Origin of the sequence: Metabacillus mesotrionivorans (assembly GCF_052171315.1) — a bacterium.
Taxonomy (GTDB): Bacteria; Bacillota; Bacilli; order Bacillales; family Bacillaceae; genus Bacillus_P.
In genome coordinates, this window is the sequence record NZ_JBQMFF010000002.1 from 888,011 (window position 1) to 943,552 (window position 55,542).

Annotated in this window: 55 protein-coding genes, 1 pseudogene and 1 riboswitch (1 of these 57 running past the window's edge); of the genes and pseudogenes, 9 read left to right on the top strand and 47 right to left on the bottom strand. The window is 44.7% G+C overall.

Annotation, left to right across the window (positions count from 1 at the left end):
- Positions 1-7, bottom strand: the 5' end (the start) of a protein-coding gene (locus ACTSEZ_RS09695; RefSeq protein ID WP_369733996.1) for an ABC transporter ATP-binding protein. 695 nt of this gene lie to the left of the window's left edge; the window shows 7 of its 702 coding nt (coding positions 1-7); the start codon lies at positions 5-7; the stop codon falls past the left edge of the window.
- Between the two features lie 253 nt (positions 8-260).
- Between ACTSEZ_RS09695 and zwf the strand changes: the two genes are divergently transcribed.
- Positions 261-1,751, top strand: coding sequence for a glucose-6-phosphate dehydrogenase (gene zwf, locus ACTSEZ_RS09700; protein ID WP_369733997.1), 1,491 nt, complete (start codon positions 261-263; stop codon positions 1,749-1,751).
- A 60-nt stretch (positions 1,752-1,811) separates the two neighbouring features.
- Here zwf and ACTSEZ_RS09705 read toward each other — a convergent pair whose 3' ends face one another.
- Positions 1,812-2,375 (bottom strand): hypothetical protein, encoded by a 564-nt coding sequence (locus tag ACTSEZ_RS09705; protein WP_369733998.1) that lies wholly within the window; start codon positions 2,373-2,375, stop codon positions 1,812-1,814.
- The gene (locus ACTSEZ_RS09710; RefSeq protein ID WP_369734000.1) at positions 2,372-2,584 is read right to left on the bottom strand and encodes a hypothetical protein; all 213 of its coding nucleotides are present in this window, start codon (positions 2,582-2,584) and stop codon (positions 2,372-2,374) included. Before ACTSEZ_RS09710 ends, ACTSEZ_RS09705 begins: the two co-directional genes overlap by 4 nt.
- A gap of 229 nt (positions 2,585-2,813) precedes the next feature.
- Here ACTSEZ_RS09710 and ACTSEZ_RS09715 point away from each other — a divergent pair, with 229 nt between their 5' ends.
- Positions 2,814-3,221, top strand: coding sequence for a YhfM domain-containing protein (locus ACTSEZ_RS09715; protein ID WP_369734094.1), 408 nt, complete (start codon positions 2,814-2,816; stop codon positions 3,219-3,221).
- Between the two features lie 230 nt (positions 3,222-3,451).
- Here the strand turns inward: ACTSEZ_RS09715 and ACTSEZ_RS09720 are convergent, their stop codons facing one another.
- The 3 genes and pseudogenes from ACTSEZ_RS09720 to ACTSEZ_RS09730 form a co-directional block, all read right to left on the bottom strand.
- The gene (locus ACTSEZ_RS09720) at positions 3,452-3,934 is read right to left on the bottom strand and encodes a hypothetical protein (RefSeq protein WP_369734001.1); all 483 of its coding nucleotides are present in this window, start codon (positions 3,932-3,934) and stop codon (positions 3,452-3,454) included.
- Positions 3,935-3,946: 12 nt separating this feature from the next.
- Positions 3,947-4,372, bottom strand: coding sequence for a hypothetical protein (locus ACTSEZ_RS09725; RefSeq protein WP_369734002.1), 426 nt, complete (start codon positions 4,370-4,372; stop codon positions 3,947-3,949).
- Between the two features lie 901 nt (positions 4,373-5,273).
- Positions 5,274-5,717, bottom strand: a pseudogene (locus ACTSEZ_RS09730) (SMI1/KNR4 family protein); the annotation flags it as partial.
- Positions 5,718-5,938: 221 nt separating this feature from the next.
- On the opposite strand from ACTSEZ_RS09730, the gene ACTSEZ_RS09735 reads away from it, so the two are divergent.
- A complete protein-coding gene (locus ACTSEZ_RS09735) occupies positions 5,939-6,970 on the top strand; it encodes an SDR family oxidoreductase (RefSeq protein ID WP_369734004.1) in 1,032 nt (343 codons plus the stop codon).
- 50 nt (positions 6,971-7,020) lie between these two features.
- On the opposite strand, the gene ACTSEZ_RS09740 is transcribed toward ACTSEZ_RS09735, so the two are convergent.
- The 6 genes from ACTSEZ_RS09740 to ACTSEZ_RS09765 form a co-directional block, all read right to left on the bottom strand.
- Positions 7,021-7,416, bottom strand: a complete 396-nt coding sequence (locus tag ACTSEZ_RS09740; RefSeq protein ID WP_369734005.1) for a VOC family protein — start codon at positions 7,414-7,416, stop codon at positions 7,021-7,023.
- 309 nt (positions 7,417-7,725) lie between these two features.
- A complete protein-coding gene (locus ACTSEZ_RS09745) occupies positions 7,726-9,096 on the bottom strand; it encodes an MFS transporter (protein WP_369734006.1) in 1,371 nt (456 codons plus the stop codon).
- A 143-nt stretch (positions 9,097-9,239) separates the two neighbouring features.
- The gene (locus ACTSEZ_RS09750) at positions 9,240-9,668 is read right to left on the bottom strand and encodes a VOC family protein (RefSeq protein WP_369734007.1); all 429 of its coding nucleotides are present in this window, start codon (positions 9,666-9,668) and stop codon (positions 9,240-9,242) included.
- A 163-nt stretch (positions 9,669-9,831) separates the two neighbouring features.
- Positions 9,832-10,014: a YqaE/Pmp3 family membrane protein gene (locus ACTSEZ_RS09755; protein WP_029279862.1), complete on the bottom strand. Its 183-nt coding sequence runs from the start codon at positions 10,012-10,014 to the stop codon at positions 9,832-9,834.
- Positions 10,015-10,113: 99 nt separating this feature from the next.
- Positions 10,114-11,526: an NADP-dependent phosphogluconate dehydrogenase gene (gene gnd / locus ACTSEZ_RS09760; RefSeq protein WP_369734008.1), complete on the bottom strand. Its 1,413-nt coding sequence runs from the start codon at positions 11,524-11,526 to the stop codon at positions 10,114-10,116.
- 104 nt (positions 11,527-11,630) lie between these two features.
- Entirely contained in the window at positions 11,631-12,872 is a 1,242-nt protein-coding gene (locus ACTSEZ_RS09765; RefSeq protein ID WP_369734009.1) for a DNA polymerase IV, read from the bottom strand.
- 167 nt (positions 12,873-13,039) lie between these two features.
- A riboswitch (cyclic di-AMP (ydaO/yuaA leader) is annotated at positions 13,040-13,180 on the top strand.
- An 88-nt stretch (positions 13,181-13,268) separates the two neighbouring features.
- Here ACTSEZ_RS09765 and gltT point away from each other — a divergent pair.
- Positions 13,269-14,531, top strand: coding sequence for a glutamate/proton symporter GltT (gene gltT / locus ACTSEZ_RS09770; protein WP_369734010.1), 1,263 nt, complete (start codon positions 13,269-13,271; stop codon positions 14,529-14,531).
- A 37-nt stretch (positions 14,532-14,568) separates the two neighbouring features.
- Here the strand turns inward: gltT and ACTSEZ_RS09775 are convergent, their stop codons facing one another.
- The 6 genes from ACTSEZ_RS09775 to mce form a co-directional block, all read right to left on the bottom strand.
- Positions 14,569-14,799: a hypothetical protein gene (locus ACTSEZ_RS09775; protein WP_029279856.1), complete on the bottom strand. Its 231-nt coding sequence runs from the start codon at positions 14,797-14,799 to the stop codon at positions 14,569-14,571.
- Positions 14,800-15,294: 495 nt separating this feature from the next.
- Complete coding sequence (locus tag ACTSEZ_RS09780) at positions 15,295-15,471, bottom strand: hypothetical protein (RefSeq protein WP_369734012.1); 177 nt, start codon at positions 15,469-15,471, stop codon at positions 15,295-15,297.
- A gap of 108 nt (positions 15,472-15,579) precedes the next feature.
- On the bottom strand, positions 15,580-16,107 hold the full coding sequence (gene msrA, locus ACTSEZ_RS09785; protein ID WP_203287963.1) for a peptide-methionine (S)-S-oxide reductase MsrA: 528 nt from the start codon (positions 16,105-16,107) through the stop codon (positions 15,580-15,582).
- A gap of 64 nt (positions 16,108-16,171) precedes the next feature.
- Positions 16,172-17,296 (bottom strand): M20/M25/M40 family metallo-hydrolase, encoded by a 1,125-nt coding sequence (locus ACTSEZ_RS09790; RefSeq protein WP_369734013.1) that lies wholly within the window; start codon positions 17,294-17,296, stop codon positions 16,172-16,174.
- A gap of 18 nt (positions 17,297-17,314) precedes the next feature.
- Positions 17,315-18,862, bottom strand: coding sequence for an acyl-CoA carboxylase subunit beta (locus ACTSEZ_RS09795; RefSeq protein WP_369734095.1), 1,548 nt, complete (start codon positions 18,860-18,862; stop codon positions 17,315-17,317).
- Between the two features lie 2 nt (positions 18,863-18,864).
- Complete coding sequence (gene mce / locus ACTSEZ_RS09800) at positions 18,865-19,281, bottom strand: methylmalonyl-CoA epimerase (protein WP_369734014.1); 417 nt, start codon at positions 19,279-19,281, stop codon at positions 18,865-18,867.
- A 182-nt stretch (positions 19,282-19,463) separates the two neighbouring features.
- Between mce and prli42 the strand changes: the two genes are divergently transcribed.
- The gene (gene prli42 / locus ACTSEZ_RS09805; RefSeq protein ID WP_369734016.1) at positions 19,464-19,556 is read left to right on the top strand and encodes a stressosome-associated protein Prli42; all 93 of its coding nucleotides are present in this window, start codon (positions 19,464-19,466) and stop codon (positions 19,554-19,556) included.
- A 435-nt stretch (positions 19,557-19,991) separates the two neighbouring features.
- Here the strand turns inward: prli42 and ACTSEZ_RS09810 are convergent, their stop codons facing one another.
- From ACTSEZ_RS09810 to ACTSEZ_RS09850, 9 genes are all read right to left on the bottom strand, one after another.
- The gene (locus ACTSEZ_RS09810; RefSeq protein WP_369734018.1) at positions 19,992-20,507 is read right to left on the bottom strand and encodes a L,D-transpeptidase; all 516 of its coding nucleotides are present in this window, start codon (positions 20,505-20,507) and stop codon (positions 19,992-19,994) included.
- A 20-nt stretch (positions 20,508-20,527) separates the two neighbouring features.
- On the bottom strand, positions 20,528-21,511 hold the full coding sequence (locus ACTSEZ_RS09815) for an aromatic acid exporter family protein (RefSeq protein WP_369734020.1): 984 nt from the start codon (positions 21,509-21,511) through the stop codon (positions 20,528-20,530).
- 120 nt (positions 21,512-21,631) lie between these two features.
- Positions 21,632-22,354: an amino acid ABC transporter ATP-binding protein gene (locus tag ACTSEZ_RS09820; RefSeq protein ID WP_369734022.1), complete on the bottom strand. Its 723-nt coding sequence runs from the start codon at positions 22,352-22,354 to the stop codon at positions 21,632-21,634.
- Positions 22,347-23,006, bottom strand: a complete 660-nt coding sequence (locus ACTSEZ_RS09825; protein WP_029279838.1) for an amino acid ABC transporter permease — start codon at positions 23,004-23,006, stop codon at positions 22,347-22,349. Before ACTSEZ_RS09825 ends, ACTSEZ_RS09820 begins: the two co-directional genes overlap by 8 nt.
- Before the next feature lie 79 nt (positions 23,007-23,085).
- Positions 23,086-23,862, bottom strand: coding sequence for a transporter substrate-binding domain-containing protein (locus ACTSEZ_RS09830; protein ID WP_369734024.1), 777 nt, complete (start codon positions 23,860-23,862; stop codon positions 23,086-23,088).
- 245 nt (positions 23,863-24,107) lie between these two features.
- Positions 24,108-24,545, bottom strand: coding sequence for a BrxA/BrxB family bacilliredoxin (locus tag ACTSEZ_RS09835; RefSeq protein WP_029279834.1), 438 nt, complete (start codon positions 24,543-24,545; stop codon positions 24,108-24,110).
- Between the two features lie 76 nt (positions 24,546-24,621).
- Entirely contained in the window at positions 24,622-25,641 is a 1,020-nt protein-coding gene (gene meaB / locus ACTSEZ_RS09840; RefSeq protein ID WP_369734026.1) for a methylmalonyl Co-A mutase-associated GTPase MeaB, read from the bottom strand.
- Positions 25,638-27,791, bottom strand: a complete 2,154-nt coding sequence (scpA, locus tag ACTSEZ_RS09845) for a methylmalonyl-CoA mutase (protein WP_369734027.1) — start codon at positions 27,789-27,791, stop codon at positions 25,638-25,640. The genes meaB and scpA overlap by 4 nt, the downstream gene beginning before the upstream one ends.
- On the bottom strand, positions 27,792-29,651 hold the full coding sequence (locus ACTSEZ_RS09850) for a methylmalonyl-CoA mutase family protein (protein WP_369734028.1): 1,860 nt from the start codon (positions 29,649-29,651) through the stop codon (positions 27,792-27,794). It lies immediately after the preceding gene.
- A 200-nt stretch (positions 29,652-29,851) separates the two neighbouring features.
- Here ACTSEZ_RS09850 and ACTSEZ_RS09855 point away from each other — a divergent pair, with 200 nt between their 5' ends.
- Both ACTSEZ_RS09855 and ACTSEZ_RS09860 read left to right on the top strand, forming a co-directional pair.
- Positions 29,852-30,028 carry a hypothetical protein gene (locus tag ACTSEZ_RS09855; RefSeq protein ID WP_282032884.1) on the top strand — a complete coding sequence of 59 codons (177 nt, stop codon included), beginning with the start codon at positions 29,852-29,854 and terminating at the stop codon, positions 30,026-30,028.
- Positions 30,029-30,056: 28 nt separating this feature from the next.
- Entirely contained in the window at positions 30,057-30,959 is a 903-nt protein-coding gene (locus ACTSEZ_RS09860) for a YegS/Rv2252/BmrU family lipid kinase (RefSeq protein WP_369734030.1), read from the top strand.
- A 420-nt stretch (positions 30,960-31,379) separates the two neighbouring features.
- Here ACTSEZ_RS09860 and ACTSEZ_RS09865 read toward each other — a convergent pair whose 3' ends face one another.
- From ACTSEZ_RS09865 to ACTSEZ_RS09900, 8 genes are all read right to left on the bottom strand, one after another.
- Positions 31,380-32,687 (bottom strand): dihydrolipoamide acetyltransferase family protein, encoded by a 1,308-nt coding sequence (locus ACTSEZ_RS09865; RefSeq protein WP_369734032.1) that lies wholly within the window; start codon positions 32,685-32,687, stop codon positions 31,380-31,382.
- Between the two features lie 29 nt (positions 32,688-32,716).
- Positions 32,717-33,700, bottom strand: coding sequence for an alpha-ketoacid dehydrogenase subunit beta (locus ACTSEZ_RS09870; RefSeq protein ID WP_282032887.1), 984 nt, complete (start codon positions 33,698-33,700; stop codon positions 32,717-32,719).
- A 12-nt stretch (positions 33,701-33,712) separates the two neighbouring features.
- Positions 33,713-34,705 (bottom strand): thiamine pyrophosphate-dependent dehydrogenase E1 component subunit alpha, encoded by a 993-nt coding sequence (locus ACTSEZ_RS09875; RefSeq protein WP_035207060.1) that lies wholly within the window; start codon positions 34,703-34,705, stop codon positions 33,713-33,715.
- Positions 34,706-34,749: 44 nt separating this feature from the next.
- Positions 34,750-36,171 carry a dihydrolipoyl dehydrogenase gene (gene lpdA / locus ACTSEZ_RS09880; protein ID WP_369734034.1) on the bottom strand — a complete coding sequence of 474 codons (1,422 nt, stop codon included), beginning with the start codon at positions 36,169-36,171 and terminating at the stop codon, positions 34,750-34,752.
- A 43-nt stretch (positions 36,172-36,214) separates the two neighbouring features.
- Positions 36,215-37,327, bottom strand: coding sequence for a butyrate kinase (gene buk, locus ACTSEZ_RS09885; RefSeq protein WP_369734035.1), 1,113 nt, complete (start codon positions 37,325-37,327; stop codon positions 36,215-36,217).
- A gap of 64 nt (positions 37,328-37,391) precedes the next feature.
- Positions 37,392-38,486 carry a branched-chain amino acid dehydrogenase gene (bcd, locus tag ACTSEZ_RS09890; protein ID WP_029279816.1) on the bottom strand — a complete coding sequence of 365 codons (1,095 nt, stop codon included), beginning with the start codon at positions 38,484-38,486 and terminating at the stop codon, positions 37,392-37,394.
- Between the two features lie 42 nt (positions 38,487-38,528).
- Positions 38,529-39,419 carry a phosphate butyryltransferase gene (gene yqiS / locus ACTSEZ_RS09895; RefSeq protein WP_369734037.1) on the bottom strand — a complete coding sequence of 297 codons (891 nt, stop codon included), beginning with the start codon at positions 39,417-39,419 and terminating at the stop codon, positions 38,529-38,531.
- 146 nt (positions 39,420-39,565) lie between these two features.
- A complete protein-coding gene (locus ACTSEZ_RS09900; protein WP_369734039.1) occupies positions 39,566-41,626 on the bottom strand; it encodes a sigma 54-interacting transcriptional regulator in 2,061 nt (686 codons plus the stop codon).
- Between the two features lie 194 nt (positions 41,627-41,820).
- On the opposite strand from ACTSEZ_RS09900, the gene ACTSEZ_RS09905 reads away from it, so the two are divergent.
- Positions 41,821-42,051, top strand: a complete 231-nt coding sequence (locus tag ACTSEZ_RS09905; RefSeq protein WP_342823457.1) for a DUF2627 domain-containing protein — start codon at positions 41,821-41,823, stop codon at positions 42,049-42,051.
- A 323-nt stretch (positions 42,052-42,374) separates the two neighbouring features.
- Here ACTSEZ_RS09905 and ACTSEZ_RS09910 read toward each other — a convergent pair whose 3' ends face one another.
- Positions 42,375-43,109 (bottom strand): glycerophosphodiester phosphodiesterase, encoded by a 735-nt coding sequence (locus ACTSEZ_RS09910; RefSeq protein WP_369734041.1) that lies wholly within the window; start codon positions 43,107-43,109, stop codon positions 42,375-42,377.
- A gap of 42 nt (positions 43,110-43,151) precedes the next feature.
- Here ACTSEZ_RS09910 and ACTSEZ_RS09915 point away from each other — a divergent pair, with 42 nt between their 5' ends.
- Positions 43,152-43,289 (top strand): YycC family protein, encoded by a 138-nt coding sequence (locus ACTSEZ_RS09915; protein WP_342823461.1) that lies wholly within the window; start codon positions 43,152-43,154, stop codon positions 43,287-43,289.
- Positions 43,290-43,357: 68 nt separating this feature from the next.
- On the opposite strand, the gene spo0A is transcribed toward ACTSEZ_RS09915, so the two are convergent.
- The 11 genes from spo0A to nusB all read right to left on the bottom strand — a co-directional run bounded on the left by spo0A (position 43,358) and on the right by nusB (position 55,210).
- Positions 43,358-44,146 carry a sporulation transcription factor Spo0A gene (spo0A, locus tag ACTSEZ_RS09920; RefSeq protein ID WP_029279806.1) on the bottom strand — a complete coding sequence of 263 codons (789 nt, stop codon included), beginning with the start codon at positions 44,144-44,146 and terminating at the stop codon, positions 43,358-43,360.
- A gap of 303 nt (positions 44,147-44,449) precedes the next feature.
- Positions 44,450-45,739: a SpoIVB peptidase gene (spoIVB, locus tag ACTSEZ_RS09925; RefSeq protein WP_369734043.1), complete on the bottom strand. Its 1,290-nt coding sequence runs from the start codon at positions 45,737-45,739 to the stop codon at positions 44,450-44,452.
- 183 nt (positions 45,740-45,922) lie between these two features.
- Positions 45,923-47,647 (bottom strand): DNA repair protein RecN, encoded by a 1,725-nt coding sequence (recN, locus tag ACTSEZ_RS09930; RefSeq protein ID WP_282032897.1) that lies wholly within the window; start codon positions 47,645-47,647, stop codon positions 45,923-45,925.
- 29 nt (positions 47,648-47,676) lie between these two features.
- A complete protein-coding gene (ahrC, locus tag ACTSEZ_RS09935; RefSeq protein ID WP_029279800.1) occupies positions 47,677-48,126 on the bottom strand; it encodes a transcriptional regulator AhrC/ArgR in 450 nt (149 codons plus the stop codon).
- 181 nt (positions 48,127-48,307) lie between these two features.
- Complete coding sequence (locus ACTSEZ_RS09940) at positions 48,308-49,147, bottom strand: TlyA family RNA methyltransferase (protein ID WP_282032898.1); 840 nt, start codon at positions 49,145-49,147, stop codon at positions 48,308-48,310.
- A gap of 3 nt (positions 49,148-49,150) precedes the next feature.
- Positions 49,151-51,043 (bottom strand): 1-deoxy-D-xylulose-5-phosphate synthase, encoded by a 1,893-nt coding sequence (gene dxs, locus ACTSEZ_RS09945; RefSeq protein ID WP_282032899.1) that lies wholly within the window; start codon positions 51,041-51,043, stop codon positions 49,151-49,153.
- Between the two features lie 397 nt (positions 51,044-51,440).
- On the bottom strand, positions 51,441-52,322 hold the full coding sequence (locus ACTSEZ_RS09950) for a polyprenyl synthetase family protein (RefSeq protein WP_369734045.1): 882 nt from the start codon (positions 52,320-52,322) through the stop codon (positions 51,441-51,443).
- Positions 52,319-52,552 carry an exodeoxyribonuclease VII small subunit gene (locus ACTSEZ_RS09955; RefSeq protein ID WP_282032901.1) on the bottom strand — a complete coding sequence of 78 codons (234 nt, stop codon included), beginning with the start codon at positions 52,550-52,552 and terminating at the stop codon, positions 52,319-52,321. Before ACTSEZ_RS09955 ends, ACTSEZ_RS09950 begins: the two co-directional genes overlap by 4 nt.
- Positions 52,545-53,897 carry an exodeoxyribonuclease VII large subunit gene (gene xseA / locus ACTSEZ_RS09960; RefSeq protein ID WP_369734046.1) on the bottom strand — a complete coding sequence of 451 codons (1,353 nt, stop codon included), beginning with the start codon at positions 53,895-53,897 and terminating at the stop codon, positions 52,545-52,547. The genes ACTSEZ_RS09955 and xseA overlap by 8 nt, the downstream gene beginning before the upstream one ends.
- Positions 53,898-53,916: 19 nt before the next feature.
- Entirely contained in the window at positions 53,917-54,783 is an 867-nt protein-coding gene (gene folD / locus ACTSEZ_RS09965) for a bifunctional methylenetetrahydrofolate dehydrogenase/methenyltetrahydrofolate cyclohydrolase FolD (RefSeq protein WP_369734048.1), read from the bottom strand.
- Positions 54,784-54,817: 34 nt separating this feature from the next.
- Entirely contained in the window at positions 54,818-55,210 is a 393-nt protein-coding gene (nusB, locus tag ACTSEZ_RS09970) for a transcription antitermination factor NusB (protein WP_369734050.1), read from the bottom strand.
- Positions 55,211-55,542 lie beyond the last annotated feature (332 nt).

The following is a 55,542-nucleotide window of genomic DNA, read 5'->3' on the forward strand; positions in this document are numbered from 1 at the left end:
AACTCATACAGACACCCCCGATTATTTCTAGTATCTTCCTCCGTATCGTACTAAAAATCTTCCTTCTTGCCGATCTCTTATTTTACCTGTAATCATTTTCATTTCCGTTTTATGGGTACAATAGAAATGGTTCATACTACTTATGTAGGAAATTGATCTTAAATGTTTGATTTACTTCCTGGTTAGCATTAAAATTAAGTACTTGAACAGGTTACATATCATTTTTAATAAATCCGCTGATACAAAGTGAGGTTCAATACATGAATACGGAACATAAACCAAAAGCAGTAATCGTAATTTTCGGAGCAACAGGAGATCTTGCCAAGCGCAAGCTTTTCCCCTCCATCTACCGTCTGCACCGCAGCAAAAAAATCGACAGTGACTTCGCTGTTGTAGGTGTGGGCAGAAGACCGTGGACGAATGAAGAATTCCGCTCAAACGTCAGCGACTCGATTCAGTCATCGATTAAGCAGTCATCTGAACTCGATGAATTTGCATCGCATTTTTACTATCATCCATTTGATGTGACAAATCCATCTTCCTACCTTGAACTGAAAGGAATGCTTTCAGACCTTGACGGCAAGTACGGCATCCCTGGAAACAGAATGTTCTACATGGCGATGGCGCCGGAATTTTTCGGAACGATTGCCCGGAATTTAAAAAGCGAAGGCCTGACAGCGACAGACGGCTGGAGCCGACTTGTCATTGAAAAGCCGTTCGGACACGATCTGCCTTCTGCACAGGAGCTGAACGATGAAATCCGCGAAGCTTTCTCGGAAGATCAAATTTACCGCATTGACCACTATCTCGGAAAACAGATGGTGCAGAACATAGAAGTGATCCGCTTCTCAAACGCATTGTTTGAGTCGGTATGGAACAACCGCTATATCTCCAACATTCAAGTTACTTCAAGTGAAGTTCTTGGGGTTGAAGACCGCGGACGCTACTACGAAAATTCAGGTGCACTTCGTGATATGGTTCAAAATCACTTAATGCAAATGGTCGCCCTGCTTGCGATGGAGCCGCCGATCAAACTTGAAACAGACGAAATCCGTTCTGAAAAAGTGAAAGTGATGCGCGCACTCCGCCCTCTTACAGAGAAGGACGTGCCTGATTACTTCGTACGCGGACAGTACGGCAAAGGAGAATCAGAGGACGTATCTGTTCCGGGCTACCGCGAAGAAAGCAATGTAGATCCTGAATCCAATACAGAAACATATGTTGCCGGCAAGCTGATGATCGACAACTTCAGATGGGCTGGCGTGCCTTTCTATATCCGCACAGGAAAGCGCATGACGGCAAAATCAACGAAGATTGTTGTTCAGTTCAAAGACCTGCCGATGAATCTCTACTCAAATGACGTAGACAGCAAGCATCCGAACCTGCTTGTTATTCACATTCAGCCGGATGAAGGCATCACGCTTCATCTGAATGCCAAAGAAGCAGGCGGCGGCTCTTACGTCAAGCCGATTAAGCTTGACTACTGCAGCAACTGCGTAGACCAGTTCAACACGCCTGAAGCCTATGAAAAGCTCATCTACGACGGCTTGCGCGGAGATGCCACCAACTTCACTCACTGGGATGAAGTTTCCCTCTCATGGAGCTATGTGGACACTATCTCAAAAGCATGGGAAACGCACAAAGCAGAATTCCCTAACTACGCAGCCGGCACAATGGGTCCAAAAGCCGCTGACGAACTGCTTGAAAAAGACGGCTTCCACTGGTGGCCGATTACGGATATGGTTGATTAATTCTATGTTATACGCACCGCTTTTAGCGGTGTTTTTTTATTGCATAAAAACTTAAAAACGTCACAAGTTCATATTCCGGTTTAAAAGCAGATTGTATTCAGTCCAGTATTCATCGTACAATTCTTTATCAAAGTCATCAGTAATCCGTTTTTCTTTTGAATGAACAAACAATTCTTTCGCCTGAAGGGCAAAAGAGAGGATCTGGTTTTTATAATCGATGCTGCTTATTTTCACTTCTAACCCTGGATAATAGATACTCCCCGTATCCGGATTGGTTGTAGTTATTTTCACAAAATCCGATAGTGTCACGTGGCCGTCCAAATGTTTGACGCTCCAATGGATAGAAATGGGGCAGCCCATCATCATGATGGCCCCGCATCCATGGAGGATCAGGCCTTCATCAAGTTCAGGATCGCAGCAATAATCATTTTCAAGGGTACGCAGAAGTGCCAGAGCAGACTCGCTGATTCCCCATTCTTCGTTAACAGATGATTGTGTAATAATCGTATCATGAACACTTAAGAAAATTTCACCGTGAGAACACAAGTCTAGTTCGTCATATTCATCATTGCACAGCCATCCTTGGTTCTCGATTTTGATTGTAAAGGGATTTGGCCGTATCATTGTTCATTCTCCTGTTCCGTAGGCTTCTTTCTTTGTTTGCTTCCTGGAGAGATTAACCAATTTATAAATATAATGATCAATCCTAAAGCAAAAGCTTCAATTAAATTATCTTTCCAAAGCAAAACTCTTGTTTCCTGGTAATCAAAAAATATGTTTGTTGAACCAATCAACAAAACTAGAACAAGGAAATAAATGAGCTCTCTTTTCAATTCATCAGCTCCGAACAATTTATTTTGAGGGTACTCTTATTATTTAAGCAGCTGCTCTTTACCATTTTATTCTGATTCGCTGCCTCCAAATCCTCCTGCATTCGTGTCAGAACACTGTTTTCTTAAAAATTGTATATGAAGAAAGCATAATAAGTCATGGAAGAATTTGAAACTTTTTTTTGATATATACGTCTGATTATGTTAAAAGGAGAGGTTGAACTTGAAAAAAATGAAGCTATTACTATTTTTAATGGCAGTAATTCCACTGTTTGCAGCAGGTTGTTCAAACGGTACAGCAGCTGAAAGCATTGAAGTTCTACAGCGTATTGGTGATGAAAATAAATACGATGATTTCAATGTCATTACAGATAATGAAAAAGTAAAAAAAGCGGAAGAAATAGTAGATGATGCTGATTGGGAAAATGTAAAAGTAGATATGGCACGTCCTGCTGACTTCCAATTTTCTTTCCCGAATCCAGAAGCCAAAGTGGCTTTATTTGAATTGTGGATAAGTCCAAATAAAGACAAAGTAGAACTCGCAATTGATGCTGAAAGTAAATATATTCAATTAGACAAAAACAAGTCGGCAGAACTGTTTGAAATACTGACTGGCGAACAGTTATCTGAGCAGAAATAATGAATGGCCTCAATTTAGAGGCCATTTTTATGTATTCCTATAAACAGCTCAACGGACACACAATGAGGAATCAGTTACCTGAACTGCTTATCATGTAGTCTTTTGGAACAATTCCCCCGTCATCATCATATTTTTGCACCGAGGCTTTGAACGAACAGATCATCATTGGTTCATTATCAATACACTGAGAATTTCAATGTCTTATAAGTGAAATTCCCATAGTTTTTCTCCTAAAATTCGGTGGAAGAGCTGTTACTGTTGGTATTCTTAACTTTGTATATGACAGCAGCAGCTATTGTTCCTATTATAAAGAGAACAGCTAGTTTAATTACTCCCTGCTGACCATTGAAAAACCCATCAAAAAAACTTCTCACTTTATATTCTCCATTTTGGTAAGCCTTGATATATCGCCCAGTAGGCTCTTTTACTGCGATAGCTTCTTTAGTGCTGATACCTTTTATAGAAAAATACTTCGTTCCTTCTTTGAAGGTATTTGAAAAGTTACCAGGATATGAATCCATATCTGAATACTTCGTTACGTGTCCGATTTCCATTTTGATATCGCTGACATACTCGTCACTAATAACGTAAATATGATCCTTCCAGACTACAAATGAATAAGCCCAGGATGTTGCAAGTGATTTACTGGAGAACAGAAACAAACATATAAAAACCATTAAACTTACGAGAGAAAGTAAACGCTTACTTTTCATATAGATTCCCCCTTATTCATATTTCATTATGTTTAACCACTGGCCATCCGGACCTATTGTGATATGAGGGATTTTATTTAACTCAAATAGGTTATAAAAATCATCGCGCTTATTAAGTTTTGATAGGTGCAATGTCACATCTGTTTCAGAAAAAACAATATAGTCCATTGTTGTTGACCGCAGATAAAATTCATAGATAAATTGTTTATTAAGGTCCTTTACGTACCCCACCTCACCAGTATCCCACTTATAAAAACCGGATAACGAAATGGTTTTAACTGAGATGAAATTTGAAGAGAGTGTAGTAAACAGTTCTTCTTCATAGTCTGGAATGATTGTATAGATGTAACATCCGTTCTTATAAAAAGAAGATACCTGATTTATCAATTCCTGTTCTCCAATTTCTTTGTCGAGGAAAACCTCTGTTCTCTTAAACAATCGATCAACCCCATTCGTTCTAATTATGTAAAATCAAAACACAATACATCTTTTAATAAGAAGGCCCTGTTAAATTTTCATGTTGAAATTAGATTAAATTAAAAGGAAACCAAACTTACAGTGGTTTCCTAATCACTTTCTGAAATAGCACTCAATTATTTAAGGACATTCACGTTCATACTAAAATGAGCCAAGACAAATCAAAACCAATCTTTTACATAAGCAACTAATCCCAATAATGCACCTATTCCCGACCCAATAAAAACAGGCACTGCGAAATTTGATTTATTTCTTTTTTTGCTTAGTTTTACATTATTGTGACTCATAAAAAAGCCCCTTCTGTATAATATTATTTATTAACTATACGAAAAAAACAGGAAAAATTTTCAGTACTATCGTAGCTAATTATCTCCTTTTTTGTTTGTTCCCTTTATTCAACAAAGATGCTGCGATAGCTGAAAAGATATCACCGAGAAGAGTTAAAAGAGTACTCATGTATGTCACTCCTACCTATTAATCAATTTATGCTTTATATGACATCCACTTCACATTACTGCACAGGGTTCCGGAAGTAAAATTCCTCAAAATCCTTTATTTCATCGTCATTTCTTATCAAAAGCACAATCTTCTTTACTGTCTTAGGAGAGAGAACTCCCTTTTCAAGGAATTCGTTGCCATAAGTGACAGCTAACTCTTTAATCCCAAGTATAGGACTTTGCAGGAGTAATATCACACTTTCCTCAATGAAGCGTTCATTTCCTGCATGATTAAAGTAGAGATAATCCAGGGCAGGAATGATTTCTTGCTCAATGTTTGTTAGAAAAGTGACTTGGAGTTCCTCATAAGTCCAAACCCGTTGGTCTTGTTCAAAAAAAAATTCATCATGCCAGATTTCTTCTCCGGTATACAATCCATTTAAAAAAGCTTCAAAGTCCGGAGCAAGTTCAATTATTAGTTCTGAATCTGCCTCAATATAAATGATTGGCGGATTTTCTTCCGTCTTTCGATAATCAAAAGCAATCCAGGAATGCCCGTCTCCAGAAAAAATAACAATGTTAGGCTGCAGTCCCCACTCGCTTATCAAATATTCACTGTTTAAAATACTGTTATGTTTTTCACCTATCCCCCAAATATGGCCCACTTGAACATGGTCATCTGCCCAGGATGTCGGGACATTCGTCGGGAACAATTTGTCATTAAGGGAGCCGCCATTTTGTTCTTTAAGAAGAGCTAGATAGGATTTCGGCAGCTTAACTTTGAGTATTTTTTCAGCATGTTGAACTACTTCATCTGTTAAGCAGCTTAATTGATAATAATCATCATCTTTTTGCCAAATTGTTTTCAAGATCCATGTACTCCTTATAAGCGGAATTCAGCTGCCGTTTTTACACTTACTTCAACAACTGAGTCTTTTATCCTCTTTTAGAAACTGATTTACTCCAAATACTTTAATCAATCGTTTAAAGAACGCTATTGCAAAATCATATTCATTGACAGAACCTACAATTAGTATTACTGTATGTTTAAACACTTAAACATTTAGCGGCTGGAAGGATGATCTTACGAATGAAGAAAACCGTACTTGTCACAGGAGGAACCGGCTATGTTGCAGCCTGGGTCGTAAAGGAGCTGCTTGATGGCGGCCATGATGTAAGAATGACTGTCCGCGATGCAGCGAAGACAGAAAAATACCAGCATCTCCTGGATGCGGAGAAACAATCTACCGGTAAACTGACAGTCTATGAGGCCGATTTACTTAAAAAAGGAAGCTTCGATGAAGCCGTGAAAGGCACTGAGTATGTGTTTCATACCGCGTCTCCTTTTTTCATCAGCGGATTTAAAGATGCTCAGAAGGAATTGATTGAACCGGCTCTGGAAGGCACGAAAAACGTTCTGGAGTCTGTCAGACGCTCACCTGATGTGAAACGGGTTGTCCTTACGAGCAGTGCAGTGGCCATTTTTGGGGATAATGCGGATATGGAGGGCAAGTCCTCGTTTAATGAAAAGGATTGGAACACAACAAGCAGTGTTTCCCATCAGCCATACAGCTACTCAAAAACACTGGCTGAAAAGGCTGCCTGGGAAATGGCGGACAAGCAGCACTTTGATTTAGTCACCATTAACCCAACCTTTATTCTTGGTCCGTCTCTTTCAAAACGCTCAGATTCAACGAGCATCAGTACGATTCTCGATCTTCTGAAAGGCGGATTTAAAAGCGGTGTGCCAAACTTAATCAACGGAACCGTTGATGTGCGTGATGTTGCAAAAGCCCATGTGCTTGCAGCCTTCACAGAATCTGCAAAGGGCAGATACTTGATTTCAAATGAGGAAGCTTCCCTGCTTGATATGGCCCGAATATTTGAAGAGAACCGCCCAAATCACTATCCTCTTCCAAAACGCGAAGTGCCAAAGCCTCTTATCTGGCTGATTGCACCGAAAGTAGGCCTGACACGGAAGTATGTCAGCAAAAACGTTGGAGTAAATGCCCGCTTTGATAACAGAAAAAGCATAGATGAACTTGGCATATCTTATAGAAGTCTAAAGACGACACTGATTGATCAGAATGAGCAGCTTGAGGCTGACGGCCTGCTTGCATAATAAGACCAAAAAAGATGATTTCATGATGAAATCATCTTTTTTATTCATTGTTACCCTTTAAGGACGGAAGAGGAAATAGTCTTAATCTCCAACAATTCTATGGAATTACCATCTGGATCTAAAATTCCTACTGAGGATCGACTCTCCTCTCTATTAATACCCTGAATTTGTTTACCACCACACTGAGAAACTTTAGAAAGTACTTCTTCCAAGTTTGATACTTGTACAGTAAATTGGATATTATTTTTTTCGGATTTTATACCCAGCATTTCATTCGGGCAAAATAATAAACCAATGCCCCCAATCTTTCCTTTATAAAATCTAAACTCCCCCACCTTAAAAGAACTCAAATTGGCGTTTAAAAGTTGATTATAAAAATCAACCATTTCATATTCTTGATTATAAGCAATTGTAATTTGCGATATCGAAAAAGGTTTTTCATTCATAACTAGCACCTCCATCTCTTATTCAACCCTACTGCACGTTTGTTGAATAAGTTGGGTATATTTTTTAACCTTATTACACATTCGCTTTAACGATCTTTCAATCCTTTTTTAACCGAAATTTGGAAGTGTTTCAACGATTGAATTAGCAAACCAAATTTTAGCGTGACAAAAGTACTTGTCATCTTACTAAAACTTATGTGAATTGGTGCTGGTTGAGGTAATTAAAGCGGTGAATTTTCACCAGAGTTCATATATACCAAAGAAAAAACCGCAACGAATTAGTTGCGGTTTTTCATGCTGATTTCTATTCTATTTGGCTTGAAGCAGCTTTGCATTTCTTTGAATATACGATAAGAAAATAATGCTGGAAGCTCCAATCAGCAATGTCATCCCCCAGAAGATGTTTGTGTAAACAGCTGCGCCCGAAACACCATGCTGCCATTCAATCAAGAGACCTGACAGTGCGACACCAAATGCTCCGCCGAAAAATTGGATCAGCTGCATCAGTCCCATGCCCGAGCCGATTTCATCCTCCGGCAGGATGCGGGATGCTTCGTTTGCGATGCTTGAGGTCAGGCTTGAAAAACCTGTGCTCATAAACATGTAGGCAACCAAAATCGCATATGGATTTTCTCCTGAGAACAAAGCCAGAATCAACAGTGAAATCATGAGCATCACATGGCCAAAGGAGATAAGCGGTATATTTCCGAATCTGTCAATCAGCCGCCCAATGAACTGTGCGGCAACCGCTGAAAGGATGGCACCCGGAAAAATAATCAGACCGATGGCTGCCGGATCTTTTTCAAACAGCTCTGTCAGGATGATTGGCATCATAAAGAGCACGGAAAAATGCAGAATAAATCCTGAGAACGCTGATAAAGCAAGCTTCACATACTGTTTGTTTTTAAACAGCGAAGGCTGCATGAACGGCAGGCTGACTTTATGAATATGCCTCCACAAGAGGTACAAGATGGCCAGCGAGCCAATCAGAAGAGGCACTGACATGGTGGATAAAAAGAGCAGCAGACCCGTAACTCCGAGCCCCGTCAGCAATCCACCGACAGAATCGAAGTGTACCTTATGCACTTCTTCTTTTGGAAGCAATTTTTTAAACAAGGGAAGAAGCAGGACTACAAATGCCGTGATTACGAATAAGTAGTTCCATCCAAGATAGGTTGTAATGGCTCCGCCAATAACGGGTCCAAGTCCAAAACCGAGCGATGCCGCAGACGAAATCAGTGACATCGCCTTTCCTCTTCTTGAAATCGGAATATATTTACCCGCCAAAACCATTGCAAGCCCAGGCACAGCACCTGCTCCCGCTGCCTGAAGAACTCTTGCGAATAAAAGCAGATAAAAGCTTTCAGAAAAAAATCCGATAATGGAGGCTGCACCAAGCATGGCAAGCCCGACTGCAAGCAGCCTTGAGATCGGAATAAAATCTGATAAACGGCTGTACGTGAGAGTTGAGATGGCAAAAGCAATCGAATATCCTGACACAATCCAGGATGCAGTGCCGGATGAAAGGCTTAAGTCGCGAAGCACGCTCGGCAATGCGACATTAAACATCGTCGTGTTCATCACAACGAGCCATACGGTTAAACTCCACAGCCATACAATTCTGTTTTCATATTTTAAGCCAGGAACTGCTGGCGGTCTTTCTTCTATTTTCGTTGACATTCTATCCCGCCCTCAGCTTTTTATTTCGTATACCTAAAGAAATATATACTCTTACAGCCTCTACAGTCAACCGATTTGCTTTGATCGGTCCTGTAAAAAGATGAAAACCCTTCTTAACCAAGAAGGGCTTTCTTTTAGGCTTATTATTTGTTTTCTTTAACAGCAGATACTTGCCATTCAACACCATATTTGTCTTTAACTTGTCCGTATGCCGGACTCCAGAATGTTTCCTGTAGAGGCATTGTGACATTTCCGCCTGCAGAAAGCTTTTCAAATACATCTTTGGCTGCGTCTGCTGAATCGATATGAATCGCGATGGAAAGCTGCGAACCGAGAGTATACGGCATTCCAGGGAACGTATCTGACAGCATCATGAGTGTATTTCCGGCCTTAAACTGTGCATTCATCACACGGTCCTTTGCATCAGCGGGAATGGGATGATTCGGATCCTCCGGCATTTCCCCGAATGTTTGAATCGAAACAAGTTCAGCATTTAATGCATTCACATAAAACTTCACTGCCTCTTGACCATTTCCATTTGTTACAATGTAAGGATTTACTGATGTGATCATGTTACACCTCATCATCTCATTTTTTAAACAGAACACTCGTTCGATATTATCATAGCATGGTTCGTTTTCATTTACCACACATTTTTCAGAAAGCAAACAAAGCCCGCCACTCTATTTCTCTAGAGTCGGGCTAATTTCCTTCAGAGTCAGCATCTTTTTTAAGTTACCTCACTCCGTACTTCTTCATTCGCTTCTCATCTTTTGCATCCTTCACCACAAGCACGGCGTGAATAGCTCCCGGAAGATAAAAAATGAGCGTCAAAATCAGGTTAAGCAGCGCCTGAAACGGTCTGCCGACAAACAGTACGGCAACAGGCGGCAGTAAAATCGCCAATAAATAAAGCATCACCATTCCCCCGTTCTTTTCTTATCCGTAACATTTTACCCGGATTTCCCGGTTTAAAAACAGTAAAAAACACGGAGCACAAGGCCCCGTGTTCTGTTTTTACTTAGACATCCATTCTGTATGGAAAATGCCTTCTTTATCTGTACGCTGATAAGTGTGCGCTCCGAAATAGTCGCGCTGCGCCTGAATCAGGTTGGCAGGCAATGTAGCCGTGCGGTAGCTGTCGTAATAAGAAAGGGCAGCTGAGAAGCTTGGCACCGGAACACCTTGCTCTATGGCAACAGTCAGCACTTTGCGTAGAGCTCCCTGGTAGCTTTCTGCGATCTCTTTGAAGTATGGATCAAGCAGAAGATTTGCAAGCTCGCCGTCACGGTCATACGCATCTTTGATTTTTTGAAGGAAGGCTGCACGGATGATGCATCCGCCTCTGAAAATCATCGCGATATCGCCGTACTGAAGATCCCAGTTGTATTCTTCAGAAGCTGCTCTCATTTGGGCAAAACCTTGTGCATACGAGCAGATTTTGCTCATATAAAGCGCTTTGCGGACAACTTCGATCAGTTCTTTTTTGTCACCTTCATATGGTGTAACAGAAGGACCTGAAAGAATGCCGCTCGCTTTTACACGCTCATCTTTCATGGCAGAGATGAAGCGGGCAAACACGGATTCCGTAATAATCGGAAGCGGAACACCTAAATCAAGGGCACTTTTGCTTGTCCATTTTCCAGTTCCTTTTTGTCCTGCTGTATCAAGAATCACATCAACAAGCGGCTTGCCTGTTTCATCATCTGTTTTTGTGAAAATGTCAGCCGTGATTTCAATCAGATAGCTGTCAAGCTCGCCTTTATTCCACTCGGCAAATACTTCATGCAGTTCCTGTGCAGATAGGCCAAGAACATTTTTAAGGATGAAATACGCTTCTGAAATCAGCTGCATATCGCCGTACTCAATGCCATTGTGCACCATTTTCACATAATGGCCCGCACCGTCAGGACCGATGTAAGTTGTACATGGATCTCCGTCCACTTTTGCAGATATCGCTTCAAAAATCGGCTTTACAAGCTCAAATGCTTCCTTTTGTCCGCCAGGCATGATGGAAGGTCCTTTAAGGGCTCCTTCCTCTCCGCCTGAAACGCCGGTGCCGATAAAGTGAATGCCGCTTTCAGCAAGCTCTTTGTTTCTGCGCTGTGTATCTGTGTACAGCGTATTTCCGCCGTCGATCAGAATATCGCCTTTATCAAGGTGAGGAAGAAGCTGCTCGATCGTTGCATCTGTTGCAAAACCGGCTTTTACCATAAGAAGAATTTTGCGCGGTGTTTCAAGAGACTGAACAAATTCTTCAATGCTGTATGTACCTGTCAGGTTCTTGCCGCTGTGTTCTTTCAGCATTTCTTCTGTTTTATCTGAAGAGCGGTTATATACGGATACCGAATAGCCGCGGCTTTCTATATTAAGAGCGAGGTTTTTGCCCATGACGGCTAAACCGATGACGCCAATTTGCTGTTTAGACATGTTTTTACTCCCTTTCTGTCCCAAATATCGTTTTTCGCATGAATATGCATTCCTTCTGTAAAATAACACAGTGCCCTTGCTTTTATCAAGGAAAGCGCCTTGTCTCATTCCCGTAAAAAATCTTTATTGAAACTTGTCCCGCTCGTTTTATCATCTTCCAGGCGGACCTCTTTCATCCCGCGTTTAATGACACTTTCGCCAAATTTTTTCTGAATGTCCTCAATCGTTTTAAAAAGCGGCTCTTTTTTTGCATCCTCCTGAAAAGAAAACAGATCCAGCTGTTTATAGGCAGCTCCTTTTGGCACAAGGTCCTGGCACGTCACCCCGAGCAAACGTACGGGATCTCCCGTCCAGTGCCTGTCAAAAATCTCTTTAGCGTGAGTGTAGAGCTCTTCCTTTTCACCAAGCGGATTATTGACTGTCCGGCTGCGGGTAAATGTGCTTCTGTCTGAGTAGCGGATCGTAATAAAGATCTTTGTTCCAAGCACCTCTTTCCGTTTCATCCGCATGCTGACGGACTGGGAAAGGCGGATCAGAGTATCGTACAGGACGCGAACATCACTTGAATCTTTGGAGAGAGTGGTAGAATTCCCAATGCTCTTAAAATCATGGATGCTGTCCGGGTTCACTTCCCTGCTGTCTATGCCGTTTGCCCTTTTTTTCAGCCGTTCACCGTTAATACCCAGGAGCTGTTTCAATGAAATCGGATCGGCTTCAGCCAGATCTTTGATCGTCTGAACGCCGATGGTGCGGAGTTTTTCTGCCGTTTTTTCCCCCACTCCGTGCATCTCCCCTGCTGGAAGCGGCCACAGTGTCTCGTGAAGCTCCCTTTTCCTGAGGACGGTGATGCCCAGGGGCTTTTTCATATTGGAAGCCATCTTGGCAAGGAACTTATTCGGGGCAATGCCAATGCTAGATGGCAAAAGCAGCTCTTCAAGCAATCGCTGCTGAATCGTTTTTGCCACTTGAAGCGGATTGCCTTCCTTCAGATATTCCGTCAAATCCATATACCCTTCATCAATAGATACAGGCTCCACCAGCTCGGTAAATTCTCTTAAAAGGTCGAACATCGCTCTTGATGCCTTCCGGTACCGGTCAAAATTCGGCTTCCTGACAATCAGTTCGGGACAATGGCGCTTCGCCTGCCACAACGGCATGGTTGTTTTCACGCCCCTGGCTCTTGCCTCATAGCTGCACGTGACAACAATTCCCTTCCGTTCTTCCACATTTCCGGCAATGGCCAGCGGTTTCCCCCTCAGCTCAGGCTCAAACGCCATCTCAACTGATGCGTAAAAACTGTTCATATCCACATGGAGAATCACTCTTGGACCGTTTCGTCCGTTCATTTCCATTCAACTTCTTTCAAGGCTCTTTTATGTTAAAAGTTTACCATAACCCTAATGAGAAGTACCAACTGAGCGTATCGTCCAGGCTGAATGCTAGTAAAAAACAATTGACAACTTGTCTGCATTCAGAGTAAATTATATCTTGTGTGATTTTATAAACAGACAAACTTCATAATAAGCTTAATCTTTTCAGAGCGGGGGAATCATGCATTTGGTAAGACTCTTACCTTGGGGTGAATCCGTAAATGGAAGGGAACTCTCAATCCCGAATCCGACAGTTAACCTCGTATGCTTTATTGGGAGAAAGACTTTAATTGTGTATTAAAGACCTTTCTTACTTTAGATTGGTCTTTTTTTGTATTTTCAGAATTCTTACATCAAAGAGGAGGTTCATCTATGAAGAAATTTCGTTTGGGACTGGCTTCCCAAATTTTCATTGGTTTGATTTTAGGTATTTTAGTTGGTCTCATCTGGTTTAATGACCCTCGCCTTGCAGCCGTGCTGCAGCCGCTTGGCGACTTGTTTCTCCGTTTGATCAAAATGATCGTGATTCCGATTGTCATCTCCAGTCTGATTGTTGGAGTTGCGGGTGCCGGGAGTGGGAAAAACGTTGGAAGACTCGGCGGAAAAACCATTCTCTATTTTGAAATCATTACAACCGTTGCGATTATACTCGGTGTATTGCTTGCAAACGTCTTTCAGCCGGGACAGGGTGTTGACCTTGAATCTGCCCAAAAGACAGATATCCAGCAGTATGTTGACACATCTGAGGAGCAAAGTGAAAAATCGGTTGCCGAAACGTTCCTTCATATCGTGCCGACGAACTTCTTTAAATCTGTCGTAGAAGGCGATATGCTTGCCATTATCTTTTTCTCCGTCCTCTTCGGACTTGGCGTAGCAGCCATCGGAGAACGCGGAAAGCCCGTCCTGCAATTCTTTGACGGTGTTTCACACGCGATGTTCCACGTCGTAAATCTCGTAATGAAAGTGGCTCCACTCGGCGTGTTCGCACTGATTGGAGTAACCGTTTCGAAATTTGGAATTGATTCACTGCTGTCTCTTGGAAAATTGGTTCTATTAGTATACGCTGCATTGATTTTCTTCCTGATTGTCGTTCTGGGTGCAGTGGCGAAATGGGCGGGCGTTAATATCTTTATGCTGCTGCGCTACATTAAGGACGAGCTGCTGCTTGCCTTCAGTACGTCAAGCTCTGAAACCGTCCTTCCCCGCATCATGGAAAAGCTTGAAAAAATGGGATGCCCTAAAGGAATCGTGTCTTTCGTCGTTCCGATCGGATACACTTTTAACCTTGACGGATCAGTGCTTTATCAGGCCATCGCTGCCTTGTTCCTCGCACAGGTCTACGGCATTGAATTAACAATCGTTCAGCAATTAACGCTGATCTTAGTCTTGATGGTTACGTCTAAAGGGATGGCTGCCGTTCCTGGAACATCCTTCGTCGTGCTGCTTGCCACTCTCGGAACGATCGGTATTCCTGCAGAAGGACTTGCCTTCATTGCAGGTGTTGACCGCATCATGGATATGGCCCGCACAGTCGTCAACCTTGTCGGCAATACACTCGCTGCCATCGTGATGTCAAAATCAGAAGGCCAGTACAACCGGATTAAAGCGGATGAAGTGATGAAAGCAAGTGCATAAATAAGTTGAGCCCCCGGAAAATGTTCCGGGGGTTTTGTTAGTTCTTCTTGTACTTCTTGAATACATATGTAAGCACTCCACCAACAATTCCAATCATGGCAGCAACCGGTGCAGAAAACACAAATCCGATTGCTATTGCAAATCCGACTCCGGCACCTACGGACGGGTCCTCGTTAGGATAAAATTCTGCAAAGAGTGCCAGCCCCAGACAGATTAGAATAAATGATCCAATCCCTGTAATCAAAAACCCCTGAAAAAAATGTTTCATCTTATGCTCCCCATGATTTTATTGAAGTTCTCTCTCGTGAGAACATGGATTGTGTATTTGCTTACCCTCGCAGATCGTTTCTCAGTTTACGAGGGTACGATTCACCACTTTGCTTACCCTCCCACATCGTTTCTCAGTTTCCGAGGATACGATTCGAGGATTTGCTTACCCTCCCACATCGTTTCTCGGTTTCCGAGGATACGATTCGAGGATTTGCTTACCCTCCCACATCGTTTCTCGATTTCCGAGGGTACGATTCACCACTTTGCTTACCCTCCCACATCGTTTCTCAGTTTCCGAGGGTACGATTCGGCCTTTTGCTTACCCTCTCACATCGTTTCTCGGTTTCCGAGGGTACGATTCATCCATTTGCTTACCCTTCCACATCGTTTCTCGGTTTCCGAGGGTACGATTCTCCCTTTAATTTAGCTCTCGGTCCCGAAACTCAAAAACACACCATCCCTTACAAGAATGATGTGCTACGCTTGCCCCTGATTACTTGCACTCTACCTTATCAAATCCAAACCGCTCCAGAAATTCATTGTAAGCTTCCATTCTGCCGAGGATTTTTCCTCTTTCCAGCTCTTCCATGTTCTCCTGGAGGAGTTTGCAGTTTTCTTCGGCTCTTGTTCTCACGTACGATGCAATGGCACTTTCATTAAATGTATTCATTGTAATCACTCTCCTTAATATGGAAAATACCCATTGCAGACCTTATACAAACACAGAGCCGAACATCGATAAAGCCCTCCGTCCAGATGAACAGAGGGCTTGCTTGCTTTATTTCTTCCAGTTGTTCCGGATAAACTCTTCTCTTCCGGATTCTTCGCGTTCCTGTTTGTATTTTTCAGGGTTTTTCGCGTAGAATTTCTGATGGTATTCTTCTGCCGGATAAAATGGGGCAGCAGGCAGAATCTCTGTCACGACAGGCTTTTGAAAGCGTCCGCTTGCGTCAATTTCCTGCTTTGTTTTTTCAGCCTTCAGCTTTTGCTCTTCTGTGTGATAGAAAATGGCAGTGCGGTACTGGCTGCCGCGGTCGAAGAACTGGCCGCCGTCATCTGTCGGATCAATCTGCGGCCAATAGAGTTCAAGCAGGGTGTCATAGGAAAAGACATCCGGATCAAAGGTAATTTCAACCGCTTCCCTGTGTCCTGTTTCACCTGTTTTGATTTGTTCATATGACGGATTTTCAAGTGTTCCCCCCGTATAGCCTGAAACAACTTCAATAATCCCCGGCTGTTCGTCGAACGGCTTCACCATGCACCAAAAACAGCCGCCTGCAAATGTTGCCTTTTCTCTTCTTCCCATGATCTGCACCTCTTTCTATGATGTAAAACAGCAGACACAATCCATGTGCCTGCCATTTTTTCAATTATTCGCTTTTAGCTACTTCTTTGATTATTGATACCACAAGCTCGGCTGTTTTGACAAGTTCTTCGATTGGCATCTTCTCATTTGTCGTGTGGATGTCTTCGTATCCGACAGCAAGGTTGACAGTCGGGATGTCAAAGCCGGCAATTACGTTTGCGTCACTTCCGCCGCCGCTTGTCTGAAGTTCGCTTGTGCGGCCGATGTTTGCTGCCGCGCGCTTTGCCACTTCTACAACGTGATCTCCTTCGCCAAACTTAAAGCCAGGATACATCACTTCGATTTCAACTTCTACACGGCCTCCCATTTCAGCCGCCGCACTTTCGAACGCTTCTTTCATTTTAGCTGTTTGAGCTTCCATTTTTTCAGGAACGAGTGATCTCGCTTCAGCTAGGATATTCACTTGGTCGCACACAATGTTTGTTTGCGTGCCGCCTTCGAATCGTCCGATGTTGGCTGTTGTTTCATGATCAATTCTTCCAAGCGGCATTTTTGCAATCGCTTTTGAAGCAATCGTAATCGCAGAAATGCCCTTTTCCGGTGCAACGCCTGCGTGGGCGGTCTTGCCGAAAATAGACGCTCTCACTTTTGCCTGTGTCGGAGCAGCCACGATAATGGTTCCTACTTTTCCGTCACTATCAAGGGCATAGCCGAATTTAGCCGTCACTTTAGATCCGTCCAATGCTTTTGCACCTACAAGACCTGACTCTTCACCAACTGTGATAATGAATTCAATTTTCCCGTGTGCGATATTGTTTTCTTTCAGCACACGGACAGCCTCAAGCATAGCCGATAATCCGGTTTTGTCATCTGCTCCAAGAATGGTCGTGCCGTCTGTTACAATGTATCCGTCTTTAATAGAAGGTTTTATTCCTTTTCCCGGAACAACCGTGTCCATATGGGAGGTAAAATAAATCGGATCAATGCCGTCCTGCACAGCATCCAATGTGCAGATCAAGTTGCCTGCACCGTGACCTGTAATACTTGTTGTATCATCTTCTTCAACACGGACGCCAAGTGCTTCAAATTTCTCAGTCAGGACTTTGGCGATTTCTGTTTCGAATTTTGTTTCAGAATCAATTTGAACAAGCTCTAAAAACTCATTCACTAAACGTTCTTGATTAATCATGTTTGTTTCCTCCTAGGCTTAAAGCGGAATGTTTCCATGTTTTTTGGCAGGACGCTGCTCCTGCTTTGTGCGCAGCATCTCGAGCGCCTGAATAAGCTTTATTCTTGTATCGCGGGGGTCAATTACGTCATCGACCATCCCCTGGCTTGCTGCGACATAAGGATTGGCGAATTTTTCGCGGTACTCCTCAATTTTAGCTGCCCGCGTCTCTTCCGGATTCTCGCTGTTTTCAATCTCTCTGGCAAAAATAATATTCGCAGCACCCTGAGGACCCATAACTGCGATCTCGGCATTCGGCCAAGCAAATACCAGATCCGCTCCGATCGATTTGCTGTTCAGCGCCACATACGCTCCGCCGTATGCTTTGCGGAGAATGACCGTAAGCTTTGGCACCGTTGCCTCTGAGTAGGCGTATAAAATTTTTGCCCCGTGGCGGATAATTCCCCCGTGCTCCTGTTTAATTCCCGGGAAAAAGCCGGTCACGTCTTCAAAAGTAATCAGCGGAATCTGGAATGAATCGCAGAAGCGAATGAATCTGGATGCTTTGTCGGATGAATCAATATCAAGCCCGCCGGCCATATATTTCGGCTGATTGCAGACAAGGCCCACAACTTCTCCTTTTATGCGCGCAAACCCGACAACAATGTTTTTTGCAAAGTCTTTTTGAACCTCGTAAAAAGATCCTTTATCCGCGACTTCCTCAATGACCACTCTGACGTCATAGGGTCTAAGAGCATCAAACGGAATGCAGTCCGTGAGATTCGGCCTGTAGTCAGACTCTTCTTCATGCGGCAGAACCGGCGTTTTTTCCTGGTTGTTCTGCGGCAAATATGTAAGTAATTTTCGTACCTGGGAAAGCACTTCTTCCTCCGTCTGACCGGAAAAATGGGCATTCCCGCTGATCGTATTATGTACTTTGGCCCCGCCCAGATCCTCTGAGCTGATTTTTTCTCCGGTCACGGTCTCAATGACCTTAGGCCCTGTAATGAACATCTGACTTGTTTTCTCGACCATGAACACAAAATCGGTGATTGCCGGAGAATATACGGCTCCGCCGGCACACGGCCCGAGAATGACAGATATTTGCGGAATGACACCTGAATAGATGGTATTCCTGTAAAAGATCTGCCCGTAGCCATCTAATGATACCACACCTTCCTGAATCCTGGCACCTCCGGAGTCATTCAGGCCGACGAAAGGAGTTCCGCTTTTTGCGGCAAGATCCATGACTGCAGCAATCTTTTTGGCGTGCATTTCGCCCAAGGCTCCGCCAAATACCGTAAAGTCCTGTGAGAACAAATAAATTGGACGGCCGTTTACTTTACCGTAGCCGGTCACAACGCCGTCACCCGGCCCTTTTTTCCCGCTCAGCCCGAAATCATTGCAGCGGTGCTCAATAAAAGGATTCATTTCAACGAACGTGCCTTCATCAACCAAAAGGTCTATTCTCTCCCGTGCAGTCAGCTTGCCCTTTTCGTGCTGCTTTTCAATGCGCTCATCCCCGCCGCCCATCTCAACTTCCCGTCTCCGGTCATATAGCTCGTTGATTTTATCAAAGATATCGATGTTCATGATATCGTTCCTCCTTTCTTTTCACATAGTTCAACCAGCACTCCATTTGCAGCTTTAGGATGCAGGAAAGCAATGGAGGCACCGCCTGCACCGTTTCTTGGAGTATCATCGATCATTTTGATCCCATGTTCTTTCAATTCATGAATCCTCATTCCTATATCATCTACTGCCAAAGCCAAATGATGTATGCCTTCACCGCGCTTTTCGATGAACCTGGCTACAGCACTTTCTTTTGAAACCGGCTCAAGCAGCTCAATTTTCGTTTCCCCTGCTTTCAGAAAAGCCACTTTGACTCCCTGTTCTTCCACCGTTTCCACTCCTTCAAGCTTCAACCCGAGTGTTTCCTGATAAAAAGGAAGCACCGCTTCAATTGAATGGACGGCTACCCCAATGTGATCGACCTTTTTGACCATTTCTTCCCCTCCTCATGATGAAAACGCTTAACATCGTGAACATGACATACTTCTTTGCCAATCGACGAAATTCCTTCTTTTTCGGGCAAAAATGTCCATCTTTGTTCATATCTCCTCCCTTGTCCGTACCTCCTATCCGCGTTAAAATAAAAGGACAAACCCTCTGAAATGGAGTGAAAGACATGTCTAAACGATTTCAAAAAGTCATTATCTATCTCATGCTCTTCGTCATGCTGGCAACAACTCTTTTAGCTGGGATGAGCATGTGGTTCTAATAAGAAAAGCGGAATCGCCTTGTTCAGCTCCGAAGGACAGAAAAGGATTCGACGGAAAAAGCCGGTTTTGCTTTTTGCGGCGAAGCCGTTCTGGCCGTGGAGTTAGGCGATGGAGCTGGACAATGCGAAAAGCGGAGCCGACCGATTAGCCCTGACAGGCAGAAAAGAAATCACCCAAAAAGTCCGGGTTTAGACTTTTTGGGGGATTTTGTTCTGACGGAAGGGCTGGGAGGCGGAGCTGGACACCAAGAAAAGCGGAATCGCCTTGTTCAGCTCCGAAGGACAGAAAAGGATTCGACGGAAAAAGCCGGTATTGCTTTTTGCGGCGAAGCCGTTCTGGCCGAGGAGTTAGGCGATGGAGCTGGACAATGCGAAAAGCGGAGCCGACCGTTTAGCCCTCACAGGCAGATAAAAAGACGCCAAAAAAGGTGATTCTCAGGAATCACCTTTTTTAATTGCCCCTTTTTCAGCTGCGATCTCTTCAAAGGACTTGCCGTTTTTTGTGATAAACACTTTGGTCCCAACCGGAATATGTTCAAAGAGGATCTCGACTTCTTCGTTGTACATGCGCACGCACCCCTGGGTGACGAAGGATCCGATGGAATCCTCGTTGTTTGTGCCGTGGATGCCGTAAATCCGTCCATCTGTGTTTTCGGCGTCAAAGCCGATCCACCTTGTGCCAAGAGGATTTTTCGGATCTCCGCCGGGAATATCTTTTTTCCGGTAATAGGGCTCTGCCGCCTTAACTGTGATTGTAAATTCTCCCTCAGGCGTCAGATCATCGTTTTTTCCTGTTGCCACATCAAAGGTTTTAATAATCTGCCCGTTATCAATATAAGCAAGTTCGTTCGTCTGCTTATTAATGATGAGGTACGGATCGCCGACTGACGGATTTTGTCCGAGCGGCCAAAGCGGAGACAGGAACATTATGAGCAGGAACAGCATTTTCAAAGTCTATCACCCTTTTTGAATTATGATGCTCCTGCAGGCTTCATTTCATTCTTTTTGGACATGCCTTTAAATTGACTTTTTATCACTAGATATTGTTCCATCTCACGGACAAAGTGCAAGAGCGAGGCCCGTGCCTCGAATTCTTCCCGGGTTTCGGGAAGCGGCATTTCTTCGAACATTTTTCTCATCTCAGCAAGCTTTACAAGAAATTTGTGAGCGGTGTTGCCGGGATGGATGGCTTCTCTCACTTCGCGGATAAAGTCCGCCACAATCTCCGCCTGATCGACCGTTACTTTGATTGAGGCAATGATCGGCAGTACCCTCTCAATGATTTCAAACTGTTTTTCCCTCATTTTAAAATAATGATAGTAGAGGTTTTCATGTCTCATAAAATGATTTTCTACATCTCTGAACGCGAGCGTTTTTGCTTCGTTGATGATGGCGGCTGTTTCTGTGATTTCCTTTCCATCCCACGAACTGTCATGCGAAAGCAGGTATTCCTCAATCTCAAGGAAGATTTTCGAGAGGCGGTCCTCAATTTCCAGCTGATATTCTTTCAGCTTTTTATCTACACTCGGCATGTAAAGGTTCATGATAAGCGCTACTCCGATACCGGTTGCAATCAGCGCAATCTCATTTAAAATCAGATCAAACGTAATATGCGCGGCTGTGTAGAGATGGAGAATTATGACCGAGCTTGTGACAATTCCTTCTTTCGCTTTTAAAAGAACGGTAACGGGAATAAAAAATAAGAGCAGCAGGCCAATCACAAACGGATGATAGCCGATTCCTTCGAAAAAGACAAAGGAAAATAAGATGGCGATCAGGCAGGCAAAAAAACGTGCCCATGAGGTCTGAAGTGATTTTTTCTTCGTCACCTGGATGCATAGAATCGTCAGGATGCCGGCAGATGCAAAATTCTGCAGTCCGAAAAGCTCTGCAAGACTGATGGCGATGGCTGCACCAAGTGCTGTTTTGAGTGTGCGGTAACCAATTTTAAACATGTGTCTTCCCCTTGCGTTTCATGTGATATGAGGTTTCATATCCTTTTTTCATACGGTGCCCAGTTGAAGGCACAAAGATAAAAAAGATGATCATGATGATCATCTTTTTCTAAAGAGCTATTATAGCATTTTTTCAAGAAAGTTTTGAGCACGCTGTGTTTTTGGATTCGAAAAGAACTCTTTTGGCGCAGCATCTTCTACAAGTCTTCCTTCATCCAGGAAAAGAACCCTGTCAGCCACTTCTCTTGCAAAGCCCATTTCATGCGTGACAATGGCCATCGTCATGCCTGAAAATGCGAGGTTCTTCATGACCTCGAGTACTTCTTTGACCATTTCAGGATCAAGAGCCGATGTCGGTTCATCAAACAACATGACTTCCGGATTCATCGCCAGTGCCCTTGCAATGGCAACACGCTGTTTCTGTCCGCCCGACAGACGGTTTGGATATTCATGCGCTTTTTCAGCAAGTCCGACTTTTTTAAGCAGTTCATGCCCCTGTTCCTCTGCTTCTTTTTTTGAAGTTCCTTTAACGGTGAGAGGAGCATACGTTAAATTCTCAAGAACCGTTTTATGAGGGAACAAGTGAAAATGCTGAAACACCATTCCGACATTTTGGCGGACTTTGTTGATGTCTGTTTTCGGGTTTGTTATATCCTGATCTTTAATATAGATATGGCCGCTAGTCGGATCCTCAAGCCTGTTCATGCACCGTAGAAAGGTGGATTTTCCTGAACCGGAAGGGCCGATGATGGCCACAACTTCTTTTTCTGCAATGTGTGTTGAAATGCCTTTCAGCACTTCTAATTTACCGAATGATTTATGAAGGTTGTCCACTTTAATCACTGCGCGCCATTCTCCTTTCAACAAGTTTGCCAAGAACCGTTAAAATAATGACCATGACATAATAGATGAGGCCGGCAATTAAGATCGGCTCGAAATAGCGGTACGTCTGGCCGCCGACTATGTAGGAGCTTCTCATAATATCCTGAACCCCGATAATCGTCACGATGGCTGATTCTTTTGTAAGGGTGATAAATTCGTTCATTAAAGCAGGCAGAATGTTTTTGATGGCCTGCGGGAAAATAATGTCTTTCATCATCTTTGAATAAGGAACTCCAAGGGCCATTGCCGCTTCACGCTGTCCTTTATCAATGGCCATAATGCCTGCTCTTATTACTTCTGAAATATAGGCTCCTGAGTTAAGAGCGAATGTTGCGACTGCAGCCGGATATGGATCAATTTCAAATCCCAGTATCTGTGGCGCACCGTAGTAAATAATCAATAATTGCAGGATAAGCGGTGTACCGCGGAAAATGGATGTGTATGCATCCGCAAACCACATCAGCGGCTTGATTCTGCTGATTTTAAAGAGAGCAAGAATGACAGCCAGTGTAAAACCGAGCAGTGCAGAAAGGCCGACAATCTTAAGTGTTACCGGAATCCCCTGAAGGATAAACGGTATCGAGGGCGCTATCGCCGGAAAATCCAGATTCATTGATTTCGACACTCCTTTCTCATGTTAAACAAAAAAACGTTCAACATTCGTGTGTTGAACGTTTTCCTGAATTGACTGCTTATTCTTCTCCGCCGAACCATTTCAAGACAAGCTTTTCAAGTTCGCCGTTTTCTTTCATTTCGTTCAGCACTTTATTGAATTCCTCAGCATATTTGCTGTCTTTCGGGAATGCAATCGCAGAGCCTGCTTCTTCTGTTTCACCGTCTTCAATGACTGTGCCTTCAAGCTCTTTGTCATTTTTGAAGTAGCCTTTTGCTACTGTATCTTCAATAATCGCAGCGTCAAAGCGGCCGGCTTTCATTTCCTGAATCAGCTCAGGGATTCTGTTGCGGTTTTCTACTTTAATGTTCACTGTTTCAGCGATTTCTTCTGCTTTTCCTTCTTGAATGGATGCAAGCTGTACACCTACTGTTTTGCCTTCAAGGTCTTCAACTGATTTGATGCCGCTGCCCTTTTTAGTCACGATCATATGCTTTGCCGTGTAATAAACATCTGAGAAATCTACGCTCTTTTTACGCTCTTCAGTAGGCGTCATTCCTGCAAGGACCAGGTCAGCTTTGTTGGCCTGAAGTGCTGGGATCAATCCTGTGAAATCCATATCCTGAACTTCAATTTCATAGCCAAGCTCTTTGCCGATTGCTTTTGCAAGATCGATGTCAAATCCGATAATCTCGCTTCCTTTTGCCGTGTCAATGTACTCAAATGGAGGATAATCGGCTGATGTTGCCATTTTTAGGACTTTTTTCTCCTCTTTGCCTGATGTTTCCGAAGAACCGCAGGCAGCAAGAACTCCAATCACCAAAATCGAAATCAATAATAGTGCAAACTTCTTCATTTCTACTTCCCCCTCGTTATTTTCTTAAAATTCTAAATTTAATAACATTATCTTCTATAGAATAATAATTTACAAGACTTTTTTCACGAATAAATATCCGAATAAATGTATTTTAACACAGACTTATAAATATGCAATATATCTTTTAATAATTTATTTTTATGCAAGATTATTATAGTAAGAAAGAATGTTAAACTATGGAAAAATATAATTACGCAAAAAAAAACTGCCGCATAAGCGGCAGTTTAGATTTCTTCGCAATATTGGTCAAATGCTTCCTGAAGCTTTGCTACAACACTCATCGGGTCATGTCCTTCAATTTCGTGGCGCTCGACCATAGTCATGAGTTTTCCATCTTTTAGCAGGGCAAAAGACGGAGATGATGGCGGATAACCCGTAAAAAAGTCTCTGGCGTATGCAGTCGCTTCTTTGTCCTGTCCTGCAAAAACCGTTACAAGTCGGTCAGGACGTTTATCATAATGCACGGAATGCGCAGCTGCCGGTCTTGCAATTCCACCGGCACATCCGCAGACGGAGTTGATCATAACAAGCGTTGTTCCTTCTTTTTTGAACGTTTCTTCAACGTCTTCAGGTGTTTTCAGCTCTGTATAGCCTGCAGCCGTAATCTCTTTTCTAGCCTGAGCAACGACATCGTTCATAAACATATTAAAATCAATATTCATTGGTTGCATCTCCTTTATACACACTATACATCTATTCTACCAGCAGATTTTGAAAAAAACTACTGTAATGCAAGACTCACCTTTCTAAAAAGGCTGCAATCAGCTCTTTGACGCTTCCAGAAACCGGGCGTTTTCCGCTGATGACCTCCTGTTCGAGGACAGGCATCGTTCCTTTTATCGAAGGATGCTGGAAAAAGTGATGCTTCAGCTGTTCCTGAATCATTTCATAGAGCCACTCTTTTTGCTGAAGCTGTCTTCTTTTTTCAAACACGCCGCTTTTCTTTGTTATGTCCAGAAAAGCCGTAACCATGTCCCAGATTTCTTCAATTCCTTTTTCCTGAATGGCAGAAGCCGTGACAGCCTTTGTTTCCCACCCTCTTGTGTAGGATGTCAGAAAGTGAAGAATCTGATTATATTCATGTCTTGCTCTCTCTGCATTCTTTACGTTATCTCCATCCGCTTTATTGACGACAACCAGGTCCGGCAGCTCCATGATCCCCTTTTTCATCGTCTGAAGCTCGTCACCTGCACCGGTGAGGACGAGGAGAAGGAAAAAATCAACCATGCCTCTGATTGCAAATTCCCCCTGGCCGACACCCACTGTTTCGACCAGGATCACGTCATAGCCAGCCGCTTCGCAGACAATGATGGATTCTCTCGTTTTTCTGGTTACTCCCCCCAGGGTTCCGCCAGACGGGGAAGGACGGATAAAGGCATCCGGATTTCTGGACAGCCGCTCCATTCTCGTTTTGTCTCCAAGAATGCTGCCTTTAGACACCTTGCTGCTCGGGTCGACAGCAAGTACAGCCACCCTATGTCCCTTTGTGCACAAATACGTTCCGAAGGCATCTATGAAAGTGCTTTTTCCGGCCCCAGGAACGCCTGTAATCCCGATCCGGACGGACTTGCTTGTCCGCTGCTGCAGCACTTCAATCATCTCCTGGGCCGTTTCGAAGTGCTTTTCCGCATTGCTTTCTACGAGCGTAATGGCTTGGGCAACCGCGACTTTATTTCCGCTTAGCACGCCGTCTGCATACTCGTTTGCACTCTTTTCAGCTTCTCCTGCCTTTTTTCTTCGTTTAGGAGCGTCGGTCATTCTTCTGCTGCCTCATAGCCAAGACGTTCATACACTTTTTCAAGCATGATTTTTGCAGCATTCGGAATCACCGTTCCAGGACCGAAAATAGCAGAAGCACCGTTGCTGAGAAGGAAGTCGTAATCCTGATACGGAATCACGCCGCCGACGATGACCATGATATCTTCTCTTCCCAAAGCCTTCAGTTCCTGAACAAGCTGCGGCAGAAGGGTTTTGTGTCCGGCTGCAAGCGAGCTCATCCCGACGATATGCACATCATTTTCAACAGCCTGTGCCGCCGTTTCTGCAGGAGTCTGAAATAAAGGGCCGATGTCAACGTCAAAGCCTAAATCTGCATAAGCGGTGGCAACTACCTTCGCTCCGCGATCATGTCCGTCCTGCCCCATTTTCGCTATCAGAATACGGGGCCTTCTTCCTTCCAGCTGTGAAAATTCATCGGTCATCCTTCTGACGCTTTCAATTTCTTCTTCATTTGAAAACTCTGAACTGTACACGCCGCTGATTGACCGGATCACTGCCTGATGGCGCTTAGACGCTTTTTCAACAGCGTCTGAAATTTCACCGAGAGTGGCTCTGGCCCGCGCAGCTTCCACCGAAAGCTCAAGGAGGTTCCCCTCTCCCGTCTTCACGGCTTCTGTGAGAGCCTGAAGCGCTTGATCCACCTGCATCTGATCACGCGATGCCTTAAGCACTTGAAGTCTCTCAATCTGCTTGCGCCTTACTTCCGTATTATCAATAGAAAGAATCTCTATCGGATCCTCTTCCTCGACTTGAAATTTATTCACGCCGATTATCATTTCTGATCCGGAGTCAATTTTCGCCTGGCGTTTTGCGGCAGCTTCTTCAATTTTCATTTTAGGAAGACCGGTCTCGATTGCTTTTGCCATTCCCCCGAGATTTTCAACTTCTTCAATGTGTTCCCACGCCTTATCCATCAGCTGCTTAGTCAGTGACTCCACATAATGGGATCCTCCCCAAGGGTCAATCACATCGCAGATGCCTGATTCCGCCTGAAGATAAAGCTGAGTATTCCTAGCAATCCTCGCAGAAAAATCAGTCGGCAGGGCAATCGCCTCGTCAAGCGCATTTGTATGCAGAGACTGGGTATGGCCCATGGCAGCGGCATGTGCTTCAAGGCATGTCCGGATGACATTATTAAAAGGATCCTGTGCAGTCAAGCTCCAGCCGGATGTCTGAGAGTGTGTACGCAGCGCGAGCGATTTCGGATTTTTCGGCTCAAACTGTTTCACAATCTGTGCCCACATCAATCTCGCCGCTCTCATTTTGGCCACTTCCATAAAATAATTCATGCCAATTGCCCAGAAGAACGAAAGCCTCGGCGCAAACTGATCGATGGTAAGACCGGCCTTCAACCCCGTACGGATATATTCAAGTCCGTCTGCAAGCGTGTAAGCAAGCTCTATATCCGCCGTTGCCCCAGCTTCCTGCATATGATAGCCAGAAATACTGATGCTGTTGAACTTCGGCATATGCTTTGCGGTGTACTCAAAAATATCCCCTATGATTCTCATGGATGTATCAGGAGGGTAAATATACGTATTTCTCACCATGTACTCTTTTAAAATATCATTTTGAATCGTACCTGCAAGCTTCTCTTTAGAGACCCCCTGTTCTTCCGCTGTCACGATATAAAAGGCCATAATCGGAAGCACAGCCCCGTTCATTGTCATCGACACTGACATCTGATCGAGCGGAATGTCCTGAAAGAGAATTTTCATATCCAGGATTGAATCAATGGCAACTCCAGCTTTCCCGACATCTCCTTCGACTCTTGGATGGTCGGAGTCATAGCCTCTGTGCGTGGCAAGGTCAAAGGCAACCGAAAGGCCTTTTTGCCCCATGGCCAGATTCCGGCGGTAAAACGCGTTGCTGTCTTCCGCGGTTGAAAAGCCGGCATACTGCCTGATTGTCCAAGGTCGGTTCACATACATCGTGGAATACGGGCCTCTTAAAAAAGGAGCAATGCCCGGATAGCTGTCCAAGAATGGCATCTCTTTTCTGTCTTCCTCAGTATAGGCTGGTTTAAGCGGAATTCCTTCGTTTGACAGAAACGCTTCTGTGGAGGCTGCCTGTCTTTCTGCACTCTTTCGTTCAGACCATTCTACATTTGCAAAACTGATCCGGCTCATTTACTTCACCCCCAAGTAACTATGAAGATTTTTTGAAAACTCATGCACATTCATCCCCTGGTACAGGGCAGAAGCATATTCGGTCTTAAAACGCCCTGCAAGGAAGAGCGGATGTTTTTCCGACAGGTTTTTTAGGTCCAGCAATCCGTATTCTTCGTCTGTTCCGCATAGGATGACAGGCTTATCTGCCTCTGCCTCATTCATGGCCGTGATTTTTGCTTCCACGCCTCCTGCAGCAAGCAGGCCTGCTGTAAAATCAAGTCTTGCTTTATAATCAATCGGATTACCAAGCACGACTACATCAATTGAAGGAAACCTACCTGTTTCTTCTTTAAATCTTGACGAAGCAGCCCTGAGCTCTTCAAACGGCTCGGAAAGTCTCTTTTGCATCAGCGGTTTTACCCCGTCCTGAAGTTCATCCCGGTACATCAGGCTGTTGAGTTCTGTTGCTTTGACTGTATAAGCTTCCTGTATCCATTTCGCAATGTCAGGTGCAGAATTGGTTGTGCTTTTCCCAGGATTCACTCTTTCTTTTGCCTTCGCCTCGTATGCTGATTCCTGAAGATTGGCATAAACGTTCGTTCCAATCAACTGCGCATTCCGTTTGCTGATATCCTCCAAGCGCTTCTCAAGCAGACTGCTTAAATGGTTCTGGATATACTCGGTCTTTGCAGCCTCTGCAAAGCCTCCAAGCGTTTCAATTGCCTGAATTTCCTTCCATGATTGCTCTGCAAGCTCACTTGTCAGTTCTTCAATGTACCATGAGCCGGCTGCAGGGTCCTGCACCTTTGAAAGATGGCTTTCTTCTTTCAGCACGTAATGCGTGTTTCTAGCCACCCGTTCTCCGGTTTTGCCCGGCTTGCCAAGCACTTCATCAAATGGTGAAATTGACAGGCTGCTGACTCCACCGACAACAGCAGAAAATGCTTCTGTCGCTGCCCTCAGCATATTGACGTGAATATCGTGTCTCGTTTTCGTGATCATTGATGTGGCCGCATGCAGATCAATCGGGAACTTCAGTGGATCTGCACCAAACCCGCTTAAAACAGCAGCCCACAGTTTTTTAGCTGCTCTGAACTTGGCAATTTCCATAAAGAACGGCGCCGCTGCCGAAAATGAAAATGCCGTTCTGCCGGCAATCACATCAACAGGCACACCCCGTTCTTTTAATGCATTGAAGAGTTCAATGGCATTGGCGAATGTATAGGCAAGCTCCTCTTTCGCAGAAGCTCCGGCATTCCGGTAAATCTGCCCGTCCAAAAGGATGGTTTTGACGTCCGGCAGGTTTGCTTCTTCCAGCGCCTTCATCATATCTGCCGCAGCATCCAGTTTTTCTGAAAGCGGCATATGGCTTCCCCCGCTCTCAATCCACTCCCCAAGCGGATCAAAAGCAAACCGGCCGCTTCCATTCCGGTTTTTCAGGAAGGCTGTGAAAATCGGAAAAAATCCGATGTTTTCTTTGAGCGAAATGTGAAACGGGGTCACAGATAAATCAGTGTTTTCAAACGCAAGTTGAATATCTTCATATGTATTGAGAAAATAAACATCCTCAAGATGAATTGTTTCCTGTCCGCATTTCAGCGCCTCATGAATTTCCGCTTTCAGTTTTTCAGGCGTTACTGATTTCTGAAGTTTTTGGCTTACTGCCCAGCCGTTTTGTTTATGCTGATGCTCAGGAACTTGATGTGCCGCGCGGCTGTTTTGCTCTGTGTATACAGGACGCAGTGTAATGCCTTCATATGTTTTTCTTGAGAGAGTATCTATGCTTTTACCCTTTAGAGCTCTTTCTGCTTCTTCCACCCACATTTGTTCGGTTGCTTTTTCAAAATCATATCTTTCCCTGCTGATTCTTTGCTTCATTCTCCCGCTTCCCTGAAGGAAGCACACCCCCTTGACGCAAAAGAATGCGTTTACATTTTTGAAAATAATAAAAACTTAGTTTCTTTTATTTTAGTACACCTTGCAGAAGTCAGCAAATGTAATTCATAATTGAAACCGGAGCTTGTTTTAAAACGTATAAGAAGAAAGATGTTTCATTTAACGGAAGAGAGGATAATTTAATGAAGAAGAGACCATTCGGATTAAAAAAGAAGCGAAAAAAAAGAAGCAGCAAATGGCTTGATTTCCTGTTCGATCTCCTTGAACTGGCAGAATTTCTTATCCTTCTTCCTTTCCGCATCATCTATTATTTGCTCCGTGCTGTGTTTAAGGCAGTCGGAGATCTTTTTAACTTTTAAATGACTTTTGCTCGTAAGGGGTTTTTTTATGGCTGAATTTAAAAAGGGCATTCTTATCTACAATGGCAATGCCGGTCAAAAAGATGCGGAAAAGACGCTTGGCGTTTGTATTCCCATTATCTCGCAGCATGTGGAGCAGCTGTTGCTGCTGCAGACGAAAAAACCACTGGACGCCCTGGAATTCTGCCGAGAGCATGGTGAAGAAAGTGATATCGTCATCATTCTTGGGGGTGACGGAACCGTTCATGAGTGCATAAACGGTCTTGGGGGACTTGTAAACAGACCTGTCATTGCCATCCTTCCGGGAGGCACCTGCAACGATTTTTCCAGAACACTGGGCATTCCACAAAACCTGAGAAAAGCTGCAGAAAGCATGTTTGAAGGCGAATTGCGCGGAGTAGATGCAGCCGAATCCACAAGCGGTTATTTCCTCAATTTCTGGGGCATCGGCCTGATCGCCGAAACATCTGAAAATATTAACGACACTGAAAAAGCACTGCTTGGAAGAGTCAGCTACTTTCTCAGCGCACTCCGAACAATCAAAAGCATGAAGCCATTTACCTTTAAACTGGAGCTTGATGACAGAGTCATAGAAGACGAAGCCATCATGGTCCTGCTTGCAAACGGACGGATGATCGGAACAAACGAGCTTCCTTACCCTGACATACAAATAGATGACGGCCTTGCAGATATCTTTATTATAAAAGAGGCTAGCTTCACGGTATTAAAAGAAATCTTCACCATGAAAGACAGCATCGACTGGGACCATCTCGATTCACAGCTCCAGCATTACCGGACAAGCATCATGAAAATTGAAACGGAAGTCGAAATGAACTGCGACACCGACGGAGAAGTCTACTCCTCCACTCCCGAATCCATCCGCATTCTGCATCAGCATTTTCGGATGCTGGTTCCAAAAGCGGTTATTTAAAAAGTGTTCTGCAGCTATTGCTGTTGGGGCACTTTTTTTATGGGGTGGATTGGTGGAGGGGTTGGGGGTTGGAACACTTTGAAGGGGTTCTGCCGCACCAATTATAGCTGACCATTTTTTACTTTTATACCCCATATTCCCACCTCGCCGATTTATAGGGTAGCATTTTCTCTTTTTGATTTCCTGTATTCTTCCAGCGCCGATTTATACGGTACCATTTTTCCTTTTTGCTACCCCATATCCTTCCCGCACCGATTTATAAGGTACCATTCTCCCTTTTTGCTATCCCATATTCCCGCCGCACCAATTTATAGGGTATCATTTTCTCTTTCTCCCCTCGTCCTCTCGACGAATTCCCCCTGCCACCTAAATGCAAAAAAACAGGCAGAAAAAACCGAAGTTTTCCTGCCTGCCAATTTTTTAATAGATCGACGTTGTTTCTTTTGATGTTTGTTCGATGATTTCTTTCACCCGCGCCAAAAATCTTCCGCAGATCAGGCCGTCGAGTACGCGGTGATCTAGGGACATGCAGAGGTTGACCATGTCTCTTACAGCGATCATGCCGTTGTTCATGACAACCGGGCGCTTCACGATGGATTCGACCTGTAGGATGGCAGCCTGCGGGTAATTGATAATGCCCATGGACTGGACAGAGCCGAATGATCCTGTGTTGTTAACCGTAAAGGTGCCGCCTTTCATGTCATCTGCAGACAGTTTGCCGGCACGGACTTTTCCTGCAAGCTCTGATATTTCGCGTGCTATGCCTTTGATGGTTTTTTCGTCCGCATGTTTGATGACAGGGACGAAAAGCGCATCATCTGTTGCTACTGCAATCGAAATGTTGATGTCTTTTTTCTGGATGATGCTGTCGCCAGCCCACATGGAGTTGATTTGCGGGAATTCTTTCAGTGCCTGGGCAACTGCCTTGACGAAGAAGGCAAAGAACGTCAGGTTAAAGCCTTCTTTTTGTTTGAATTCGTTTTTAAGACTGTTGCGGTATTCAACGAGATTTGTTGCATCCACTTCCATCATCGTCCAGGCGTGCGGAGCTTCATGCTTGCTGCGAAGCATGTTGGCTGCAATGGCTTTGCGGATCCCGGTAACCGGAATTTCCACGTCTCCAGGCTGCGCGGTGACAGGTGCACCCTGAGTAGTTACCGATTTGGCCGGAGCAGGAGCTGCCGGGGTTTCATTCTGTGCTGAAGGCGCCGGCTTCTCTGCGGCAGCTGGAGCCTGCTTGCCTGCTTCTGCAGCTTTAGGAATATTTCCGCTTTCGATCAGCTGCTGAACATCTTTTCTTGTGATTCTGCCGCCTGCCCCTGTGCCGTTCACCTGGTCAAGATCAATGTCGTTCTCCTGAGCCAGGCGAAGGACAGCTGGTGAATATCTCTTCTTATTAGACTGATCCTGCTCCTTTGCAGGCTCCTGAACTGATTTTTCAGCTGCAGGTGTTTCAGCTTGAGCAGGTGCTTTTGTTTCTGCACTTCCTCCGACTTCTACTTTGCAGATAATTTCACCCACAGCAAGCGTATCTCCCTCGTCAGCTGTCAGTTCCTTGATGACGCCTGAAAAAGAGGACGGGACCTCTGCATTTACTTTGTCTGTCATAACCTCTGCAATCGGGTCGTACTTATTTACAGTATCTCCAACGGATACGAGCCATTTGCTGATGGTGCCTTCTGTTACACTCTCCCCAAGCTGGGGCATGGTCATCTGTTCAACTGCCATGAAAGTTCCCTCCTCAACTAGAACGTTTCTTAAAACTCCGCAAGCTTCCGCATGGCTGCTTCGACTTTGTCAGGGTTGATCATAAAATGCTTTTCCATTGTCGGGGCATAAGGCATCGCAGGAACATCAGGACCTGCAAGACGCATGATTGGAGCATCCAGATCGAACAGGCAGTTTTCAGCGATGATCGCTGATACTTCACTCATGATGCTTCCTTCTTTATTGTCTTCTGTGACAAGCAGGACTTTGCCTGTTTTTGATGCCGCTTCAATAATCGCTTCTTTATCAAGCGGATAGACTGTGCGCAAATCAAGTATATGAGCTGAAATGCCGTCCTGGGCAAGTTTTTCCGCAGCCTGAAGGGCAAAATGAACGCAAAGGCCATACGTGATGATCGTGATATCTTCGCCTTCCCGTTTAACATCCGCTTTCCCGATCGGCAGAACATAATCATCTTCAGGGACTTCCCCTTTAATAAGACGGTATGCCCGCTTATGTTCAAAGAAAAGAACAGGATCTTCGTCTCTGATGGCAGCCTTAAGCAATCCTTTTACATCATAAGGAGTTGACGGCATGACAATTTTCAGACCCGGTGTATTGGCAAATAGAGCTTCAACTGACTGGGAATGATACAGTGCGCCATGCACTCCGCCGCCGTAAGGGGCACGAATCGTAATCGGACAGTTCCAGTCATTATTGGAACGGTATCTGATTTTCGCTGCTTCTGATACGATCTGGTTGACAGCCGGCATGATAAAATCAGCAAATTGCATTTCAGCAATCGGTCTCATGCCGTACATGGCCGCTCCGATTCCTACTCCGGCAATCGCAGATTCTGCAAGCGGCGTATCAATGACGCGTTCTTCTCCAAATTTATCGTAGAGTCCTGCTGTAGCTTTAAAGACTCCGCCTTTTCTGCCGACATCTTCGCCGAGGACAAACACCTTCGGGTCGCGTTCCATTTCTTCGCGAATGGCCATTGTTACTGCATCTATATAAGAAATGACTGGCATTGTACTTCCCCCTTACTCTGCGTATACGTATTTGAGTGCTGATTCCGCTTCTGCATACGGTGCATTTTCAGCGTAATCCGTCGCTTCATTGACAACCTTCATAATCTGATCAAGGATCTCTTTTTCCTTTTCTTCCGTCAGGACGCCTGTCTCTTTCAAATAAGAGGCAAACGTTAAAATTGGATCCTTTTTCTTCGCTTCGGACACTTCGTCCTGTCCGCGGTATGAACGGTCATCATCATCACTGGAATGAGGCGTCAGACGGTATGAAACGGCCTCAACAAGAGTCGGCCCCTCGCCGCGGCGTCCTCTGTCTGCAGCTTCCTTCACCGCTGCATAAACTTCAAGCGGATCGTTTCCGTCCACTGTTACGCCTGGCATCCCGTATCCGACTGCACGGTCTGAAATTTTTTCGCACGCCACTTGCTTCTCATACGGCACACTGATGGCGTACTTGTTGTTTTCGCACATGAAAATAACCGGAAGTTTATGAACACTTGCAAAGTTTGCGCCTTCATGGAAGTCACCCTGATTGGATGAACCTTCTCCGAATGTTACGAACGTCACGATGTCCTTTTTCTCCATTCTTCCTGCAAGGGCAATGCCGACAGCATGCGGCACCTGCGTGGTTACAGGAGAGGACCCTGTTACGATGCGGTTCACTTTTTGTCCAAAGTGACCTGGCATCTGGCGTCCGCCTGAGTTCGGGTCTTCCGCTTTTGCAAATCCTGAGAGCATCAATTGCTTGGCTGTCATGCCAAATGCAAGAACAACGCCCATATCTCTGTAGTAAGGAAGTGCGTAATCTTTCTTGCGGTCAAGGGCAAAAGCAGCTCCAACCTGTGCCGCTTCCTGTCCCTGACAAGAGATGACAAACGGAATTTTCCCTGAACGGTTCAACAGCCACATGCGCTCATCAATTTTACGGGCCATAACCATAGTTTCATACATTTCAAGAACATCCTGATCTGTCAGACCAAGAGTTTGATGACGATTTTCAGCCATTTTGCTGCCTCCTAAAAATCAGTATGTAAGGGAAGTCGTTCCCCTTAAGAATGTATTGCACTGCCGTCCACTGCAAGTGCAGCTTCGCCGATTGCTTCAGAAAGCGTAGGATGCGGATGGATCGTGTGCCCGATTTCCCACGGGGTTGCATCCAGCACCATGGCAAGGCCGGCCTCTGAAATCATATCTGTCACGTGCGGACCAATCATATGAACGCCTAGAAGGTCATCCGTTTTTGCATCTGCCACTAATTTGACAAACCCGTCCGATTCGCCGAAAACAAGTGCTTTTCCGATTGCACGGAAAGAGAATTTCCCTGTCTTCACGTCAAAACCGGCATCTTTTGCTTCTGCTTCCGTGTAGCCCACACTTGCGATTTCAGGTGTGCTGTAGACACATCTTGATACGTTTCTGTACGTAATGGCAGAAGGATTTTTCCCGGCAATGTGTTCAACGGCGGTAATCCCTTCGTGTGAAGCTACATGAGCAAGCTGCATGCCGCCGATCACATCCCCGATCGCGTAGATATGCGATTCTTTTGTCTGCATAAAGGCGTTTGTCTTGATAAATCCATTTTCAATCTGGATGTCGGTGTTCTCTAGGCCGATGCCTTCAACATTTGCCTGACGGCCGACGGAAACAAGAATTTTTTCTGCCGAGAAGGTTTTTACCTCTCCTTTATGCTCTGCAGAGATGGAGACTGCTTCTCCTTTTTCAAGTGTTTCAGAAAGCACTTTTGCACCTGTCACAACATTGACGCCCTTTTTCTTCAGCAGGCGCTGCATTTCTTTTGAAATATCAGCATCTTCTGTAGGGAGAATTCTGTCTGCATATTCGAGGACCGTTACGTCAAGGCCGAAATCAGAAAGCATGGACGCCCATTCAATGCCGATCACGCCTCCGCCTACAATAATGATAGACTTCGGCAGTGACTGAAGGTTTAACGCCTCATCTGAAGTAAGGACTGCTTCTCCGTCAATTTCAAGACCGGGAAGGCTGCGCGGTCTTGAACCTGTAGAGACAATCACATTCTTCGGGATGAGCATTTCATTTTCCTCCCCGTTATTCATTTCAACGGAGATGGTTCCAGGCATTGGAGAAAAAATCGATGGTCCAAGGATTCTTCCCGTTCCTTCGTATACATCAATTTTCCCCTGTTTCATTAAATGCTGCACTCCATTATGTAGTGTATCGATGATAGACTGCTTCCGTTCCTGCACTTTGGCAAAATCAAGCTCGACGCCGGATGTGATAACGCCGAATTCTTCGCTTCGCTTAGCTGTTGCAAAAACCTCCGCACTTCTAAGCAATGCTTTGCTTGGTATGCAGCCTGCATGCAGACAAGTGCCGCCAAGCTTCCCTTTTTCAACAATAGCCGTTTTTAAGCCGAGCTGGCTTGCACGGATGGCTGCTACATAGCCGCCTGTGCCGCCGCCTACAATAACAAGATCATATTCAGTTGCCATGGGGATCATGCTCCTCTCTTTAAAAGAAGATCTATTTTGGTGCTCAGCCTCTGCTGAGCGATTTCGCGCTTGCAAGGTTAGGATATTCCTTCGGCTCTTCTTCTCCCCGAAGGACGCGAAGTGCACCTTCTGTTAAAGCCTGCAGCTCATTTTCACCCGGGAATACTGTAATGTCTGCAATCCAGTCAATATAAGACGAGATTTCTTTTACAAACCGCTTCCCGTATGCGAGGCCTCCGGTAAGGATAATGGCATCTACTTTGCCTTTGAGGACTGCACTTGCAGCACCGATTTCTTTGCCGATTTGATAAGCCATCGCATCAAAAACCAGTTTTGCCCGCTCGTCACCTGCTGCAATCATGCGTTCAACCTTTTGTCCGTCATTTGTTCCAAGGTAGCCTACAAGGCCTCCGCGGCCGACAAGCATTTTCATAATTTCCTCTCGGTAGTAGTCCCCTGAAAAACAGAGGCTGACAAGATCTCCTGCAGGAACCGTACCCGCTCTTTCAGGGCTGAACGGTCCGTCTCCATGAAGACCGTTGTTCACATCAATCACTCTTCCCTGCTTATGGACACCTACTGTGATTCCCCCGCCCATATGAGCGACGATCAAGTTCATATCCGCATACGATTTGCCGTACTGCCTGGCCACTTTTCTTGCGACTGATTTCTGGTTCAGTGCGTGAAAAATACTTTTCCTTTCAATCGAGGCAACGCCTGAGACTTTTGCAATCGGTTCCATTTCATCGACAACGACAGGATCCACAATGAATGCAGGGATATTAAGGCCTCCCGCTATTTCATAGGCAATGATTCCTCCAAGATTTGAGGCATGCTGGCCTGCATAGCCTATCCGGAGATCTTGAAGCATCTGCTCATTGACATGATACGTTCCGCCTTCAATCGGACGAAGCAGTCCGCCTCTTCCGCAGACGGCGCTTAATTTAGAGATATTAATGCCTTCTTCATCAAGTGTCTCAAGAATTGTTTGTTTTCTAAATTCGTATTGATCAATGATTTGAGAGAAAGATTGAATCTTTTCTGCATCATGACGGATTGTTTTTTCAAAAATAGAACGCTCATTATCAAATACACCAATTTTCGTAGAAGTTGAACCAGGGTTGATGACGAGTATCCGATATTCTTTTTCTTGCAACTTTCATAACCTCCAGGTAAGAGAAGGATCTGATCAACCAGCTCCTTCTCCATGTATTTCCAAATTAGCGGCGGCTTAAGATATGGTGGCCGTTTTGCAGGAACTGGCTGCGGGAGTTTCTCATTCTTTCAATCCGCTCTTCTGCCAGACGGTCAGCAGCCATATAAGTAGGAATGCCGTCACGCTTTGCAATTTCAAATACACGCTCAATGTTCTGGTAGATGCCTTCTACTTTTTTCATGGCTCTTTCACTGTTATATCCAAGAAGTTCGTCAGCTACATTGATAACTCCGCCGGCATTGATGACATAATCCGGTGCATAAGCGATTCCCATTTCATGAATCGTATCGCCGTGGCGCGTTTCTTTCAGCTGATTGTTCGCAGCACCTGCAATGACTTTTGCTTTAATTTGCGGAATAGTGTCATCGTTAATTGTCGCTCCAAGTGCACATGGTGCATAAATGTCGCAGTCAACAGAATAAATCTCATCAGGATCGACAGCTTTTGCCCCAAATGCTTCAACGGCTCTTTGAACCGCTTCTTTATGGATGTCTGTTACGATCAGCTGCGCACCTTCTTCATGAAGATGTCTGCAAAGGTTAAAGGCAACATTTCCTACACCTTGTACAGCAACCGTTTTTCCTTCCAATGAATCTGTTCCGAATGCTGCTTTAGCTGCTGCTTTCATTCCGCGGTATACACCGAATGCAGTGACAGGAGACGGATTGCCTGAAGAGCCGAATGCAGGAGAAATACCTGTTACGTAATCTGTTTCCTCATGGATGAGGTCCATATCTTCTACTGTTGTACCTACATCTTCTGCTGTAATATAACGGCCGTTCAGCCCTTGAATATAGCGTCCGAATGCACGGAACATTTCTTCATTCTTATCTTTTCTAGGGTCTCCGATGATGACCGTTTTCCCGCCGCCAAGGTTAAGTCCTGCTGCAGCATTTTTGTAAGTCATGCCACGTGCAAGACGAAGGGCATCTTCAATGGCATCCGCTTCAGAAGCATATGTCCACATGCGCGTTCCGCCAAGAGCCGGTCCAAGCGTTGTATCGTGAATGGCAATGATCGCTTTTAGTCCTGATTGTTTATCCTGGCAGAAAACCAATTGCTCATAGTCGTATTGTTCCATGTATTTGAAAATTTCCATCTGTAAATCCTCCTAGTGGTATCATTTTTGCTTTTTCTGTTCTCAGCTTGTGCAAATGGCAAGCGCCAGTGAATAAAGCTTGCTTTCAGCTGAATCTGCACGGCTTGTCAGTACGATTGGCGCTTTAGCTCCTGCAATGACAGCCCCAACCTTTGCCCCTGCGAAATAAATAAGTGATTTATATAAAACATTGCCAACTTCAATGGTTGGTACCAATAAAATATCTGCCTGTCCAGCAGCCCCGCTCTTAATGCCCTTATGCTCCGCAGCTTCAATGGAAACGGCGTTATCAAGAGCAAGCGGTCCGTCTACAAGACAATGTTTGATTTGCCCGCGTGCGTTCATCTGCGTTAGTGCAGCAGCATCAAGTGTGGCCTGCATGGCCGGGTTGATGACTTCAACCGCTGCAAGCGGTGCAACTTTCGGCATTTCAATGCCAATTTTCCTTGCTACCGTCACGGAGTTTTCAAGAATCTGCTTTTTTTGCTGAAGATCCGGCGCAACGTTCATAGCAGCATCAGTCACGATGGTGTACCGGTCGTAGCCTGGCACATCAAAAACGGCCACGTGTGAAAGGATGTTTCCCGTGCGGAGACCGAACTCTTTGTTCAGCACAGCCTTTAAAATCACAGCAGTCGGAACATTCCCTTTCATAAGGACATCCGCTTCATTTTGAAAAACGGCTTTAACGGCTGCTTCTGAAGCCTGCTCGGAGGATCTTGCGTGATGGATTGTGACTCTTCTGGAATCCATTTGTTTTTCAAGAAGCATTGTTTCAATGACTTCTTTGTTGCCAAACAGCATAAAATCAGCCATTTCCCGTTCTAGAGCAAGCTTCACAGCTTCAAGAACTTCCTCGTCTTCTGCCGCTGCAACAGCAACGGTTTTATTTTCCAGCTGTGCCGCTTTTTCCAGCAGGTCGTCTAATGTCATGTATCGTTCAACCCTTTCTTGATGTAATCACAGCACCCGATTATTTATAATGCAAGAAGCGTGCCAAATATAAAAACGTGAAACCGCTTCATTTTTCATTTTATTTCTACGCAAAATATTGCATACCACGCAAGATATTGCATGCATTATTTTTCAATTCCGTATTTCTCCATCTTATAATACAGGTTTCTTAATGAAACACCTAATGAAGAAGCGGTTTTTGTCCGGTTATAGCCGTGTTTAATCAGTGCATTCTGTATCAGGTTTTTTTCAACCTCTTCCACAGCTTCGGCTAGCGTGATATTCCCGGAATCTTCTATAAGGACATTCCCGGTATGTCTTTCTTTTTCAGAACTCTGGATTAGTTCAGGGAGATGGAGGGCTGTGATTTTCAGTTCATGATAATGCATAAAGATCATCGCTCTTCCAATAACATTTTCAAGCTCTCTCACATTACCCGGCCAGCTGTATCCCATCAGTGCCTCCGCTGCTGATTCATCAATTCCTTCAATGCTCCGTCCATAATCCTGATTAAGCTTTCTGATCAGATGTTCGGCAAGCATGGGAATGTCACGTTTTCTGTTCCGCAGAGGAGGGATTGATATTGGATACCTGTTTAATCTGTAATACAGATCCTCCCTGAACGTGCCGTCAGACAAGGCTTTTTCAATATTGATGTTCGTTGCGGCGATTACCCTTACATTGATAGAAATCGATTTCGCCGACCCTACTCGGACAATTTCTTTTTCCTGAAGAACGCGCAGCAGCTTGGCCTGTACACTGGCTGACAGTTCACCGATTTCATCAAGGAAGATGCTTCCGTTATTCGCCTCTTCAAAAAACCCACGCTTGCCTCCGCGTTTTGCACCTGAAAATGCTCCTTCTTCGTAGCCGAACAATTCACTTTCAAGCAGGGTTTCTGAAATAGCTGCACAGTTTACTTTAATAAATTTGTTGTATTTTCTGTCGCTCGCATTATGTATAGCGTGTGCAAATAGCTCTTTTCCCGTCCCCGATTCTCCCCTCAGGAGCACGGTTGCAGGTGTTTTTGCCCCAAGCTTTGCCTGTTCAATCGCAAGCTTGATTTCTTCACTTTCTCCGACAATGTCTTCAAAGGAATATTTCGCTTCGAGGGTTCTGATAATCTGCCTTGCCCGGTTTAATTCTGTAGTCAGCGTCTGAATCTCAGACATATCGTGTATGACGCCGACGCTTCCCTTTAATTTGCCGTCAACGATAATCGGGGCCACATTGACGATGACGTCTTTTTTAGAAGGGCCGACTTTCATTCTCGCACCGCGGACAGGCCTTCTTGTCTCAAGTACTTTCATGTGCATGCTTTCACCCTCTGAGATGTCCGCTGTAGCAGGCATTCCGAGGACCTCGCCCTCAGTCAGGCCGGTCATGCGGGAGTAGGCAGGATTAATCATGATGCCTCTCCCTTCTTCGTCCACCACAGAAATCGCTTCATCCGAAGACTGAATAATCGCCTGAAGCATGGTCTGAATTTCTTTCAGGTTCGTCATCTCTTCAGCAAGATTCACAATTTCCGTTATATCTTTAAAAAGCGAAAGCGCACCTATCAGAATGCCAGAGTGATCAAAAATCGGGATTCGGGTTGTAATGATTTTCAGGCCGTTCTCAAGAACCTGCTCCTGGTTCATTTCAACTTCTTTCGTCTGGAGAATTCTCGGCAGTTTGCTTGATGGCATGACTTCCCTGACAAGCCTGCCGATGACATCCTCCTTTTTTAAGCCTGTCATTTCTTCGGCCATTTTATTAAAAAGAATGAGCCTCTCTTTGTCGTCGATGACAATCATGCCGTCATTCGTTGCGTCAAAAATGGTTTCATGCTTATATGTAATTTCTTGAAGAGCTGTAATCAGATCTTCTTTCTGATTAATCAGATTTGTTATGATATGAGCCACGCTGCCCGGTATGATGACTGTGCTCCTGCTTCTTTGCTGAAGCAGTTCTTCAAACACTTCAGAACTCCCCGTTGCTTCTATAACAATGTTAATCTGATCAGACAGAAGCGGCTTCCAGTCTGAGCTGGTCAGAATTCCTATTTTTTTGGCATATTCGATACCCGGTGCGTTTGAATTAATATCAACAACAGCCATAATTTCCATCGCTTTGATCTCAAGCAGCATTTTAAGGAGTGCAGTCCCTCCTTTGCCCGCACCAACCAGCAGCACTTTTTGCATCAATCTATCCCCTTGTTTTTTATTAAATCAAAAAATACTTCATATAAAAAGCCTATCCCATTCCCTCATTAGTGTACTCGAACAGTTCCATTTATGCAAAAAATTGCACGATTTCATCATCCACTTTTGCTCACTTGACAAAAAGGCTCATTCACTTGACAATTTAGAAAGAACAGGGAAAGGACAAGGAAAATATGAGGATAGTTGCTCTGATTATAATGGTCATACCTGGCGTTTTGGCAGGCTATGGCATCAAGCTCATGCGCGATATGCTGTTTGGCATTCTTCAGCCGCCATTTCCGGCATTATGGATGCAGTTCATAGGAGGACTGCTTTTGTTTATAGGAGGCCTAAGCTTTGTCGCAGGATTCATCTTCCGCAGAGACTCAAAGAGGAAAAAGGTTCAGAAGAGGTTTATGAAATAGAAAAGCGGAGCCGACTGTTCAGACCTGACAGGCAGAAAAGAAATCACCGGAAAAGTCCGGGTTTAGACTTTTTCGGGGATTTTGTTCTGACGGAAGGGCTAGGAGGCGGAGCTGGACACCACGAAAAGCGGAATCCTTGTTCAGCTCCGAAGGACAGAAAAGGATTCGACGGAAAAAGCCGGTTTTGCTTTTTGCGGCGAAGCCGTTCTGGCCGAGGAGTTAGGCGATGGAGCTGGACACCACGAAAAGCGAAGCCGACTGTTCATCCCTGACAGGCAGAAAAGCGGAAGCGCCCAGTCAACCTGTGCGCTTCATCCAATGATCTAAGTATTGTTTTGAGAATTTTTTATCCGAACAGCTATTTCAGGGTAATCCGTGAAGAATCCTGCACAGTCGGAATTCATAAGGTCCTTCATCATTTGTTCATCGTTGACCGTATAAGGTCTGACCATGATTCCGTGCGCCTGACTTTCCGCAATCATTGTTTGATCAGCCGATAAATAGTATGGATGCACGGAAGCAGCCGGGATGGTTTTTGCATATTCCCAAGGCTGATACAGCTTTTCATGAATCAGAGCACCTCGTTCAATATGAGGTGAAATGTGATAACATTTTACTAAGCTGTCATGATTAAACGAAGAAAGAATAACGCGGCTCTCTAAGGTGTATTTTTCAATGATGCTGATAACTTTTTCTTCAATTTGCCCGTAATGGATCCGGTCATTTTTTAATTCAATATTCAGCTTAACTTTCAGCGGTCTGATCCATTCAGCCACTTGCTCAAGAGACGGCACAGATGCTTTTCCGCTCCACTCAGGATACAAATAGCACGCATCAAGCTGCTGTAGTTCTGCATACGTCAAATCTTTTACATAGCCGGTGCCGTTTGTGGTTCGGTCTACCGTTTCATCATGGATCACAACAGGAATGCCGTCTTTTGAAAGATGCACATCCAGTTCAATTCCGTCTGCACCAAGGTCAATTGCCGCCTGAAAAGACGGCATCGTATTTTCAGGATGCGTGCCGGCTGCCCCCCGGTGGCCAAATATAATCGTCATTGCTTTCTCACCCGCTTAAAAAAGAATATAGGAGGATTTCCCATGAGACCACTGCCAATTTCAGCTGATACGGCTGTAAAATTAAGCGAAGCACTGAATGTTCCAGTTGAACAGCTGATGCATATGCCTCAGCACATTCTTCTTGCAAAGCTTGCCGAACTCGAGAAAAAAGAGAAATGATGCTTAAATGAAAAGAACCCCTTTCAGGCGAAAGCGGGTTCTTACTTTATTTAAAGCTTCTTTCCCTCTCAGGAAGCCTTATGCTCAAGTCGAAGTTTATCGGCAACCATTGCGATAAATTCTGAATTTGTCGGTTTTGCTTTTGACATGCTCACCGTATAGCCGAAAAGAGATGAGATGGACTCGATATTCCCGCGGCTCCAGGCCACTTCAATCGCATGGCGAATCGCACGCTCGACACGGCTTGCCGTTGTGTTATATTTTTTTGCAATGTCAGGATAGAGAACTTTTGTAATCGAACCGAGAAGCTCAATATCGTTATAAACCATTGAAATGGCTTCCCTTAAGTACAGATACCCTTTAATATGAGCAGGTACACCGATTTCATGAATGATGCTGGTAATGTTCGCATCAAGGTTCTTACCTTTGTTTTCAGGCTGGGATCTGAGTGAGGAACTGGATCTGGAAAGAATAGGAGCCGATTTTCCGCTTACCTGGCGAATGTGGCTGACAAGGTTTTCCATGTCGAACGGTTTTAAGATGAAGTAAGACGCACCAAGGTCGACAGCTTTTTTCGTGACATCTTCCTGTCCGAACGCTGTCAGCATAATGACATTAGGCTGTTTGGATTTTTCCATCTCCCTGACCTTTTCAAGGACAGCAAGACCGTCAAGATGCGGCATAATAATATCCAGTACCAATACATCCGGATCTTTGTCCTTCAGCATGTTCAGGCATTCCTGACCGTTATAGGCAATTCCAAGCACTTCCATGTCATCCTGGCTTGATATAAACTCATCTAAAAGGCCGACCAACTCACGATTATCATCAACGACACATACTTTTATCTTCTTCACTAAAGTTCCTCCTCAGTCTTCATTTCTCCGTCTTAACCCGTTAGCATCTCTATTGTTTATTCTAAATGAGAATTTCGACAATGCAACATAAATTCCTCTAATTATTTTAAAAAATACCAAAAAAATGAAATATCTAAGTTTTTCTCCAGTTTCCTCACATTTTCGACGATTACCGCAACCAATCGCTTCCAAAGTTAAACAGTTTTGTCGAATAATCTTCTTTTCTCTATTTTACCGAAAAAACATGAATAAAGAAAGACATAAAAAAGAGCTGTCAAGAATCACCTCTCAACAGCTGCCCTTTTAGCTTGCTTTCTTTGCACCTTGCGTATAAATATCAATTCCCGCTTCACTCAGCATCCACTCGATATGAACACCATACCCTGAAGTCGGATCGTTTACAAACACGTGTGTAACGGCGCCAATCACTTTGCCATTCTGGATAATCGGACTTCCGCTCATCCCCTGTACAATTCCGCCTGACTTCTCAAGCAGTTTTGGATCTGTAATTTTTATGACCATTCCTTTTATTGCAGGGAACTTCTGAGGAGTGGAACTGACGACTTGTACATCAAATTCCTCTACTCTGTCACCGTCAACAACCGTCAGTATATGCGCAGGACCTTCCTTTACCTCGTTTGAAAGGGCGATTGGCATAGGCTGATCATAAAGACCATTTGTCATGTCTCCGTTCAGTCTGCCGAAAATACCGAATGGACTGTTGCGTGTAATGTCCCCAATAATCTGTCTGTCGCTTGAAAATCTGGCAAGCTTCTCTCCGGGATTTCCGTTGCTTCCCTTTTCAATGGATGTGACAGTCGATCTGACAACCTGTCCGTCCTGAACGACGATTGGTTTTTTTGTATCCATATCTGAGATAACATGTCCTAAAGCACCGTATTTCTTCGATTTAGGATCATAAAAGGTCATCGTCCCGATTCCCGCTGCTGAATCTCTGATATAAAGGCCGATCCGGTATGCGCCTTCATTTTCATCTTTTACCGGAACAAGCTTTGTCTTAAGCTCTTTGTTGTCCCTCGAGATCACTAAGTCAAGAGGCTTGCCGGTCTTTCCTGAATCCTGAATAAACGGTGTCACATCACTCATGCTCTCAACTGTGGTGCCGTTAATTTTCGTAATCATATCCCCGACTTGCACTCCGGCTATTTCTCCGGGAGATTTTTTTCCTGCGGATGTTTTAATTTGATGATGTCCAACAACAAGCACTCCAAGCGAATTCAGTTTTACACCTATTGACTGGCCGCCCGGAATAACTCGGAAATCTTCAAGGACTTTAACGTCCACTTTTTTTATCGGAATGCCGGCAAGGTCAAATACGATTTCTCCGACTCCGCTTTGCCTGCCTTCAATTTGAAGGGATTCACTCCCTGTTTTAATGGAAAATACCTGCTCTGAATCCACAGCGGCTGCATCAGCCTGCAGGGATGTCTGCATTGATAATTGCTGATTTTCAAATACAGTTAAAGAATTTGGCAATAGAATGTATTCTTTAACAGGTTTTACAAATCCTAAACTCATTAAAGAAACAAGGAGAATACAACCAATTATTTTTCTTATTTTATCTGAGCCCAACTATACACACTCTCCTCGCTCCTACCACACCAATACATCGGCTACATTCATTAATTTTGCCTTTTGAAGGAGCATTTATAACTGATATAAAAAGAAAATGTTGCTGTTTTGGCGTATAATGCCGCAGGACGGGACATGAGGTGTTATTTGCAGACAAAAAAATACTGCCGGCGAGGGCAGTATTTAGAAACTCTTAGCGGCTTCTGCAAGAGCAAGCAATTCTTTGGCATGCTGTTTCGTCAAATCCGTTACTTCAACGCCGGCAATCATCCGCCCGACTTCTTTAATTTTTTCTTCCTCAAGAAGAGGTTTGACGCTTGTTTTCGTGCGGCCTTTAACCGTCTCTTTGGAGATGAACAGATGCGTATCTGCCATGGCAGCCACCTGAGGCAGGTGAGTGATGCAGAGCACCTGGGACCCGACAGAGACCTTATAGATCTTTTCTGCGATGGCCTGGGCCACTCTCCCGCTCACTCCAGTATCGACCTCATCAAAGATGATGGACGTCACACCCTGATGCTTGGAGAAAATGCTTTTCATCGCGAGCATGATTCTTGAAAGCTCTCCTCCGGACGCAATTTTGGAAAGCGGCTTAAGGGGTTCACCTGGATTTGTAGATAGATAAAATTCTGTTTCATCTACTCCGTTTTCGGTGAATTTTGCAGGAACACCGTCTATTTGCACACTGTCTGCATGTCCCTTGCGGACGCCGAACACAACTTCAAACTTTGTTTTTTCCATATAAAGTTCTTTAAGCTCCTGCTGGATGTTTTTTATCAGCTCTGCAGCACTTTTTCTGCGGACAGCCGTCAGGTTCTCAGCTTCAATCACCAGATCCTTCGTAACGGAATCAAGTTCGTTTTTCAGTTTATAAAGGTGGCTGTCGCGGTTTTGAATGGTATCAATCTCTTCTTCAATTCCTGCTGCATATTCAAGGATTGCCTCAACACTCTGACCGTATTTTCTCTTCAGATGAGTGATTTCCGCGAGCCTTGCTTCAATTTCATTCAGCCGCTCCGGGTCAAACTCGAGCCTGTCAAGTTCACTGCGGATCTGAAACGACAAATCTTCAAGCATGTAGTAGCAGTTGGAGACGGTTTCTGACATTTCTTTCAATGAGTCATTAATCGAAGACACTTCTTCAAGGTGGCTCATGGAATGGCCGATATAGTCGAGTCCGCGCTGTTCCCCATGAAGCGAATTATAGCTGTTTTGCAGGGATTCATAGACCTTTTCAAAGTTGGAGATTTCATTCTTTTCTTCCATGAGCTGTTCGTCTTCTTTTAGTTTCAAATCAGCTTTTTCAATTTCCTCAAGCTGAAATTGAATCAGATCAAGCCTGTGAGCCATTTCCTGTTCGTTTTCAGAAAGCTGTTTGATTTTCTTTTGCAGCGAAGCATATGTAGTGTATATCTCTCTGTATGACGAAAGGGCATGGTTTATTTTTGACGAGCCGTACTGATCGAGCAGCTTCCAGTGATTTTCTTCATTCATCAGCTCCTGATTATCATGCTGTCCGTGAATATCAATCATGAGCTGGCCGATTTCCCTGAGAATTCCGATGGTCACAAGCTTTCCGTTCACACGGCAAATACTCTTGCCTGCTGCTGAAATATCGCGTCTCAGGACAATCATTCCGTCACTTGTATCGATTCCAAACTCCTGGCATCTTTCAAGGACCGGATGAGCGTCATCATCCAGCAAAAAAAGACCTTCCAGTTCAGCCCTTTTTTCTCCGTAGCGGACAAATTCAGATGACCCTCTTCCTCCAACCAGCAAATGAACGGCATCTATAATAATGGATTTTCCAGCTCCTGTTTCTCCGGTAAGGACCGTAAGCCCTTTTTCAAAAGAGACAGTCAGTGCTTCGATTATGGCAAAGTTCTTTATGGAAAGTTCTGCTAACACAGGGCCGAATCCCCCTTCCATTTCATTCTTTAAAGCATATCCAGGAATCGTTTGGAGATGGTTTCGGTATCATCTGGTGTTCTGCAGATAATTAAGATCGTATCATCTCCGCAGATTGTCCCTAAAATTTCATTCCAATCCAGGTTGTCGATTAGTGCTCCTATGGCATTTGCATTGCCGGGAAGTGTTTTCATGATAATGTTATGGCCTGCTGAATCAATTTTTACAAAGGCATCCATTAGCGCCCGTTTCAGTTTCTGAAGCGGGTTAAAGCGCTGATCTGCAGGAAGGCTGTATTTATAACGCCCATCAAGCATCGGGACCTTTACCAGGTGCAGCTCTTTAATGTCTCTTGAGACTGTAGCCTGAGTGACATTAAAGGCAGCTTCCTTAAGCATGTCCACCAGTTCATCCTGCGTTTCCACTTCATTATGTGTGATCAGCTCGCGGATTTTAATGTGTCGTTGACCTTTATTCATTGGGCACCCCTTGTTAACTGTATGATTATACTGAATATGTTATATGAAATCGCTAAAAATGTACATGTTTTTGTCAGCCTGCATGTTCAGGCGGTTCATTGATTTACTGGTAGTATACTCAGAAATGTCAGAAGCATTTGCATTTCTGCAAGCAGAACAAACAGGAATAACGGCAGCAGCGTTATTCCTGTTCCTGTTTCTTTGTTTTCAGTTCACTGTGGGCTTTTTCGACTACTGCATCAATGCTCTCCGGCAGCCGGTTTTCACCAGGCTGGTCCATGGCGTTCTTCAGATGCAGCAGAAATTCAATGTTTCCGTCTCCGCCTGTGATGGGAGAGTAGGAAAGATTGACACAGTCATAGCCCTCTTTCAGAGCGAATTGGGTAATATCTTCAAGCACCAGTCTGTGTGTTTTCGGTTCTCTGACGATGCCCTTTTTGCCTACAAGCTCTTTGCCAGCTTCAAACTGAGGTTTGACGAGCGCGATGCAGTCTCCCCCTGTGACTAAAATTTTCTTAAGTGCAGGGAGAATCAGCCTCAAAGAAATAAACGACACATCAATGGATGCAACTTCAGGAAGACCTTCAGTAAAATCAGCAGGCTCTGAATAACGGAAATTCGTCCGTTCCATCACCGTCACCCGTTCATCCTGCCGGAGCTTCCATGCAAGCTGGTTATACCCGACATCAAGCGCATAGGAGCTTTTTGCCCCGTTTTGGAGGGCACAGTCTGTAAAACCTCCGGTTGATGATCCGATGTCCAAAAGAATTTTGCCCTCTACCGTTAAGTCAAATTCTCTTAGTGCTTTTTCAAGCTTTAAGCCACCGCGGCTGACGTACGGCATGACATTTCCTTTTACAGTAAGTTTTAGAGAGGTGTCGACCTTTTCACCCGGTTTTTCCACTCTCTCTTCATTTGCATACACAAGCCCTGCCATAATGGCCCGCTTCGCTTTTTCTCTTGTTTCAATTAACCCTCTTTCTACAAGGAGGATATCAATTCTTTCTTTTTTTGAACTCATTCATTAAACCCTTTTCTCTTTCTCTTTTGAAATGCTGATAATCCGGTCTTCTGCATGCGCGGCTGTCATACCGATCTCATCAAGCAGCTTGCCTACACTTCCGTGTTCGATAAAACGATCCGGGATTCCCATTCTGTCAATGACAGCATCTGAATAGCCGTTTTCCTGCGCGAATTCCAGAACGGCACTGCCGAATCCTCCTTGAAGGACAGCTTCTTCTATTGTAAGAACAGGAAGCTTTTCTTCAAAAATCTCTGACAGCATGCTCTCATCAAGAGGCTTGATGAACCTTGCGTTGACCACTCGTACAGACAGGTCTTTTTTGGCGAGGCTTTCAGCAGCTTCAAGAGCCATTTCAATGGTCGTTCCAAAGGTCAGGATCACAGCATCGGTTCCGGGTCTGATTACTTCCCATGTGCCTATTGGAATCTCCTTAAGTTCGGCGTCCATCTTAACTCCGATGCCGTTTCCGCGCGGATATCTCAGGGCAATCGGCCCGTCATTGTATTTGATGGCCGTATTAACCATGTGCTGGCCTTCATTCTCATCTTTTGGCATCATCAGGACAATGTTCGGCAAGTGTCTCAGGAAGGCAATGTCAAAAACACCCTGATGCGTTTCGCCGTCTGCACCAACCAGGCCTGAGCGGTCGATCCCGATAAAAACGTTCAAATTCTGGCGGCAAATATCATGCACGACCTGATCGTACGCTCTTTGAAGGAACGTTGAGTAAATGGCAAGAAACGGCTTCATATCCTGGGCTGCAAGACCTGCGGCCATTGTCGTTGCATGCTGTTCGGCGATGCCAACATCAAACATGCGGTCAGGAAATTCCGCTGCGAACTTCTCAAGCTTTGAGCCGACAGGCATGGCAGGAGTAACGGCAACAATCCGCTTGTCTTCACGAGCAAGTTTGCGCACTGTTTCACTGACTAAAGCGCTCCATGCCGGACCGGCTGCCTCCCCTTTCACAAAGTCGCCTGTTTCAATTTTATACGGTCCTGTTCCATGCCAAGTGCCGATCTTATCGGTTTCAGCAGGCTGATAGCCCTTCCCTTTTTTCGTAATGACGTGCAGCAGCACCGGACCTTTCGTCTTCTTCGCATACTGCAGATTTTCAAAAAGGTCATCATAGTTATGTCCGTCGACAGGACCTAGATAAGTAATGCCGAGCTCCTCGAAAAAGATGCCTGATACAAGCATGTATTTAAGACTGTCTTTCACGCGTTCTGCAGTGGAAGCAAGCTTGCCGCCTACAGCAGGAATTTTCTTCAGGATATATTCGAGTTCATCTTTCACCCATTGATATTTTCCTGCTGTCCGGAGCTTTCCAAGAACGTTGTGCAGAGCACCGACGTTTGGAGCGATGGACATTTCGTTGTCATTCAAGATGATGATCATGTCCTTTTGCTCATGACCGATATGATTCAGGGCCTCAAGTGCCATTCCGCCTGTCAGCGCCCCATCTCCGATAATCGGCACAATGTGATCCTTTGTGCCTTTTAAGTCTCTTGCAATTGCCATTCCCATAGCAGCAGAAAGAGAAGTCGAGCTGTGGCCGGTTTCCCAGACGTCATGCTCGCTTTCGTTGCGTTTTGGGAATCCGCACAATCCCTGGTACTGTCTGATTGTATCGAATTCGCACGCACGGCCTGTCAGAATTTTATGTACATAAGACTGATGGCCAACGTCCCACAGAAATTTATCATTCGGACTGTCGAAGATTTTATGTAGGGCAATTGTCAATTCAACCACACCTAAATTCGGTCCGATGTGCCCTCCTGTTACAGAAAGCTTTTCAATCAAAAATTTGCGGATTTCCGCACCCAGCTGTTCTAGTTCAGGGTTTGAAAGCTTCTTAAGGAAGGACGGGTCTTTAATGGATAATAGATCCAAATGGATCACTCGCTTTCAGTTCATTTTCAAGGTCTTTTGCTAAAAAAGAGCCGCTAACACAGCAAGTGATAACGGCGCCATTGTTTAATTATCGCTTTATTTGCAGTCTTTACCGCGCTGTCTGCTTAAGATATGTATAAAATATGGTGATAGTATACCATACCGTATGAAAAACCTCAATTTGACGTAGGTTTATAACAAAAGCGGAAGCGCCTTGATCAGATCCGGCAGGCAGATTAGAATCCGGCAGAAAAGTCCGGGTTTGACTTTTTTGCCGGATTTGTTCTGACAGAGGATCTAGGCGCTGGAGCTGGACGCGGGTATCTATTACATGGGGTAGACTTTTATAATTTATTGTCCCTGCCCAATAAAAAAACGCGACCTGGCGTCGCGTTTTTTAATGATCTCTTGAAGCAATCAGATCGCAAAGCTCCTCTAAAAGAGACGAATCTATCTTCATTTCTGAAAGGATGCCTTTTGCTTGAGCAATATGGCCTGCAAGCTTTTCTTTTGCCCCCTCGAGGGTGAGAAGAGCAGGATAGGTTGTTTTTTGATTTCCTTCATCTGAACCGACAGGCTTGCCGATCTTTGCCTGCTGTCCTTCAATATCCAGAATATCATCCTGGATTTGAAAAGCGATACCTAAATGATAGGAAAACGTTCTGAGCATTTTTTTTTCATCCGGTTCTGCTTCTGCAAGGATTGCTCCTGCCATGATGGAAAAGCCAAGAAGCTTTGCTGTTTTATGCTCATGTATGTATTCGAGCTCCGTAAGGGAAAGAGTTTTCCCCTCACCCTGCATATCAGCAACCTGCCCTCCAACCATCCCTTCTGCACCCGATGCGCGCACAAGTTCACTGATTAAAGACAGACGCATTTCTGCAGAGATGTCCTGCTGGTCTGATATTACGCCGAAGCTGTGTGTTAATAGACCGTCACCCGCAAGAATCGCCATTGCTTCGCCAAACACTTTATGGTTTGTCGGTTTGCCTCTTCGCAAATCATCATTGTCCATCGCCGGGAGGTCATCATGAATGAGAGAATAAGTATGGATCATCTCCACCGCGCATGCAGCAGGAATGCCCGTTTCTTCTTCTTTGCCGAAAGCTCTGAGAACCGCGAGAACCAGCGCGGGACGCAGACGCTTACCTCCTGCTGTCAGGGAATAGGACATTGCCTCTTTAATAACAGCGGGAGCATGAAGGCTGCTGATGTACTCAGGCAGCCTTGCTTCAATCATTTCTTTTCTCGAAGAAAGAAACTGGCTGAGGTTCATCATTCTTCCTCCTGAAGGTCAAACGGCGCAAGCTCCCCGTCTTCGCGAAGAATCAGATCCATTTGCTTTTCAACCGATTGAAGCTTATCGTGGCAAAGCTTTGACAGCTTCATGCCGTCCTGAAAGTAGGCGATCGCTTTTTCCAGCGGAACATCGCCTTCTTCAAGCTTTTCCACAATTTCCTCAAGCTCTTCCATAGCCTGTTCAAACGTAACCTCTTTTTTTTCACTCATGTGACTTTCGCTCCTCCACTCCTGTGACTTGGCAGATGACTTGTCCGTCCTGCAGATGAATGTTCAGGCCGTCGCCTTTTTTCACCTGCGAAATGCTTTTTACAAGACTGTCATCTTTATAAGCAATACTGTAGCCCCGGTCCATGATTTTAAGGGGGCTGAGTGCATTAAGATTTGCAGCCATTGCCCCGAACGCAGCCTGTTTTTGTCTCAGAATCACAGACATATCACGCGTCATTTTTTTGACAAGCTGCTGGTGGCGTTCTTTTTCGCGGCTGATCTTTTCATCCGGATGAACCCTGAGCAAACGGCTGCTCAATGCTGCAAAACGCTCTTTTTTCATCTGGATGTTGCGGATGCTCTCCTTTTGCAGGGATTCAACGAGAACATCAAGCTGCTGCTCTTTTTGCTGATACAGCTGCTTCGGGTATTTAAACGCATATGATTTCTGGTAATAGGCAAGCTGTTCTTTTTTCGCCGTAAGCTTTTCCTGCATCGCTCTTAAAAGCCTGGTCTTTTTGTTTGCCGTTCTCTCAAGAAGGTCGGCAAAATGGGGAACAGCAAGCTCCGCAGCACCTGTCGGCGTCGGCGCGCGCAAATCTGCTACAAAATCGGCAATTGTGTAATCCGTCTCATGTCCGACAGCCGAGATAATCGGCACTTTCGAGCTGAATATTTCACGCGCGACGATTTCTTCGTTGAACGCCCACAGTTCCTCAATGGAACCTCCGCCCCTGCCTGCAATAATCACATCAAGTGTTCCCAGGCTGTTTGCCTGCCGGATTGCTTTCACAACAGACGGGCCTGCGTTTATTCCCTGTACAAGAGCAGGAATAATGATTACCTTTGCAGACGGGTAGCGGCGTTTGATTGTTGTTAAAATATCACGCACAGCAGCGCCTGTAGGGGATGTAATGACACCTATTTCAGAAGGATATTTCGGTACCTGCTGTTTGTGCCTTTCATCAAAAAGCCCTTCCATTTCAAGCTTCTTTTTCAGCTCTTCATAAGCAAGATACAGACTTCCGATGCCGTCAGGCTGCATTTCTTTTACATAGACCTGATAATTCCCGCTTGGTTCGTACACGGAAATTTCACAGCGCAGCAGCACCTTCATTCCGTTTTCCGGCATGAATTTTAAGGAAGCGTTCTGGCCTGCAAACATAACAGCCGCAATACGCGCTCCCTCATCCTTCAATGTGAAATACATGTGGCCGCGGCTGTGCATTTTAAAGTTGGAAAGCTCGCCTTTGACCCAAATATCCTTTAAATGCGGATCGGCATCAAACTTCCGCTTGATGTATTTTGTAAGGGCGGTTACCGTCACATGTTTGATTTCGCTCATCCGCCTGAACTCCTTTATCTTACTTGGAAAGCTGTTTAACAGCAGATTTTTTGGCTGATTTTACAACGTTATGCGCAAGCATGGTGATTGTCATCGGACCAACGCCGCCTGGAACAGGAGTTATATGGCTGGCTTTGTTCATTGCATCCTCAAAAACAACATCTCCGCACAGCTTTCCGGAGTCGAGTCTGTTGACTCCGACATCAATGACTGCTGCGCCATCTTTAAGATGGTCTCCTGTAATGAAGTTCGCTTTTCCAACAGCAGCAATCAGAATATCTGCCTGTCGGGTCATTTCTTTTAAGTTTGGCGTTCTTGAATGGCAGTACGTTACTGTCGCATGCTCATTAAGCAGCAGGATGCCGGCAGGTTTTCCGACAATGTTGCTTCTTCCGACAACAACGACATGCTTTCCTGAAATTTCAATTCCGGCAGATTTAATCATTTCCACGATTCCTGCAGGGGTACATGGCAGAAAAGTGTCCTGTCCGACCATCATTTGTCCGACATTAAGAGGATGGAATCCGTCAACGTCCTTTTCAGGAGAAATTTTTTCAATGACTGCTTTTTCGCTGATGTGCTCAGGCAGAGGCAGCTGTACAAGTATGCCATGGCAGCTGTCGTCCTCATTGTAGGTATCAATCACATTAAGCAGTTCTTCTTCCGTCATCTTTTCTGAAAAATGCTCAAGTTTAAAAGCAACCCCGATTTCTTCGGACGCTTTCTGTTTTCCTTTAATATAGGAAAGAGATGCGGGGTTGTCACCGACAAGAATAATCGTTAATCCAGGAGTAATTCCCTGTTCTTTTAATCCTTTTACTTCCTCGGCAAGCTGTCTGCGTTTTTCCTGTGCCAATTCTTTTCCGCTGATGATTGAAGCTGTCATTGTTTTGTTCCTCCTCAGGTGGTGTTTGACAGAGTTATCTGTCGAGTGCTGATTTAATGTTTGAGAGGACTCCGTTGATAAATTTCGGCGATTGATCATCCCCGAACGTTTTGGCGAGTTCGATGGCTTCGTCTAGGGTAACGTTAAGAGGAATTTCCTCCTTAAACATCATTTCAAAAACAGCTAAACGAAGAACAGAGCGGTCAACGTTTGCAAGCCGTTCAAGCTTCCAGTTTACGAGGTGAGGCTTAATTTGCTCATCTATTTCTTCTGTATGTTCCACTGTCCCAAGAACGAGTGCCGTCATGAATTCATCCATCTGTTCTCCGTCCAGGGCATGATTCATAGCTTCCTTTGGATCAATCTCGCTTACGTCTATCTGAAAGAGTGCCTGAAGTGCTTTTTCTCTTGCTAATCTTCGTTTCATTCTTACTTGCTCCTTTATGTACAAAAATGTCGAAATGTCATAGAACGATCATACCATATTTTACGGACAGAAGCACACTGCAGTTGTTGTTTTTCGGCCAAATAACGAATAAAAAACTCTCTTGCCTGCGAAATATTCGTACTTAGTGGAATCTTCGATCTATTCAGTCTGGAATATGGCAATTTATTAAATGGCTGCCTGAAGTAATACCCGTTCCCTTTCGCTCCAGTCACTTGCTTTCCGCGGGGAGCGCCTGGAGCCTCCTGATATGAACGAAACTGTCAAGGTTCCTCCCGCACACCGTTTTTTGAACGTCTTTAATAAGAGAAGCG

Excerpts from the sequence above, each read along its gene's own strand:
- zwf (WP_369733997.1), top strand. The coding sequence starts at position 261 with ATGAATACGGAACATAAACCAAAAGCAGTAATCGTAATTTTCGGAGCA.
- ACTSEZ_RS09705 (WP_369733998.1), bottom strand. The coding sequence starts at position 2,375 with ATGATACGGCCAAATCCCTTTACAATCAAAATCGAGAACCAAGGATGG.
- ACTSEZ_RS09715 (WP_369734094.1), top strand. The coding sequence starts at position 2,814 with ATGAAGCTATTACTATTTTTAATGGCAGTAATTCCACTGTTTGCAGCA.
- ACTSEZ_RS09720 (WP_369734001.1), bottom strand. The coding sequence starts at position 3,934 with ATGAAAAGTAAGCGTTTACTTTCTCTCGTAAGTTTAATGGTTTTTATA.
- ACTSEZ_RS09735 (WP_369734004.1), top strand. The coding sequence starts at position 5,939 with ATGAAGAAAACCGTACTTGTCACAGGAGGAACCGGCTATGTTGCAGCC.
- ACTSEZ_RS09740 (WP_369734005.1), bottom strand. The coding sequence starts at position 7,416 with ATGAATGAAAAACCTTTTTCGATATCGCAAATTACAATTGCTTATAAT.
- ACTSEZ_RS09745 (WP_369734006.1), bottom strand. The coding sequence starts at position 9,096 with ATGTCAACGAAAATAGAAGAAAGACCGCCAGCAGTTCCTGGCTTAAAA.
- ACTSEZ_RS09750 (WP_369734007.1), bottom strand. The coding sequence starts at position 9,668 with ATGATCACATCAGTAAATCCTTACATTGTAACAAATGGAAATGGTCAA.
- ACTSEZ_RS09755 (WP_029279862.1), bottom strand. The coding sequence starts at position 10,014 with ATGCTTTATTTATTGGCGATTTTACTGCCGCCTGTTGCCGTACTGTTT.
- gnd (WP_369734008.1), bottom strand. The coding sequence starts at position 11,526 with ATGTCTAAACAGCAAATTGGCGTCATCGGTTTAGCCGTCATGGGCAAA.
- ACTSEZ_RS09765 (WP_369734009.1), bottom strand. The coding sequence starts at position 12,872 with ATGAACGGACGAAACGGTCCAAGAGTGATTCTCCATGTGGATATGAAC.
- gltT (WP_369734010.1), top strand. The coding sequence starts at position 13,269 with ATGAAGAAATTTCGTTTGGGACTGGCTTCCCAAATTTTCATTGGTTTG.
- ACTSEZ_RS09775 (WP_029279856.1), bottom strand. The coding sequence starts at position 14,799 with ATGAAACATTTTTTTCAGGGGTTTTTGATTACAGGGATTGGATCATTT.
- ACTSEZ_RS09780 (WP_369734012.1), bottom strand. The coding sequence starts at position 15,471 with ATGAATACATTTAATGAAAGTGCCATTGCATCGTACGTGAGAACAAGA.
- msrA (WP_203287963.1), bottom strand. The coding sequence starts at position 16,107 with ATGGGAAGAAGAGAAAAGGCAACATTTGCAGGCGGCTGTTTTTGGTGC.
- ACTSEZ_RS09790 (WP_369734013.1), bottom strand. The coding sequence starts at position 17,296 with ATGATTAATCAAGAACGTTTAGTGAATGAGTTTTTAGAGCTTGTTCAA.
- mce (WP_369734014.1), bottom strand. The coding sequence starts at position 19,281 with ATGGTCAAAAAGGTCGATCACATTGGGGTAGCCGTCCATTCAATTGAA.
- prli42 (WP_369734016.1), top strand. The coding sequence starts at position 19,464 with ATGTCTAAACGATTTCAAAAAGTCATTATCTATCTCATGCTCTTCGTC.
- ACTSEZ_RS09815 (WP_369734020.1), bottom strand. The coding sequence starts at position 21,511 with ATGTTTAAAATTGGTTACCGCACACTCAAAACAGCACTTGGTGCAGCC.
- ACTSEZ_RS09825 (WP_029279838.1), bottom strand. The coding sequence starts at position 23,006 with ATGAATCTGGATTTTCCGGCGATAGCGCCCTCGATACCGTTTATCCTT.
- ACTSEZ_RS09830 (WP_369734024.1), bottom strand. The coding sequence starts at position 23,862 with ATGAAGAAGTTTGCACTATTATTGATTTCGATTTTGGTGATTGGAGTT.
- ACTSEZ_RS09835 (WP_029279834.1), bottom strand. The coding sequence starts at position 24,545 with ATGAATATTGATTTTAATATGTTTATGAACGATGTCGTTGCTCAGGCT.
- meaB (WP_369734026.1), bottom strand. The coding sequence starts at position 25,641 with ATGACCGACGCTCCTAAACGAAGAAAAAAGGCAGGAGAAGCTGAAAAG.
- scpA (WP_369734027.1), bottom strand. The coding sequence starts at position 27,791 with ATGAGCCGGATCAGTTTTGCAAATGTAGAATGGTCTGAACGAAAGAGT.
- ACTSEZ_RS09850 (WP_369734028.1), bottom strand. The coding sequence starts at position 29,651 with ATGAAGCAAAGAATCAGCAGGGAAAGATATGATTTTGAAAAAGCAACC.
- ACTSEZ_RS09855 (WP_282032884.1), top strand. The coding sequence starts at position 29,852 with ATGAAGAAGAGACCATTCGGATTAAAAAAGAAGCGAAAAAAAAGAAGC.
- ACTSEZ_RS09860 (WP_369734030.1), top strand. The coding sequence starts at position 30,057 with ATGGCTGAATTTAAAAAGGGCATTCTTATCTACAATGGCAATGCCGGT.
- ACTSEZ_RS09865 (WP_369734032.1), bottom strand. The coding sequence starts at position 32,687 with ATGGCAGTTGAACAGATGACCATGCCCCAGCTTGGGGAGAGTGTAACA.
- ACTSEZ_RS09870 (WP_282032887.1), bottom strand. The coding sequence starts at position 33,700 with ATGCCAGTCATTTCTTATATAGATGCAGTAACAATGGCCATTCGCGAA.
- ACTSEZ_RS09875 (WP_035207060.1), bottom strand. The coding sequence starts at position 34,705 with ATGGCTGAAAATCGTCATCAAACTCTTGGTCTGACAGATCAGGATGTT.
- lpdA (WP_369734034.1), bottom strand. The coding sequence starts at position 36,171 with ATGGCAACTGAATATGATCTTGTTATTGTAGGCGGCGGCACAGGCGGC.
- bcd (WP_029279816.1), bottom strand. The coding sequence starts at position 38,486 with ATGGAAATTTTCAAATACATGGAACAATACGACTATGAGCAATTGGTT.
- yqiS (WP_369734037.1), bottom strand. The coding sequence starts at position 39,419 with ATGACATTAGACGACCTGCTGGAAAAAGCGGCACAGCTGGAAAATAAA.
- ACTSEZ_RS09900 (WP_369734039.1), bottom strand. The coding sequence starts at position 41,626 with ATGCAAAAAGTGCTGCTGGTTGGTGCGGGCAAAGGAGGGACTGCACTC.
- ACTSEZ_RS09905 (WP_342823457.1), top strand. The coding sequence starts at position 41,821 with ATGAGGATAGTTGCTCTGATTATAATGGTCATACCTGGCGTTTTGGCA.
- ACTSEZ_RS09910 (WP_369734041.1), bottom strand. The coding sequence starts at position 43,109 with ATGACGATTATATTTGGCCACCGGGGGGCAGCCGGCACGCATCCTGAA.
- ACTSEZ_RS09915 (WP_342823461.1), top strand. The coding sequence starts at position 43,152 with ATGAGACCACTGCCAATTTCAGCTGATACGGCTGTAAAATTAAGCGAA.
- ahrC (WP_029279800.1), bottom strand. The coding sequence starts at position 48,126 with ATGAATAAAGGTCAACGACACATTAAAATCCGCGAGCTGATCACACAT.
- ACTSEZ_RS09940 (WP_282032898.1), bottom strand. The coding sequence starts at position 49,147 with ATGAGTTCAAAAAAAGAAAGAATTGATATCCTCCTTGTAGAAAGAGGG.
- ACTSEZ_RS09950 (WP_369734045.1), bottom strand. The coding sequence starts at position 52,322 with ATGATGAACCTCAGCCAGTTTCTTTCTTCGAGAAAAGAAATGATTGAA.
- ACTSEZ_RS09955 (WP_282032901.1), bottom strand. The coding sequence starts at position 52,552 with ATGAGTGAAAAAAAAGAGGTTACGTTTGAACAGGCTATGGAAGAGCTT.
- xseA (WP_369734046.1), bottom strand. The coding sequence starts at position 53,897 with ATGAGCGAAATCAAACATGTGACGGTAACCGCCCTTACAAAATACATC.
- folD (WP_369734048.1), bottom strand. The coding sequence starts at position 54,783 with ATGACAGCTTCAATCATCAGCGGAAAAGAATTGGCACAGGAAAAACGC.
- nusB (WP_369734050.1), bottom strand. The coding sequence starts at position 55,210 with ATGAAACGAAGATTAGCAAGAGAAAAAGCACTTCAGGCACTCTTTCAG.